The organism is Salirhabdus sp. Marseille-P4669 (assembly GCF_900240405.1).
GTDB lineage: Bacteria > Bacillota > Bacilli > Bacillales > Alkalibacillaceae > OEQK01.
Map to the genome: position 1 here is coordinate 519,043 of NZ_OEQK01000001.1, position 57,671 is coordinate 576,713.

52 protein-coding genes (2 of these 52 only partly in view) are annotated in these 57,671 nt (G+C 39.7%); 47 read left to right on the forward strand and 5 right to left on the reverse strand.

The window, feature by feature from the left end; translation table 11 throughout:
* The 4 genes from C1A05_RS02310 to C1A05_RS02325 all read left to right on the forward strand — a co-directional run.
* Nucleotides 1–1,804 carry the 3' portion of a PAS domain S-box protein gene (locus C1A05_RS02310; protein WP_102026553.1) on the forward strand. 605 nt of this gene lie to the left of the window's left edge, so the window shows 1,804 of its 2,409 coding nt (coding positions 606–2,409); its start codon lies beyond the left edge, outside the window; the stop codon is at nt 1,802–1,804.
* A gap of 210 nt (nt 1,805–2,014) precedes the next feature.
* Complete coding sequence (locus C1A05_RS02315) at nt 2,015–2,563, forward strand: DJ-1/PfpI family protein (protein ID WP_102026554.1); 549 nt, start codon at nt 2,015–2,017, stop codon at nt 2,561–2,563.
* Between the two features lie 149 nt (nt 2,564–2,712).
* Entirely contained in the window at nt 2,713–3,108 is a 396-nt protein-coding gene (locus C1A05_RS02320) for a reverse transcriptase-like protein (RefSeq protein ID WP_102026555.1), read from the forward strand.
* A 145-nt stretch (nt 3,109–3,253) separates the two neighbouring features.
* Nucleotides 3,254–3,718, forward strand: a complete 465-nt coding sequence (locus C1A05_RS02325; RefSeq protein WP_102026556.1) for a CoxG family protein — start codon at nt 3,254–3,256, stop codon at nt 3,716–3,718.
* Between the two features lie 183 nt (nt 3,719–3,901).
* Here the strand turns inward: C1A05_RS02325 and C1A05_RS02330 are convergent, their stop codons facing one another.
* Nucleotides 3,902–4,240, reverse strand: coding sequence for a DUF3889 domain-containing protein (locus C1A05_RS02330; protein WP_102026557.1), 339 nt, complete (start codon nt 4,238–4,240; stop codon nt 3,902–3,904).
* Nucleotides 4,241–4,468: 228 nt separating this feature from the next.
* Between C1A05_RS02330 and nhaC the strand changes: the two genes are divergently transcribed.
* From nhaC to C1A05_RS02425, 19 genes are all read left to right on the forward strand, one after another.
* Nucleotides 4,469–5,899, forward strand: a complete 1,431-nt coding sequence (gene nhaC, locus C1A05_RS02335) for a Na+/H+ antiporter NhaC (protein WP_234998256.1) — start codon at nt 4,469–4,471, stop codon at nt 5,897–5,899.
* A gap of 319 nt (nt 5,900–6,218) precedes the next feature.
* Nucleotides 6,219–7,601, forward strand: coding sequence for a bifunctional metallophosphatase/5'-nucleotidase (locus tag C1A05_RS02340; protein WP_102026559.1), 1,383 nt, complete (start codon nt 6,219–6,221; stop codon nt 7,599–7,601).
* 531 nt (nt 7,602–8,132) lie between these two features.
* Nucleotides 8,133–8,792, forward strand: a complete 660-nt coding sequence (locus C1A05_RS02345; RefSeq protein WP_234998261.1) for a sugar transferase — start codon at nt 8,133–8,135, stop codon at nt 8,790–8,792.
* 75 nt (nt 8,793–8,867) lie between these two features.
* A complete protein-coding gene (locus C1A05_RS02350; protein WP_102026560.1) occupies nt 8,868–10,010 on the forward strand; it encodes a glycosyltransferase family 4 protein in 1,143 nt (380 codons plus the stop codon).
* Nucleotides 10,011–10,044: 34 nt separating this feature from the next.
* A complete protein-coding gene (locus tag C1A05_RS02355; RefSeq protein ID WP_102026561.1) occupies nt 10,045–11,031 on the forward strand; it encodes a polysaccharide deacetylase family protein in 987 nt (328 codons plus the stop codon).
* An 18-nt stretch (nt 11,032–11,049) separates the two neighbouring features.
* The gene (locus C1A05_RS02360) at nt 11,050–12,336 is read left to right on the forward strand and encodes an O-antigen ligase family protein (RefSeq protein ID WP_102026562.1); all 1,287 of its coding nucleotides are present in this window, start codon (nt 11,050–11,052) and stop codon (nt 12,334–12,336) included.
* Nucleotides 12,333–13,067 carry a YveK family protein gene (locus tag C1A05_RS02365; protein ID WP_159461974.1) on the forward strand — a complete coding sequence of 245 codons (735 nt, stop codon included), beginning with the start codon at nt 12,333–12,335 and terminating at the stop codon, nt 13,065–13,067. Before C1A05_RS02360 ends, C1A05_RS02365 begins: the two co-directional genes overlap by 4 nt.
* Nucleotides 13,051–13,731 carry a CpsD/CapB family tyrosine-protein kinase gene (locus tag C1A05_RS02370; protein WP_102026564.1) on the forward strand — a complete coding sequence of 227 codons (681 nt, stop codon included), beginning with the start codon at nt 13,051–13,053 and terminating at the stop codon, nt 13,729–13,731. The genes C1A05_RS02365 and C1A05_RS02370 overlap by 17 nt, the downstream gene beginning before the upstream one ends.
* A 12-nt stretch (nt 13,732–13,743) precedes the next feature.
* Nucleotides 13,744–14,586, forward strand: a complete 843-nt coding sequence (locus C1A05_RS02375) for a peptidoglycan bridge formation glycyltransferase FemA/FemB family protein (RefSeq protein WP_102026565.1) — start codon at nt 13,744–13,746, stop codon at nt 14,584–14,586.
* Nucleotides 14,587–14,608: 22 nt separating this feature from the next.
* Nucleotides 14,609–16,681, forward strand: coding sequence for an oligosaccharide flippase family protein (locus C1A05_RS02380; RefSeq protein WP_102026566.1), 2,073 nt, complete (start codon nt 14,609–14,611; stop codon nt 16,679–16,681).
* A complete protein-coding gene (gene galE, locus C1A05_RS02385) occupies nt 16,682–17,689 on the forward strand; it encodes a UDP-glucose 4-epimerase GalE (RefSeq protein ID WP_102026567.1) in 1,008 nt (335 codons plus the stop codon). It begins immediately after the preceding gene.
* A gap of 188 nt (nt 17,690–17,877) precedes the next feature.
* Nucleotides 17,878–18,570: an SLAP domain-containing protein gene (locus C1A05_RS02390; protein WP_102026568.1), complete on the forward strand. Its 693-nt coding sequence runs from the start codon at nt 17,878–17,880 to the stop codon at nt 18,568–18,570.
* Between the two features lie 222 nt (nt 18,571–18,792).
* Nucleotides 18,793–20,442, forward strand: coding sequence for a methyl-accepting chemotaxis protein (locus tag C1A05_RS02395; RefSeq protein WP_234998310.1), 1,650 nt, complete (start codon nt 18,793–18,795; stop codon nt 20,440–20,442).
* A 293-nt stretch (nt 20,443–20,735) separates the two neighbouring features.
* The gene (locus tag C1A05_RS02400; protein WP_102026570.1) at nt 20,736–21,239 is read left to right on the forward strand and encodes an Lrp/AsnC family transcriptional regulator; all 504 of its coding nucleotides are present in this window, start codon (nt 20,736–20,738) and stop codon (nt 21,237–21,239) included.
* Complete coding sequence (locus C1A05_RS02405; protein ID WP_102026571.1) at nt 21,236–22,426, forward strand: aminotransferase; 1,191 nt, start codon at nt 21,236–21,238, stop codon at nt 22,424–22,426. Before C1A05_RS02400 ends, C1A05_RS02405 begins: the two co-directional genes overlap by 4 nt.
* A 76-nt stretch (nt 22,427–22,502) precedes the next feature.
* A complete protein-coding gene (gene nagA, locus C1A05_RS02410; protein WP_102026572.1) occupies nt 22,503–23,675 on the forward strand; it encodes an N-acetylglucosamine-6-phosphate deacetylase in 1,173 nt (390 codons plus the stop codon).
* A gap of 2 nt (nt 23,676–23,677) precedes the next feature.
* Nucleotides 23,678–24,394: a glucosamine-6-phosphate deaminase gene (gene nagB / locus C1A05_RS02415; RefSeq protein ID WP_102026573.1), complete on the forward strand. Its 717-nt coding sequence runs from the start codon at nt 23,678–23,680 to the stop codon at nt 24,392–24,394.
* Between the two features lie 230 nt (nt 24,395–24,624).
* Complete coding sequence (locus tag C1A05_RS02420) at nt 24,625–25,230, forward strand: transposase (RefSeq protein WP_102026574.1); 606 nt, start codon at nt 24,625–24,627, stop codon at nt 25,228–25,230.
* A 66-nt stretch (nt 25,231–25,296) separates the two neighbouring features.
* Nucleotides 25,297–25,479, forward strand: coding sequence for a hypothetical protein (locus C1A05_RS02425; RefSeq protein ID WP_102026575.1), 183 nt, complete (start codon nt 25,297–25,299; stop codon nt 25,477–25,479).
* A 53-nt stretch (nt 25,480–25,532) separates the two neighbouring features.
* On the opposite strand, the gene proC is transcribed toward C1A05_RS02425, so the two are convergent.
* Nucleotides 25,533–26,339, reverse strand: a complete 807-nt coding sequence (gene proC / locus C1A05_RS02430) for a pyrroline-5-carboxylate reductase (RefSeq protein WP_102026576.1) — start codon at nt 26,337–26,339, stop codon at nt 25,533–25,535.
* A gap of 219 nt (nt 26,340–26,558) precedes the next feature.
* Between proC and C1A05_RS02435 the strand changes: the two genes are divergently transcribed.
* The 13 genes from C1A05_RS02435 to C1A05_RS02495 all read left to right on the forward strand — a co-directional run bounded on the left by C1A05_RS02435 (nt 26,559) and on the right by C1A05_RS02495 (nt 40,411).
* Complete coding sequence (locus tag C1A05_RS02435) at nt 26,559–27,434, forward strand: MurR/RpiR family transcriptional regulator (protein ID WP_234998262.1); 876 nt, start codon at nt 26,559–26,561, stop codon at nt 27,432–27,434.
* A 192-nt stretch (nt 27,435–27,626) separates the two neighbouring features.
* Nucleotides 27,627–28,655, forward strand: coding sequence for a DctP family TRAP transporter solute-binding subunit (locus C1A05_RS02440; protein WP_102026577.1), 1,029 nt, complete (start codon nt 27,627–27,629; stop codon nt 28,653–28,655).
* 146 nt (nt 28,656–28,801) lie between these two features.
* Complete coding sequence (locus C1A05_RS02445; RefSeq protein WP_102026578.1) at nt 28,802–29,290, forward strand: TRAP transporter small permease; 489 nt, start codon at nt 28,802–28,804, stop codon at nt 29,288–29,290.
* 13 nt (nt 29,291–29,303) lie between these two features.
* Nucleotides 29,304–30,581 carry a TRAP transporter large permease gene (locus C1A05_RS02450; protein WP_102026579.1) on the forward strand — a complete coding sequence of 426 codons (1,278 nt, stop codon included), beginning with the start codon at nt 29,304–29,306 and terminating at the stop codon, nt 30,579–30,581.
* Nucleotides 30,582–30,751: 170 nt separating this feature from the next.
* Nucleotides 30,752–31,792, forward strand: a complete 1,041-nt coding sequence (locus tag C1A05_RS02455) for a zinc-dependent dehydrogenase (RefSeq protein WP_102026580.1) — start codon at nt 30,752–30,754, stop codon at nt 31,790–31,792.
* Between the two features lie 58 nt (nt 31,793–31,850).
* Nucleotides 31,851–32,672 carry a class I fructose-bisphosphate aldolase gene (locus C1A05_RS02460; RefSeq protein WP_102026581.1) on the forward strand — a complete coding sequence of 274 codons (822 nt, stop codon included), beginning with the start codon at nt 31,851–31,853 and terminating at the stop codon, nt 32,670–32,672.
* 21 nt (nt 32,673–32,693) lie between these two features.
* Nucleotides 32,694–34,157 carry a xylulokinase gene (locus C1A05_RS02465; protein ID WP_102026582.1) on the forward strand — a complete coding sequence of 488 codons (1,464 nt, stop codon included), beginning with the start codon at nt 32,694–32,696 and terminating at the stop codon, nt 34,155–34,157.
* A 24-nt stretch (nt 34,158–34,181) separates the two neighbouring features.
* A complete protein-coding gene (locus C1A05_RS02470; RefSeq protein WP_102026583.1) occupies nt 34,182–35,150 on the forward strand; it encodes a 2-hydroxyacid dehydrogenase in 969 nt (322 codons plus the stop codon).
* Between the two features lie 21 nt (nt 35,151–35,171).
* Entirely contained in the window at nt 35,172–36,116 is a 945-nt protein-coding gene (locus tag C1A05_RS02475) for a ribose-phosphate diphosphokinase (protein ID WP_102026584.1), read from the forward strand.
* Nucleotides 36,117–36,305: 189 nt separating this feature from the next.
* Nucleotides 36,306–37,268, forward strand: a complete 963-nt coding sequence (locus C1A05_RS02480) for a 2-hydroxyacid dehydrogenase (protein WP_102026585.1) — start codon at nt 36,306–36,308, stop codon at nt 37,266–37,268.
* A 358-nt stretch (nt 37,269–37,626) separates the two neighbouring features.
* The gene (locus C1A05_RS02485) at nt 37,627–38,532 is read left to right on the forward strand and encodes an acetamidase/formamidase family protein (RefSeq protein ID WP_102026586.1); all 906 of its coding nucleotides are present in this window, start codon (nt 37,627–37,629) and stop codon (nt 38,530–38,532) included.
* A 124-nt stretch (nt 38,533–38,656) separates the two neighbouring features.
* Complete coding sequence (locus tag C1A05_RS02490) at nt 38,657–39,256, forward strand: DUF6241 domain-containing protein (RefSeq protein WP_102026587.1); 600 nt, start codon at nt 38,657–38,659, stop codon at nt 39,254–39,256.
* A gap of 138 nt (nt 39,257–39,394) precedes the next feature.
* Entirely contained in the window at nt 39,395–40,411 is a 1,017-nt protein-coding gene (locus C1A05_RS02495) for an SGNH/GDSL hydrolase family protein (protein WP_102026588.1), read from the forward strand.
* Nucleotides 40,412–40,441: 30 nt separating this feature from the next.
* Here C1A05_RS02495 and C1A05_RS02500 read toward each other — a convergent pair whose 3' ends face one another.
* Entirely contained in the window at nt 40,442–41,794 is a 1,353-nt protein-coding gene (locus tag C1A05_RS02500) for a (Fe-S)-binding protein (protein ID WP_102026589.1), read from the reverse strand.
* Nucleotides 41,794–43,200, reverse strand: a complete 1,407-nt coding sequence (gene glcD, locus C1A05_RS02505) for a glycolate oxidase subunit GlcD (protein ID WP_102026590.1) — start codon at nt 43,198–43,200, stop codon at nt 41,794–41,796. Before glcD ends, C1A05_RS02500 begins: the two co-directional genes overlap by 1 nt.
* Nucleotides 43,201–43,365: 165 nt before the next feature.
* Between glcD and C1A05_RS02510 the strand changes: the two genes are divergently transcribed.
* From C1A05_RS02510 to C1A05_RS02540, 6 genes are all read left to right on the forward strand, one after another.
* Nucleotides 43,366–44,328 carry an N-acetylglucosamine kinase gene (locus C1A05_RS02510; protein ID WP_159461975.1) on the forward strand — a complete coding sequence of 321 codons (963 nt, stop codon included), beginning with the start codon at nt 43,366–43,368 and terminating at the stop codon, nt 44,326–44,328.
* An 8-nt stretch (nt 44,329–44,336) separates the two neighbouring features.
* A complete protein-coding gene (gene murQ / locus C1A05_RS02515; protein WP_102026592.1) occupies nt 44,337–45,251 on the forward strand; it encodes an N-acetylmuramic acid 6-phosphate etherase in 915 nt (304 codons plus the stop codon).
* A gap of 606 nt (nt 45,252–45,857) precedes the next feature.
* A complete protein-coding gene (locus C1A05_RS02525) occupies nt 45,858–47,204 on the forward strand; it encodes an ABC transporter substrate-binding protein (RefSeq protein WP_102026719.1) in 1,347 nt (448 codons plus the stop codon).
* Nucleotides 47,205–47,296: 92 nt separating this feature from the next.
* Complete coding sequence (locus C1A05_RS02530) at nt 47,297–48,190, forward strand: carbohydrate ABC transporter permease (RefSeq protein ID WP_102026594.1); 894 nt, start codon at nt 47,297–47,299, stop codon at nt 48,188–48,190.
* 23 nt (nt 48,191–48,213) lie between these two features.
* Nucleotides 48,214–49,053 carry a carbohydrate ABC transporter permease gene (locus C1A05_RS02535; RefSeq protein WP_234998265.1) on the forward strand — a complete coding sequence of 280 codons (840 nt, stop codon included), beginning with the start codon at nt 48,214–48,216 and terminating at the stop codon, nt 49,051–49,053.
* A 29-nt stretch (nt 49,054–49,082) separates the two neighbouring features.
* On the forward strand, nt 49,083–49,961 hold the full coding sequence (locus C1A05_RS02540; protein WP_102026595.1) for a MurR/RpiR family transcriptional regulator: 879 nt from the start codon (nt 49,083–49,085) through the stop codon (nt 49,959–49,961).
* Between the two features lie 19 nt (nt 49,962–49,980).
* On the opposite strand, the gene C1A05_RS02545 is transcribed toward C1A05_RS02540, so the two are convergent.
* Nucleotides 49,981–51,177, reverse strand: a complete 1,197-nt coding sequence (locus C1A05_RS02545; RefSeq protein WP_102026596.1) for an acyl-CoA dehydrogenase family protein — start codon at nt 51,175–51,177, stop codon at nt 49,981–49,983.
* 238 nt (nt 51,178–51,415) lie between these two features.
* On the opposite strand from C1A05_RS02545, the gene C1A05_RS02550 reads away from it, so the two are divergent.
* The 5 genes from C1A05_RS02550 to C1A05_RS02570 form a co-directional block, all read left to right on the forward strand.
* Complete coding sequence (locus C1A05_RS02550; RefSeq protein ID WP_102026597.1) at nt 51,416–52,129, forward strand: GntR family transcriptional regulator; 714 nt, start codon at nt 51,416–51,418, stop codon at nt 52,127–52,129.
* Nucleotides 52,130–52,309: 180 nt separating this feature from the next.
* Nucleotides 52,310–53,425, forward strand: coding sequence for a tartrate dehydrogenase (locus C1A05_RS02555; RefSeq protein ID WP_102026598.1), 1,116 nt, complete (start codon nt 52,310–52,312; stop codon nt 53,423–53,425).
* Nucleotides 53,426–53,686: 261 nt separating this feature from the next.
* Nucleotides 53,687–55,075, forward strand: a complete 1,389-nt coding sequence (fumC, locus tag C1A05_RS02560) for a class II fumarate hydratase (protein WP_102026599.1) — start codon at nt 53,687–53,689, stop codon at nt 55,073–55,075.
* Between the two features lie 176 nt (nt 55,076–55,251).
* Nucleotides 55,252–56,277 (forward strand): TAXI family TRAP transporter solute-binding subunit, encoded by a 1,026-nt coding sequence (locus C1A05_RS02565; protein WP_102026600.1) that lies wholly within the window; start codon nt 55,252–55,254, stop codon nt 56,275–56,277.
* An 85-nt stretch (nt 56,278–56,362) separates the two neighbouring features.
* On the forward strand, nt 56,363–57,671 hold the 5' portion of the coding sequence (locus tag C1A05_RS02570) for a TRAP transporter permease (RefSeq protein ID WP_102026601.1). Its footprint extends 722 nt past the window's final position; the window shows 1,309 of its 2,031 coding nt (coding positions 1–1,309); it begins with the start codon at nt 56,363–56,365; the stop codon falls past the right edge of the window.

The window sequence follows — 57,671 nt, forward strand, 5'->3', positions numbered from 1 at the left end:
CTTTAACGATGGGCTTCAAGGGGAGCAGCAAGAGTTTGAGGGATGGATTTATAATCGAAAAGGAGAAAAAATTCTCCTGGAAATCAAAAGTATACCGATCCTTATTGATGGTAAGCTTGAAGGTATATATGGCATCTCCCGTGATATTACCGAGGAAAGAAAGCTGAAAAAACTACTAGAGGAAAACAGGCAAAAATATGAATCGTTGTTTGAACATCATCCAGATGCGATTTTTACTTATGACATCGAAGGCTATTTACTAGATGGGAATAAGAGTGCTGAAAAATTCACAGGGTATTCAAGAGATGAAGGATTAGGTACAAATTTTGCGGATTATATTGTACCTGAAGATGTAGAGAAATCGATGCATCACTTTCATAAAGCGATTGAGGAAAAAAGTGCTGAATCCTGTGAAATAGCCATGCAGCGTAAAGATGGTCAGCGAGTGGACCTATTTGTGACGAATGTTCCGATTGTAGTGGATCATGAAGTAATCGGTGTTTTTGGCTTAGCAAGAGATATTACAGCGGAAAAGCATGCGCAAAAAGTAATTCGCGAAACGAAAGAAGAGCTAGAATCCTTTTGGAACTATTCGGCAGACCCTATTTTCTTTTTTGCGAACAATCAAATTGTAAAAGTAAATCCTGCTTTTGAAAAGATGTTTGGGTTTACCGAAAAGGAAATGCTTCAGGATGGCACGATTAATGTTCCTGCCCATTTGAAGTGGGACCATTTTGAAATAAACAGACGAATCCAAAAGGGTGAAGTAATCAAGCTTTATGAAACAAAACGCCTCACAAAAGCTGGTGAGCAATTAGATATTATTGCTACGTACACGCCGATTAAGAACGATAAAGGCGAAATCATAGGAGGAACGGCTTTTTATAAGGATGTTACCGAATATAAGGAATACCAACGAAAGCTCTTAAAAAGTGAGGAGAAATTCCGTCTTATTACAGAGAATGCCTTTGATGGAATCAAACTTGTCAATACATCAGGTATAGTTGAATATTTATCGCCATCCTATGAAAGGATCATTGGGTATACGGAATCGGAATATATGAACAAACCGTTTGGAAGTATCTATCAAGGAGAAGAGAGAGACAAACTGGAAAAGGAATTTCGTGATGTGCTAAGTGGGAAACGGAATTCGCTCTTAGAAGTGAAGCTACAACATAAACGTGGACACTGGATATGGCTAGAAGTAGCAATGGCTCCTATTATGGAAGATGGGAAAATGAATCAAGTAGTTTGTATTTCTCGGGATATTACAGAGCGAAGAAAGCAGAGGGATGTACTAAAGGAATTGGCTTATCATGACTATTTAACAGGACTACCGAACCGTCGAGTGTTTGATGACCGATTGGAACAGGGGATTGAAGCTGCAAAACAAAACAATAAGAAGCTCGCAGTTATGATGATAGATGGTTTGAAATTCAAAACAATTAATGACCATTATGGCCATGATGCTGGGGATGCGGTATTAAAGGAATTAGCCATTCGCATCCAGTCTTGCGTTCGAAAAACAGATATCGTTGCAAGAATAGGCGGAGATGAGATGGGGGTTATTCTAGGGGATTTGGATTCGGAGAAAGTTGCAATCGGGATTGCCGAGCGCATTGTAAAATCCTTCGAAAAGCCACTCGTTTATAATGGCCAAGACATACAGATGGGCGCTGGCGTCGGAATCTCCTTCTATCCAGACCACGCAAGCGTAAGAAAACAACTAGTGAAGCTTGCAGACTATGCCTTGTATGATGCGAAGGAATTGGAGCAGAGTGCGTATCGGATTTATTCTTGTTGAGAGCGTGCAGGGGGTTTGGGGGTGCCTGGCACGCCCCGGGATTTGCTGGAATTTGTCGAATTGGTGTCCGCTTGTTTGGTGGGGGTGCCTGTCACTCCCCGAATTTTGTCGAATGCTAGACAATCTTCAATCTTTACAATTTTTTGGGACTAATCCTCCCCTTCTAGGAATATATTTTTACCATATATTCTTTTTGGGGGAGGAATTTTGATGTCTAAGAAGGTTTTGATTCTGGCAGGGGATGCGGTGGAAGCTTTAGAAATCTATTATCCTTATTTTCGTTGTTTAGAAGAGGGGTATGATACAACGATTGCGGCAGCGGATGCCAAAAAACTACATACGGTTGTCCATGATTTTGTTGGCTGGGAAACGTATACAGAAAAGCCGGGTTATCTTATTGAGGCTACGAAAAGCTTTGCTGAGGTAAACCCAGCTGATTATGATGCATTGATCATTCCAGGTGGTCGTGCTCCGGAGCACATTCGACTAAATGAATATGTACCTGGCATCGTAAGCCATTTCTTTGTTGCTAAAAAGCCAATTGCAGCCGTATGTCATGCGGCTCAAGTGTTAACGACGGTTAAGGAGCACTTGCAAGGTAGAGAAATGACTGCTTATATTGCATGTAAACCAGAAGTGGAAGCAGCTGGCTCGACCTATATTCAGGAACCCCTTCATACCGATGGGAATCTAATCTCTGGGCATGCATGGCCTGATATGCCAGGATTGATGAAGGAGTTTGTGAGGCAGGTTGGTTGAGTGTGCCTGGCACCACCCGAAATTTGTCGAATACGAAGGAAGTGCCTCTATAGGTGCTTCCTTTTATTTTGCAAGATTTCCATCCCTCTTTTGAGAAAGGATATTATCTTGTATAATCAAGGCATCATACTTAAAGGAGCGAGCCTAGTTTGATTGAAGTTTATACAGATGGAGCGGCAAAAGGGAATCCAGGAGAAAGTGGTGCTGGAATTTATATAAAAGCGAGCGGGAAAGCATATGAATACAGCTTTCCGCTTGGTGTCTTATCCAATCATGAAGCAGAATTTATGGCAGTGATAAAGGCATTGGAAATTTGTAAGGAGTCATTTCCTAATGAAATATTATCGTTTCGCTCCGACTCTCAAGTTGTGGTACATGTAGTCGATCAAGATTACACAAAAAACAAGACATTCTTGCCTTTACTTGAAAATATTCGAGAGCTATCAAGTGCATTCCCATACTTTTTTATTAAATGGATACCTGAGAAGCAAAATAAGCATGCTGATGAATTAGCGCGAAAAGCGATTCGGATGCAGGCGCAGTAAAAAAACGCACTGGGGACAAAACGCATAAATCAGGTTTATAAAGCGGAGAGGGTACATGGGATGAAAACTAGCCCTTGAACCCTCTTTTATTAATCATAAAATTGTTCTCCCACTCATAATTATGTGTTATGAAGGAGGTAGGCCAATGCCAAGTGGAATGCATCAGATTGAGCTAGATATTCCCATTCAAAACATTTGGGATTTCGTTAAAGATATGGACAAGTGGGCACCATTGGTTCCGGGTTATATGGAGCATGAAAAACTGAACGAAAAACAGTCTACATGGAAGTTTAAAGGAGATGTTGGGGTCATTTCGAAAATGATTAGCCTTCGGGTTGACATTACAAAATGGCAGGAGCCAACAACGGTGACGTTTGATTTAAAGGGTCTTACGGAGAATGTGAAAGGTGGCGGATACTTTGAAGCCGAAGCCTTAAGTGATCGGAGAACGAAAATGACAGGATACTTGGATATTACCGCCAAGGGCATGATGGGGCCGGTAATCAATAAAGTATTAAAAACATTTGCTCCGAAAACGACAAAGGAATTATGTACTGCCATAGCAAGTAAGATTGTGGAGCGAGAAGCGTTAAAAGTGCGCGCGAGGTAGGTTGAGGGTGCCTGGCACGACCCGAATTATGTCGAATGGATTTATACATTTATATATGGAAATTAGTACAGGGGGAACGATTCGCTTTTGGATTTGTTCCTCTTTTGTTGTGCCTGGCACGCCTTGAAATTTGTCGAACGCTCCATCAAAAAGGACAGCCTATACCAGCTGTCCTTAAAACCATTAGGATCCTCTTTTCTCCTGAAACGTAATATCCTTCACTTTCTCTGTTTCGTTATGAAATGTAACGTTAACGAAAACCGCAAAATCCTTACCATCGTTATTTAATATGAATTTAAACTTCTCAACGGAATAGGTTTTGTTCTTCTCTCTGCCTAGGTGAAGATAATCAACTATATTGGATTGTGGATATTTGGTACTTGTTTCTTTTACCGCGATTTTTCCCCATTTCACATAATCAGGAGCCTTGTTTTCATAAGCTGCTACCTGTTCGGCTGAGTAGGCGTAAGGAAGTAAACCAAAGGCAAATATGCAAAATAAGAGAACAAGCTTCTTTTTCATCTGTATACCTTCCTTTTTTTCTTATTTTGCATCAAAACCAATCTGTTATACATTCGATAAAGTTCGCTATAAAATAACTTAAACAGAATATTTTGAAAATTTAATAATTTGTGGTATAATAATCTTACCCCATTTTTTTACCCGTATCCTTCACTTACGTATGCTTACAACTTTTCTAAGAACTTTCAAAAAATAATATTCAATTTTTCCTCATGATGGAAGGGTTGAATGAAAAGGAGTGTATGGATGGAAAAGATTATTAAAAAGCCAACATTCGTTTATTCGCTATCGATATTATTGATGGTTATTGCAATCATCACTGTAGGATTACTGTTCTTTGATGCCTCTGTTCAAATCATGCTGTTTATTTCCTTAATGCTTGTTATCCCATTTGTGATGCGTTTAGGTTACTCCTATCAAGATGTGGAGAAACAAATTTTCACCTCCATGCTACGAGCTTTACAACCAGCTCTCATTTTAATTGCAGTTGGTACGTTGATTGGTGCTTGGATAGCTTCCGGTACCGTCCCCGCCTTAATTTATTATGGAATCCAATCGATATCTCCTCAGTTCTTTTTAGTTACAACCTTAATTTTCTGTTCGCTTGTATCCCTTGCTACAGGTTCCTCATGGGCAACATTAGGTACCGCGGGTGTAGCGATGATGGGAGTAGGCTATAGTTTAGGTGTTCCAGTTGGGTTAACTGGAGGTGCGATCGTTAGTGGAGCGTATTTCGGTGACAAAATTTCTCCCTTATCCGATACTACCAACCTAGCTCCAGCTGTAGTTGGGACTGATATTTTTACCCACATAAAGCACATGCTCTGGACAACAGTTCCGGCCTACACAATAACCGCCATTATCTTCACTATTATTGGATTAAACAGTGGGGGTGGCAGCGTTAATTCGGCGGAAGTGAACACACTAACGAGCTACCTTACTGATACTTTTAATCTCGGTTTTGTTCCCTTTATTCCTGCCGTTGTCCTCTTTACTTTACTCATCATGAAAAAGCCTGCCATCACCTCGATTTTTGTAGGTGCCATGGTTGGTGCAGTCGTGGCGATTGTTTATCAGGGCTTTGCAATTGCGGATGTATTTGCTGTTTTGTATAGCGGCTATGCAGCGGAATCCGGGATTGCTATTGTGGACACCCTTCTCATTCGGGGCGGACTTTTAAGTATGTTGCCGATGATGCTAATTTTCTTGATCGCTTTAGGGCTTGGCGGGCTTTTGGAAAAGTCGGGAATATTGGAGACAATCATTCGTTCCTTTGCCAGTAAAATTAAAAGCACCGGGATGCTTACCTTTATCACCTCGATTTCCTCATACCTCACATTAGGCCTGGGAGGTACGTTCTCGTTCGCCGGTGTGATGACGGGTACAGTTATGAAACCGGTATATCAGAGATTTAACTTGCGACCCGAAAACCTGTCCCGGACGATGGAAGACTCTGCAACCCAAAGTGCACCGTTACTCCCATGGACAGCTAGTGGGGTATTCACTGCCACCGCACTAGGAATACCGGCGACTGCTTATATACCATTTTCCTTCTTAGCAATGTTCACTTTATTCTTCACGCTGTTGTACGGGTTCACTGGATTTACGATGAAAAAGGAGGAGCGAATAGAGGAGTCAGAAGAGGAGCTTCCCGCTTAAAGGATAGATTAAGGAATGGAAAAAGATCGGTTCATTGGAATCGGTCTTTTTTATGTTTAGGGTGTTGAAATTATAGGAAGTAATAAATGTTTAACTCGGCTTATTGGATTCTACATTATGGCCATTGCGTTTTTTTGCATGAGGTAATTAAAGCAGTTCTTCTCCGAAGGCAACCGCTCAATTTTATGTGGGAATATTCCCGAAAATAAGATAAAATATGGAATAATGTGTATCTAGGGAGATGTTTATGCGAGAGTTTTGAGTGCCTGGCACCACCCGAAATTTGTCGAATAAAAATATCTAGCATTTGGAGGAAAATATGAACCTAAAAATTATCCATACAAACGATCTACATAGTCATTTTGATAATTTTGCAAGAGTCGTAACCGTAATAAAGGAACACCAGGATGAAAACACCGTAACCTTAGATGGTGGCGATTTTGCGGATTTCAAAAGCATTGAACTACAAGGGACAAGAGGCCTTGCTGCCGTTGAGTTACTGGAATACGTAGGATATGATGCGCTCACGATTGGTAATAATGAAATGTTTAATGGGGTCGACACCCTTCAGCTAATGGCTACGGAAAGCAAGCTCCCATTCCTTAGCAACAATTTATACAAAAAGGATAGAAGTAATCTCAATGGAGTTGTTTCTAGTACCATTTTAGAGAAGAATGGTTTGCACCTATTGATTACAGGTTCTTCACCGGATTTAGATGGATTTAATGATGGTCTTGGCATCTATGTCACCTCTTTTAAAGAGGAATTACAAAATGTGTTAAAGGCAAATCAAGGAAACTATGATATTTGCATTCTACTAAGCCATATCGGAACAGAAGCAGATGCACAGCTTGCCCAAGAGGTGGAGGGCCTTGATATTATTATCTCCGCCCATGATCACCAGCTTTACACAGAGGCGAAGCTAATCAATGGAGTCATTATGAATAGTGCCGGGAATTACGGTGAACATGTTGGTATCATGGAGGTAGAAGTGACAGATAATCAAGTAACGTTAATCGATTCAAAGACCATTGCCACAAAAGACTCACCATCTGATGAGGGGATTTTATCCATTTTAAAAGTGAACAAAGCAAAAGCGGAAGAAAATTTGAGTCAGCCTTTGTATGCATTGCAGGAGAGCCTGTGGCATGATGTCATCGAAGAAAACCCAATCACCAACCTCATTGCGGATGGATTGAAGGATATGTTGGATTGCGAGCTAGGCATAATGAATAGCGGCATCGTGAATGCGGGTGCGTTTTCGTTTATTTCCAAAAAGAAATTAATCGAAATTTGTCCTTCTCCACTTAATCCGACTTCCTTTGAGATACAAGGAAAATACATTCGCCAGGCATTAGAGGCATCTTTAGACTCGCAAACATGTCTAGCAGATGGAAGAGGACCTGGCTTTAGAGGAAAATATGTAGGGAGACTGCATGTATCAGGTGCAACGATTCAACATGATGGCAAGCACATTACAGAAGTACTTGTTGGAGATGAGCCACTGGATGATGAAAAATGGTACAAGGTTGCAAGCTCGGACTACCTGCAGCGCGGGTCCGGTTATCCAACACTCGCCAATAATCGTAATGAAAAGTACTTAGCAGAAGAAATCAAAGATGTCATTCGGATCTATGGGGCCAAGGAGGAGTATGTTCAGTGCTCGTTCAAAAAGCGTTGGGTTCTTAACAGGAACGAATAAAAGAATATCTTAAAAAGGTCTATTATTTATATGTAAGTAGTTTTCGTTTTGGGGTACATAGAAACAAAATATGCATTAGTAATTGTATACCAAAATACATAGATATTACTCCTTCTAAGAACGGGGATTTTAGTTAAAGAAGAACAATACAGTATAAGAGCTTGGTAATAGCCCAAGTTCTTTTTTTATTTCCTGTAATAAATGAAAAGCATCCTCTTTTGTCACTTAATTTGCAACACTACAATCCCTATTTCACTCCTTCAAAAACACCTGTAATTTACCCTTCATTTTCAAGCGCGATTTCCTATTAACCATTGGTACAACAACAAAACGTGAGCAATAAATTATATTAAAACATCGAACAAATCGACCATACCTAATGTTTCTTTAGGCCTATCATGGCATTGACCAATCGGATTTTAGTCGTATTCACATATTTATATGTCAACTTTTCCCTTAAATTTGGAATAGGACATTATAGCCATTACATATGATTTTGTAATAATACAAGTTGGTAAAGGAGGGGAGGTAGTGCACTCCAATAATGTAAATAATTTTTTTAAAGATTACGGATTAAGCATCGTAACGTATCGGAACTTGAACAAAGCAGTAGGCTGGAATCGATTTATGAAGCGTACCTTTGATCTTTTTTTCTGTATGCTAGCTTTACCATTTGCCATAATAGTTATTATTGCTTTTTCGCTGCTTATTCGATTGGATTCTAAAGGCCCGGTATTTTATACCCAGATTCGAGTTGGACTTGATGGGAGGTATTTTCGGGTATTTAAGCTCAGATCCATGTACATAGACGCAGAAAAAGATGGAGAAAAGTTTGCGGTTAAAAATGATCCTAGAGTAACAAGAATTGGAAGGATCATGAGAAAAGCAAGAATTGATGAATTGCCACAAATTTATAATATTTTAAAAGGGGAGATGTCCTTCATTGGCCCGCGTCCAGAGCGGCCAATGTTTACGGCACAATTTGAAACCATTTGTCCTGGCTTCACAAAACGATTAATGGTGAAGCCTGGCTTAACAGGATTTGCTCAAATTAATGGTGGCTATACGAGCTCACCAAAAGAAAAATTACAATATGACCTATACTATATGGAACATCAAAGTATCTTGCTTGATTTTAAAATTTTGTTGAAAACGATAATAATACTCTTCAATGGTGATGGGGCACGTTAATTTTTTAGATAGAATTGTTCGTTATATAGAAATAAATTTCGTTACAGATAAATAAGATAAGGAAGGAGGGACAAAATGAAATGTTTAATCGTTACAACGCTGGAAATACAAGTCTCTGCATTCTTGATTCCACATATTCAATTGTTAGAAGAGATGGGGTATAACGTTACAGTTGCAACCTCCTTTACCAATCAGAAGAAGCTCCAAGACAGATTGCCAAATGTAAAACTCCATCCAGTTCCTTTTTCTAGATATATAAAAAATCCATCAAACATTCGCGCCTTCTTTGAAATGAAAAAAGTACTAACACAAGGTTTTGACCTAATTCATGTCCACTCACCTATTGCTTCCTTTGTTACTAGATTAGCGGCCAAGCGAGGTACATCCATTCTTTATACTGCACATGGCTTTCATTTTCATGAACAAGGGTCTAGCATGTCAAACAAAATCTTTTATGCTGCGGAAAAGCTAGCTGGATATAAAACGAGCAAGGTCATTGTAATGAATGAGTATGATCACAAAAAGGCGCTGTCGTTTCTACCACAGGAGAAGGTTCATTTCATAAATGGGATTGGAGTAGATGCAAATCTGTACCATATGGAGCACTACCCTTTTGCCAAACGTCAGGATATAAAAGCGAAACTAGGAATACCTCCTGATAAAAAGGTAATAACACATGTAGCGGAGTTTAACGAAAATAAACGTCAAATAGATGTCGTAAAGGCAGCGGAAAAATTGAAGCAACAAAATCAAAACTTCGTAATCTTATTCGTTGGGGAAGGGGAATTACTAGAAAGTATTAAAAAGGAGATTCATAGCTTAGGCTTAGAAAAAGAGATGACGTGTTTAGGGTTTCGAACTGATATTCCGGACATCTTAAGTATTACCGATATTGGATTACTCGTTTCCATGCGGGAAGGATTGCCAAAGTCCTTAATGGAGATGATGGCGATGGAGATTCCAATAATCGGAACCAATATACGTGGGATAAGAGACTTGATTCGACATGGGGAGCATGGATATTTAGTCTCGCCACAAAGTCCAGATGAGCTGCAAAACGTCATTCTGCATCTTTTGGAAAACGATAAAGAGCGACAACAAATGGGAGCACGAGGAAGAGTAGAAATCCAAATGAAGTATGACTTACCTATTATTCTTGCAGAGATGAAGCGAATCTACGAGGACGTCCAATATAATGCTGTTCATCCACAATTGTGATTGGAGCTATTAATGCTAATAGGTGGTGCTAGGTATGAAATCTAATGGAATATTGGTGATATCGCTAGATTTTGAATTGAATTGGGGAGTTTTTGATGTATTTCCATTAGAGGATTATGAAAAGAACATAAAAGGAGCTCGAGAAGCTATCCCTTTTATCCTAAAGGAATTTCAAAAGCATAACATCCATGCTACTTGGGGGATTGTTGGATTTTTATTTTTCTCGAATAAACAAGAACTAGTAAACGCTGTACCGGAAGTGAAGCCAACGTACATAAATAAGAGCCTATCCGCATATTCACATATAGAAAATATAGGTGATAATGAAGAGGAGGACCCCTTTCACTATGGTGCTAGCTTAATCCGAGCCCTTCGAACCTATCCCAATCAGGAAATAGCAACACATACGTTCAGCCATTATTATTGCTTAGCTGAGGGACAAAGTGAGCTACAATTTGAAGCGGATATAGCATGTGCTGTCAAGACAGCAGAAAAAAATGGCTTTGATACCAACTCGATTATTTTTCCGAGAAATCAGCAAAATCCAGCATACGCCTCCATTTGTGAAAAGTATGGAATCCATGCCTACCGAGGGAATGAGGAGCATTGGATATACAATCAAACACCAAAGCAAGGCTTAATCCAACGAGCTTTACGATTAATAGATAGTTACGTAAATCTTACGGGACGACATATATACGACATTGCTACCCTTCCACATTCTTCTAATCTCGTTACTATTCCTTCTAGTAGATTCCTCCGCCCATATACAAGGAAACTGAAATGGTTAGAGCCCTTAAAAGTAAAGCGAATCAAACAGGAGATGACCGAAGCCGCACGAGAGGGGAAAATGTACCATCTTTGGTGGCATCCACACAATTTCGGTTATCCATTAAAGGAAAATATGCACATCCTACAGCAGATTATCGCTCATTACAAAGCGTTAAAAGATCAATTTGGTATGGAGAGTTGTACGATGCATGAGGTTTATAAGAAATGGCATCAACAGACACATAAATGATAAAAATGTGGTGTTTTCATGAATCCCTTAACAAAGCAAATTAATTTCTTACTCATACGATTACTGGTCCTTTTTATTCCGTTCCTATTTCACCTAGATATGGTCGTTTATCTAAATGTCTCCCTTGCGGATATCGTTTTGGGAATCCTGTTGCTAGGACTGCTATGTGATAAAGAAAATCGAGTTTTCCTAGCAACGGTTAGTAAAAAGTACCACCTAATCCTGATCTATATGCTGCTTTTAATCTATTTTTGTTCGGTCAGTATGCTCAGCTATTTTGCACATTACGATGTCAATATCCCTTATGGTTTTTCTGCTATTTTAAAATTATCGTTTAATTTTCTCTATGTCATTACCTTTTTAGTCCTATTAGAACGGTATAAAGAGGAAATACTAACGGTCATTCTAAAGAGCTGGAAATTTGCCGCTGGAGTTATTTCGCTATTATGTATTTTAAGTGTTGTTCTTTATCGAATGGGAATAGATAATGGTCTGACATTAGGTGGGAGAGCACAAGCCACATTAAATGATCCTAACATGGCCGCTCTGTACCTAATTGTTTCCTTTTCCGTTATATCGATATTATCATTTCAGTTACAAAAAAAGGTCGTCGTGAATTTTACTCTTTTGTTGGTATTGGTTGCCCTTATTTTAACGGCCTCTCGGGGTGGGATTTTAAGTTTAGGAGTCGGCTTTTTATTTGTTTTCTGCATCAGTATATTTTCAGGTAGGATAAAGGATTTATTGGTGTTTCTCGGGATTTCCATCGTTTTTTCCTTCCTTCTTTTGTGGCTTTATCATTCTACAGATGTTTTAAACTTTGCTATGGAGCGGGTGTCTGAAATAAGTGTGGAAGAAGAAGGAACCTCTCGTCGGCTATTTTTATGGAGCACTGCGATATTGATGTGGGAACAAAGCCCACTTATTGGTGTTGGGATTGGTCAATATATCCCGTATTCCAATGAGGTCGTTGGCTACACGATATCCAATATCCCTCATAATACATATCTTACCTTTTTGGCGGAGACCGGGATATTTGGCTTTTTGGCATTCCTTTGGTTTCCAATCTATTTGTTCCTATCGCTCACGTTACGATTCATAACAAGTGGAGCACGTTTGTATTTTTACGTACTGATTGGATTTGTTGCGATCTCCATTCAAGCATTGTCCATTAATGTAGAGAATATCCGCTTTATATGGATTTTTTACACGCTCATTTATTATGTGCTAAGTCGCATTCCAAATGAAGAAATCTACCAAACTCGTAATCGTTCATGGAAAAACGAAGGAGGTGTCAGAGAATGAAGGATACGGTAACCATACAGGAGCTATTTCATGCGATAAAGAAAAGAGTTCTGTTTATTATTCTCCTTACGTTTAGTTTGGTGGGCATCGCAGCAGTGCTCAGTTATTTTGTGATCACACCGATGTATGAAGGCACATCGCAGTTCATTGTCATTCAACAGGAAAGCGAGAACATACAGCTTAGCGTTACGGAGTTCGAAACAAGTGTAGAGCTCATCGATACGTATAACGAAATTATCAAAAGTCCCTTTATTTTGGAAAAGGTGATAGATGAATTGGATTTAGCCATTCTACCGGAAGCGCTTGAAAAGAGAATTGATGTAACTAGTAATGAAAATTCCCAAGTGGTGACCATTTCTGCAATTGCGGAAAGCCCTGAAGCAGCTGCAACCTTAGCCAATACAGTGGTGGAGCAGTTTCAAAGTACCATCCCTACCATCATGCGAATCGATAATGTTCAAGTTTTGTCCAGTGCAAAACCAAGCTTAGCGCAAGACCCAATTCGTCCGAGACCGATATTGAACATGTTTATAGCTACCGTAATTGGACTAATGACAGGCGTTGGAGCGGCGCTTTTGATGGAGTTTTTCAGTACAAAAGTAAAGACGGAAAAAGATCTTGAAATGATGGAGTTCATCGTATTGGGTGTCGTTTCCGAGTATCAAAGCAAAGGAGGGAAAAATAAAGAAATGACACTTGTTCATAGGAGGAGGGGTGAAGTTGAGGAATAACAAAAAGAAGCAAGAGAGTCGATTGGTTACACTTGAGCGAGGGAACAAACAAGCAGCAGAGCAGTTTCGGACGATTCGATCCAATTTGCATTTTGCTGGGATCAAAAAATCGTATAAATCCATTGTCGTCACTTCACCTAAATCTGGTGATGGAAAAACAATGACCGCTTGCAATTTAGCGACGGTTATAGCTCAGGAGGAGAAGAAGGTTTTACTTGTAGATGTGGATTTAAGAAAGCCTAGCGTACATCATGTGTTTCAAACGCGTAATGAAGTTGGTTTAAGTCAATTTTTAATCGGAAAGGCAGCGTGGGAAGAGGTTCGATTGCATACCTATATTTCCAATTTGGATATTGTGACGAGTGGCTTAATTCCACCTAATCCATCTGAATTAGTAAGCTCTATTCAAATGAAGGATTTTTTGGAGAAAGCAAAGGAATTATATGATGTCATTATTTTGGATACCCCGCCTGTGCTTGTTGTTACAGATGCCACTTTAGTTGCGAATCAATGTGATGGTGTACTACTCGTCGTCCGTGCGAAAAAGAATGATCGGAAAGAGGTAGAGAGAGTGAAGGAGCAGCTTCAGTTTGCAGACGCTTCTCTCATTGGCACCATTTTAAATGGGGTAAAGCTGCCTAAAGATAATTACTACTATAGGTAAGGAGATAGACGTATGACCCAAATTCCATATAAGCGTGGACTTGTTAGAATGCTAGATGTTTACGGGAGTACGAATGTCGAGGATAAAATGCAAGCGGATGTTATGATTTGCTCTAACGTATTAGTGCCCTCCCATTCAGAAAGAAGAGATGTACCACGAAAAGGGTGCCTACCAAGCTTCGGGAAAACGTTAATCCTTGATCTCAAGAAAACAGAAGAGGAGCTTTTTGCTGCGATACATAAAAATGCAAGATATAAAATTAACCGTGCAATGAAACGAGATTCAATCTACCACAAGTCCTACACCAATCCTTCAGATAACCTGCTTGAACGATTTATCGCATTTTTTGACACCTTTTCGAAAAACAAAAAAATACCTAAAGCCAATATGGGAAGGCTAAAGGAGCTTCGAGCGCAAGGAGCAATTCTACTTTCCTTTGTGGAGGATGAACAAGAACAGATTCTATGCTCCCATGTACATGTCGTAAATGGCAGGTGTTGCTCCTTGTTACACTCTGCCTCTGCTCGCTTTGACAACCGGGATATTAGAAATGTGATCGGAAGGGCCAATCGCTATCTACATTGGATGGATATATGCGAGGCGAAATCCATGGGAGTGGACTGGTATGACTTCGGAGGATTATTTGTCGATTCTAAAAGTGCAGAAGAAGAGCACATTAACCGATTTAAGAAGGAATTTGGCGGTCAGGAAGTAGATGTGGACAAAAGGATTTATCCAAATTCGATCATTGGCAAAATGGTCGTCTTCCTATTCTGGGTGAAAATGCGTAAAAGACCAGAATTTTTACGGGGAAAAGCAAAATGGCAGCAGCGCTATTCCATATCCGATACGTAAGGAGTAAAAGAGGCGAGCTTCCGTGGTGAAAAAATTATCCCTTAAGAAAAATATCATTTGGACTTTTTTTGGCAGTGCAGTCTATTCCTTTACCCAATGGCTACTCCTTATTGTGATTGCGAAGCTTGGAACTGCAGAAATGGTAGGACAATATGCATTGGCTCTAGCGGTAACCGCGCCTATTGTTATGTTTTGTGATATGAAGCTGCGGCTAGCATTTGTTACGGATACGAAAGGGAATGCTAGGTTTGGTCATTACCTAGGTGCTCGACTAATAACGAGTGGCGTTTCCCTTATTCTGATTTTACTTTTACTGTTTCTCTTTAACTATGATCGTGAAATGGCCATAATTACGCTATTAGTAGGGATGGCAAAAATAATGGAATCCATTGGCGATATGTTCCACGGACAAATGCAGAAAGCGGAGCGAATGGACTACATTTCCATCTCGAATATGGTAAGGGGATTCCTAACGGTTCTTGTATTTTTCATTGTCCTTCTTCTTACGGATAGCTTGATTTATGCATTAATTAGTCAAGTGATGACATGGACAGTGATTTTATTTGGATTTGATTGCGTCATTGCCAAGCGATATGTTTCCATTAAACCAGATTTTTCAATGAAACGGATTCGATTGCTCCTTCAAGTCGCCTTGCCGCTAGGAATTATGGCCCTGCTCAATTCCTTTAATACAAATATTCCGAGTTACATGGTCGAATACTTTTTAGAAACGGAAGAGCTTGGCTATTTTGCAGCTTTGATTTATATCGTATTTGCAGGAAATCGGCTAGCCAATTCCTTAAGAGAGCCAGCTGCCCCTCGTTTAGCACAGCTTTACAATCAACAAAATTGGTTAGGGTTTCGAAGGTTCCTCGTAACCTTTTTACTCATTGGTTTTTTACTTGGGATTCTAGCTGTTGCTATAGCATTTTTCATGGGGGATTATATTTTATCCGTAATCTACAGTCCGGAATATGGGAATTATACAAGTATTTTTATTCTTCTTATGGTTTCCATGATCTTTAGTATTCCTTCTATGTTTCTAGATACTGGTTTATTGGCAATCCGTCGCTTTACCATTCAACCTTTTCTAGCATGTATTTGGGTCGTTGTGAGTTTCTTAGCTTGTATAATACTAATTCCTGCATTCGGGCTGTTGGGAGCGACTTATGCCGTAATTCTGTCTTGTGCAACAAAAGCTATAAGTCAATTTATCGTTTTAATATATAGCTTGCGAAAAATGCAGGCTGGAAATAGGAAAGGAGGGGACAACTTGACCCTACAAGAGGTTCGGCAATATGCGAAAAGGGATTACACCCATTCCTATTATTTACAAGCACAGAGGCAAGCAGGTCTTTATGTTACCTGGATGTTATTGAAATGTTTTCCGGCGATTACAGCTAATGTTGTAACCATTAGTATGCTGCCACTATCTATTTTATCAGCAGGTTTGATGTACTTTGCTGTGACGGATTCCAACCTTTCCTTTCTTTTTCTCTCATTTATTTTGTCGGTTTTCACGTTAACGCTCGACTGTGCAGATGGGAATATAGCTCGAATTAAACAAACCTCATCGATTCGTGGTGTTTATTTAGATCGATTGGTCCATAATATCGCCCATCCATTATTTTTTCTTGTAGTTGGATTTGCTTTTTATTTGAGTAGTGATCGTATTCTGTATGTAATTGTCTTTATCATAGCAGCTATTTTAAGTGAATTATCCCCACTAGATGTTTCAAGGAAGGATACAGAAGCATTATTTATTCGTCAATTATTACACCAGGAAACCTTAAACTATGATTATAAAACCCACCAAGCAGCTGTATCAAATCCAAACTCGGCGAAGACACCTACAAAGCCTTCCACTTTTAGTAAAGTGGTCAAAACGATATTAACCATAGACATGTTTTACGTAACGATATTGCTTGATTTGTTAATTTTCAAAGAGCAATATTTTCTATCTAGTAGTCTAGCAGTCTTCTTTATCGTTGGAATGATATATTCAAAATCCTCAACGCGTCAGTGGGAGGAAGCCTTAGAAGATACGTTGAAAATGCTTTCCGGTCAAAAAGATCGTTCCAAAGGAGATGATTGATTGGCTGTACTTGTTACGGGTGGTGCAGGTTATATCGGGAGCCACATTTGCTTGGAGTTAATCGAGTGTGGCTACGATATTGTGGTCGTTGATAATTTCTCCAATAGTAAATTCGAAGCTTTAAGAAGGGTTATGGAAATGGGGAATCAATCGTTCCCTGTTTACAACCTTGATTTACATAATCAAAAGGAATTAAGCACCATTTTTGACAGACACTCGATTGATGCGGTTATTCATTTAGCAGGCTATAAATCGGTTCGGGATTCAACGATCGACCCAATAAACTATTATTGGAATAACATCGTGAGTACTCTGACTCTTTTAGAAGTAATGCAAATGCAGGACGTGTATAAATTGGTGTTTAGTTCGTCGGCAACCGTATACAAAGCATCCGACAAAATGCCCATTACAGAGGATTATCCCTTAGAAGCATGTAATCCATATGGTCGGACCAAGCTAATCATTGAACAATTATTAAAGGATGTACACGATTCAGACCCAAATTGGCATATTACGATTTTGCGTTACTTCAATCCAATCGGAGCTCATAAAAGCGGACGTATTGGCGAAGATTCGAATGGAACACCAAATAACCTAGTTCCGTACCTATCCAATGTTGCAATTGGCAATTATCCGAAGCTCTATATTTTTGGGAATGATTACCCTACAAAGGACGGTACTGGTGTACGAGATTACATCCATGTTGTAGACCTAGCGAAAGGACATATTCGTGCCCTATCGCGAATGGAAGATATGAAGGGACTAGAGGTGTTTAATTTGGGAACGGGAACTGGGTATAGCGTGCTAGAATTGGTCAAAGCATTTTCCCAAGTGTCGAAAAAGGAAATAGCATACACCATTACATCCCGACGCAATGGAGATGTTGCCGAATGTTATGCCGATGTAACAAAGGCCAACAACCAACTAGGATGGCAAGCCGAAAAAGACATCCACGAAATGTGCCAAGACGCATGGAGATGGCAGCAGCAAAACCCAAATGGATATTAGGGGGGTGCCTGTTAGGGGGGTGCCTGTCACTTCCCGAAATTTGTCGAATTCCTTTTAAATTATGTTGACTTTTCTGTGAGTCGAATCTACTATAAAGAAGTAAAATATTACTAGATAAGAGGATATGATGCGACTCTATTAATAGATTTCCTCATAGCTTCCTTATCGACTTCAAAGGAGAAACGATCATGAAAAAGTCATTTGCACTCATCTTTATTATTTTTATGGTTGCTTTATTAGCTGCATGTAGCTCTGATTCGGAAAAGGAAAAGGAAGCTGCAGATAAACAAGAAGAAGCAACAGAAACGGAAGAAAAAGAAGCAACAGAGGAAACAGAAGAAGCTGAAGAAGCTGAAGAGGTGACAGAAGAACCTGCCACTGAAGCAACGGAAGCAACGGAAGAAGAAGCTCCTGCTACGGAAACAGAAGAAGCTGCGGAAGCAAATGCTGAAGGTAATGTTCCTGTATATCACGAGTTTGACCTTGGACCTGGAGTAGATATGTCTACTGTAGATCAGGAATCATTGGATCAACTACAACAGCTAGTTAACGGATTTGGAGAACCAACAGCTGGTCAAATTGATTTTAACGGTGTTTATGCTACTTACCAAGAAGATGGTACGTTATATGTAGAGGTTTTCGTACGTAATGGTACAGAACATACGATTTATAACATTGAAAGTGAATTAAAAGTGTTAGATGCAAACGGTGAAGAAATTATTGCATCTGCTTTCTTCTCCTTCCCAGAAAGCGACTTTGGAACGTTAGCCCCAGGAAAATCTCGTTTCTGGACATTAACATTCGGACCAGAGTACGTGTATAACGGAAGCTATGATTTGCAGAATTATGTGATTCAGCAGAATAGTACGTATAATTATTAGAGTGCGTGGATGGGGTTTTGGAGTGCCTGTCACTTCCCGAATTTTGTCGAATTGCACCGAAGGAAAAGCCTAACTTCTTAGTTAAAGAGGTTAGGCTTTTTTATGTGTCTGAAGCATTTTCTGATTATTTTTTCATTTTGTTATAAAACTATTAGCAAATGAAACCGATATATACAATAAAGTGTCAAAAAACGACAAAGTAGGTGCACAGATTTGAAAAAAATGCGATTCTTTCGAAAATCATTAAAGACAAAGCTCATTACATTTTCAATTTTACTGGTAACGATTCCATTACTTATACTAAGTACTTTCAGTTACTATAACAGCAAAGAAAGCTTAGATGAACTCGGTAATGCCAATTTAAAAAATGCAGTTTCCTTAACCATCGAAATGATAGATGGATTGAACATTGAAGTAAACAAAGGAAATTTATATAAAGAGGATGCGCAAGAGCGTGTGAAAAGCTCCATCATTGGTGTAAAGAATGAGGACGGCACGCGTGAAATGACCAATGCCCTTGACCTCGGTGAAAATGGGTTTATGTTTGTGTTGGACATGCACGGAAATATAGTAGCCCATCCTACATTAGAAGGGCAAAACTTAATAGATGCTAAAGACCCAAACGGCGTAAAATACATCCAAAAGCTTCTTGAAGTTGGGGATCAAGAGGAGGGAGGCACATTCTCTTATGATGCCCCACTTCCAGGTAAGGAAAACGAATTTGGAAAAATGGTTACCTATGCACAAGCAGAGCCGGACTGGGGTTGGACAGTCGTAGCGGGTACGTATGCATCAGACTTTAACCAATCTGCTAATGATATGATGATAGCGAACGCCATTGTTACTTGGTCTACGATTTTAGTGAGTATTTTTATCGTTTGGTTTATCGCAAACCGGATAGCGAAGCCAATTAAGACGGTATCAGCACGGATGAATCAACTTGCCAATGGAGATTTAGACGGAGAGGAAGTTTCCGTAAAATCGAAGGATGAAATTGGTGATCTAGCGACTTCCCTCAATAGGATGCAGCATAACTTAAAAGATATGATCCAAAATGTATCAAGTGCAAGTGAAACGATTAATAGCCAGAGTACGGAGCTTACTCGTTATGCAGAGGAAGTAGCATCCGGTAGTGAGCAAATTGCGATCACAATGGAAGAGATTTCTAAAGGATCCGAGGAGCAAGCGACTGCATCCTCTGAATTGAATGAAACCATGGGTCGCTTTGTCAATGAGATTGCTGAAGTGGCTTTTACAGGAGAAAATACGAAAAACAATGCCGAAAACATGCTTCAAATGGCGAACGATGGAAGCCGTTATATGGAGAGCTCGGTAAGCAAAATGGATGTTATCAACGACAAAATGCAACAATCTCTTGAAATGGTAAAAGGATTAGACAGTAAAACAAAAGAAATCTCTACAATTATGGCAGTCATAACCGATATTGCAGAACAGACTAATTTATTAGCGCTTAATGCGGCAATTGAAGCAGCACGAGCAGGCGAACATGGTCGAGGATTTGCCGTTGTTGCCGATGAGGTTCGTAAGTTGTCGGAGGAAGTAAGCAATTCTACTTCAGGCATTATTGAAATAGTTAATGAAATTCAAAAAGAATCGCAACAAGTTGTCCAATCATTAGATGAAGGATATCACTTAGTAGAGGATGGCTCGGAACAAATTCAAACCACAGGTCAAACGTTCCATAGCTTAAAGCAAGTGATCAATGAGGTTGGCGAGCAAGTAGAAACCATGTCCGCATCCTTGTTCAAGGTTATTGACGATTCCAAGACCATTAACCAATCTATTGAAAACATCGCATCCATATCCGAAGAAAGTGCAGCAGGAGTAGAGCAAGTTTCAGCCACCGCATAGCAATCCAACAGTGCAATGGAAAGCGTATCAAATAGCGCGAAAACACTGGAGGAAAAGGCGGAGGAATTAAGTGAGTTGATTGGGAAATTTAGGGTGTAGGGGGTTTTTGAGTGCCTGGCACCACCCGAAATTTGTCGAAATTTGAATACGTGCTACATCGAAACAAAAGCTAGAGAAGGGTAAGTCTTTCTCTAGCTTTTTATTACATTTTTGTTAAATCGATTGGAATAATACCTCGATGCGCTTTATAATTTGTATAATCACTGTATTCGTACCGAAAGGAGCACTACATTTTGAAGCTAACGAACGAAGAATTAGAAATTTTAACCATACTAGATGAACACAAGCGAATTTCTACAGAAGACATCGCGATGATGGTGCAGCTGGATCAAGAGCATGTCGAAAACATTATAAAAAAGCTAGAAGATGAGAAGGTCATCGTTAGTTACCCCGTTTTAATTGATTGGAACAAGGTCGAAAGCAAAGAGCAAATTGTGGCAATTATTGACGTGAAGGTGACACCTAAGCGTGGCGTTGGATTTGATGAAGTAGCAGAGCGCATCTATCGCTATCCGGAAGTGACATCCCTTTATTTGATGTCAGGTGCGTATGATCTTTCTATTGAAATTGTAGGGAAAACGATGACTGAGATCGCATCTTTCGTTTCGGAAAAGCTAGCTACCATCGAAAGTGTCATTTCGACGACAACACATTTCATGTTAAAGCGTTACAAGCATGATGGAATCATTATTGATGATCGAGATGATAAAGACCGAAGAATGGTGGTTTCACCATGATGGACTATGAACAATATGTATCGAAAACCGCGGTAGAACTAAAGCCATCAAGCATCCGCAAATTTTTTGACTTAGCTTCCAGCATGGAGAATGTCGTCTCGCTTGGAGTTGGTGAGCCAGACTTTATTACACCATGGAGCATTCGGGAGTCCACCATTGCTTCCCTAGAGGGTGGTTACACCTCGTATACAGCTAACCCTGGACTGCTAGAGCTGAGAGCAGAAATTTCCAATTATTTACGAACACGATATTCGTTAACGTACCAAGCGGAGGATCAACTGATTGTTACAGTTGGTGCAAGTCAAGCGTTGGATTTGGCGTTTCGTGCCCTGTTGAATCCTGGTGATGAAGTATTAATTGTAGAACCAGCCTTTGTATCCTATGCCTCCCTTGTAACATTAGCTGGTGGAAGCCCTGTTTCGATACATACATCGATTGAAAACGGGTTTAAAGTAACACCAGAGCAAATCGATGCGGCGATAACAGACCGGACTAAGGTAATTTTGCTATGCTCGCCAAATAATCCGACGGGTACGTATTTAAATGAGGACGACCTAAAAGCAATTGCAGAGGTTGTCAAAAAACACGATCTAATCGTCGTTTCGGATGAAATTTATGCAGAATTAACGTATGATGAAGAATTTACGAGTATAGCATCGATTGATGGCATGTACGAGCGGACGATTTTAGTGAATGGCTTTTCCAAGGGATTTGCCATGACCGGTTGGAGGCTAGGTTACATCGCAGCCCCAGTGGAATTGACAAAGGTAATGGTGAAAATTCTTCAATATACGATTATGTGTGCACCTCATATGCTGCAGCATGGTGCAATAGATGCGCTGCGCAATAATATGGACCAAGTGGAAAGTATGCGAAAAAGCTATTTGCGAAGAAGGAACTATTTTGTTCAAGCCTTAAATCAAATCGGATTGGAATGCCATACGCCAGGTGGTGCTTTTTATGTGTTTCCTTCAATAAAAAGTACAGGCTTAACCTCGGAACAGTTTGCAGAGGAATTGTTAGTGCAAGAGAGAGTAGCTGTTGTACCGGGTAGTGCATTTGGGGAAAGTGGAGAAGGATATGTTCGATGCTCCTATGCAACCTCCCTAGAGCAGTTGAAGGAAGCAGTAAAGCGAATCGAACGGTTTTTGGGTGCCTGGCACCGCCCGAAATTTGTCGAAAAGTAGAGGAGTGTTTTACGCACTTCTCTTTTTAATTAAGGAGCAGGTTTCTTCATATTAGTATTAAAGGGAGGTGTTTTACATGGTTCAGGTAAGTCCTATTTTAATGGAACGCATAAAAATTTATGCAGAAAACGAAACGATTGAAGAAGGCTATTTACTACTTGAAAATGGAAAGATATCGAAGCTCCTACGAGATATACCTGAGAAGCTACCTGCTGATGTTATTCGGATAAATGGTAAGCATTTAAACGCCCTCCCTGGCTTCATCGACAGTCACATTCATGGTGCAAATGGTGCAGATGTGATGGATGGGACAGAGGAAGCACTAGATGCTATCGCGAGCGCCTTACCGGCAGAGGGGACAACGAGTTTCTTAGCTACGACCATCACCCAATCCCCCGCTAATATTGAAAAAGCGTTAGAAAATGTCGCAACGTATCCAAACAAGGCAGGGCACGCGGAATTGATCGGCATTCATTTGGAGGGTCCATTTGTTGAAAAATCGAAGGCGGGAGCGCAGCCGATAGAATACATAGTCAAGCCGGATGTGGAGCAATTTGAAAAATGGCAGCGGCTTTCAGCAAACAACATTCGAACCATCACAATGGCTCCAGAGCATGATGAGGATGGTGTATTTGCTAGAACTTTACATAAATCAGGAGTAAATGTTTCCGCTGGGCACACGGGTACGAACTTTCATGGGATGAAAAAGGCTGTCGAGCATGGTGTACGACAAGTTACTCATTTATGCAACGCGATGACTGGGATTCATCACCTGGATATTGGTGTAGTTGGAGCTGCTTTTCAATTACAGCAACTTCGTGCGGAGCTCATTACAGATGGCATTCACGTTTCCGATGATATGCTTGCGCTTATTTACAAAAATATTGGCAGTGAACGGCTCATTATGATTACCGATGCCATGCGTGCCAAGGGACTAGATGCTGGTACCTATGATTTGGGTGGTCAATCGGTTCGCGTGTCTAATGGCCGTGCGGTTTTGGGAGATGGAACGCTTGCTGGCAGCGTTTTGAAAATGAACGAAGGTGCAAAACGAATGCTTGGAATAGCTGGTGTGACATTGGAAAACATAGTAGAAATGGCGTCTGTGAATCCTGCCAAACAAATTGGTTTCTTTGAACGAAAAGGAAGTATCCGCGAAGGAAAAGATGCGGATATTATTCTTGTGGATGACCAGATGAATATTCGGTACACCATTTGTGGTGGCGTTATTTCGTTTAGGGGAGGATGACTGTGGAACTCGTAAAAGTGAAGGATTACAACGAGATGAGTGCAAAAGCGTGCTCGATTATTTTAGATATGATGGAGCAGGAGAAAAATCCGGTCCTGGGACTTGCGACAGGGTCTACGCCAGAAGGGCTCTATCAGCAATTCATCCATCAATACAACATAGGGAATGTATCTTTTTCGAATGTAACGACCTTTAATTTAGATGAGTATGTTGGGCTAAGTGAACAGGACCCAAATAGTTATCATTATTATATGAAGGACAAGCTTTTTCATCATATTGATATAAACCTTGAGCAAGTGAACATTCCGAATGGACGTGCAAGAGATTTGGAGCAGGAATGCCTGGATTATGAAAGAAAAATTAAGGAGTCGGGACATATTGATATCCAAGTATTAGGTTTAGGGTTAAATGGACATATTGGCTTTAATGAACCTGGAACTGCCTTCTCTAGTAAAACGCATGTGGTGAAGCTAGCGGAGTCTACTCGAAAAGCAAATTCTCGCTTTTTCTCAAAACTGGAACAAGTGCCACGCGAAGCTATTACAATGGGAATCGAAACGATCATGCAAGCAAAAAAAATCCTATTACTAGTGTCCGGTGAGAAAAAATCCAATGCACTAACCCGTCTGATAGAAGGAGAAGTCTCCGAGGACTTTCCAGCATCCATTTTGAAGCACCATCCGAATGTAGTAGTTCTAGCAGATACAGCAGCTTGTTAGGGGGGGTGCCTGTCACTCCCCGAGTTTTATCGAATAATGTCGAAAAAAACGCCCGATTTTTATGAATCTAGTTATTTTTAAAATATACTCATTCGTCATCTTCCAATTCTACTAATCCTCCAACATAAATGAAGATTTTCTAACTGTATCACCTGCCATAAACGAAATCTCCCCAAATGACAACCAACAAAAATCCTTTTATACTTCACTTAAAAACAAGGATGAAGATCATGCCGAGAAAATTAAGAGTTTGGATTCCGCATTACTTTTACCACATTGTTTGTAGAGGCAATCGGCGAGATGATTTGTTTCGTGATGCTGGTGATTTTAAAACGTTCAAATTGATCCTTGCTCAAGTCCATCATAAGTTTCCCTTCGAAATAGCTGCATATTGCCTCATGACAAATCACTTCCACTTAATGCTCCGCTCATCGGAATACCCAATTTCAAAAGTAATGTCCTTAATTAATAAGCGTTATGCGGATTATTACAATACGAAAAATAACTTCACAGGTCACGTATTTGAAAAGCGATATTTTGCCGAAGTGCTTAATACGTACCGCAGTATGCTGGAGGTAAGCAAATATATACATTTGAACCCAGTTAAAGCGGGAATGGTTGTAAAACCGGAGGCATATAAATGGAGTAGTTATTCGTATTATGTAACCGAGAATGTGCCAAACCTATATCCATACATGAATATAACTCCTGTTTTAGACTGTTTGAACGTGCCAGAAGAGCTGAAAATGGAACAATACTATCAATATATGCTGCAAGATCCTGAATCTGAGGAGGAGAGTACAAGTTTTCGCGATTCGACAAAATTCGGGGAGTGACAGGCACCCAAACCCTAGTGTATAATAATATTTCACATTAGTGGTAAATATTAGGGGGAGAATTTCGTGAAGAAAAAAGTATTGGTTATGTTTGCTATGTTGTTGCTTGTAACTACCGTTTTATCGGCATGTGGAAAAGCTAGTAAAGAGGAATGTGAAAACTATCTAGCAGAAGGAAACATGGAGAAATTCGAAAAAGGGGAATGTTCTCAATATATTATGGAAGAGTTTGAGAATCTATTCAACTAATGAACAGAAGAAATGAAGGCACCTAGAAAAGTGCCTTCATTTTTTTACCACTGTTATTTACTTAAAGATTTCACCTTTTGTGTACATTTCTCCATAGCAGCTTGTATATTACCACGGAATCCTTGTTTTTCAAGCTCGGAAACAGCTTCGATCGTGGAGCCACCTGGTGAGCAGACTTGATCTTTTAGCACTCCAGGATGTAAACCTGTCTCCAACACCATTTTCGCTGCACCAACTAAGGCTTGTGAAGCTAATCGATAAGCTTGATCGCGTGGTAATCCTTGGGCCACTGCACCATCTGCCATGGCTTCAATCATCATATATACATAGGCAGGAGATGATCCGCTAACTGCTGGAATGGCATCCATTAGCTCTTCTGCTACGATTTCTACTTTTCCAAAGGTGTGAAACAGCAAGAGCACCGTTTGAAGCTCCTCATCTGTTACCTCGCGACTAGAACATATCGCACTCATTCCTTCTTGGATTAAAGAAGGGGTATTTGGCATCGTACGCGCGACTTTTACGTTTGTTTGAAATGCACGTTGAACGTCTTCGATGGAAATCCCTGCAGCAATTGTTACAATCACAACAGAAGGCTTCACATTTTGACGAATTTCTTCAATCACTTCCTTATAGCCATTTGGGTGAACAGCTAGAAATAAAATATCCGATACCTCTGCAACCTCTACATTATTTATAGTCGTTTGAATTGGAAACATCGCTTGAACCTTTTGTAATGTTTCTTGGGAGGTTGTACTTGCAATAATTTGCGTTGGATTGATCTCTTCGTCTTTCACCATTCCACCAATCATTGCTTGAGCCATTTTTCCGCATCCAATAAAACCAATTGTTTGATTCATATATACCGTCCTAACTTTTTTAAATCTATTAATTTATGCCCAAATTATAATAATAACAAATAATCTTCATGATATAAAATTATAGGTTATTCAGTTATTATAGGGATTAGACTTAAAAATAACATGATAATTATGTAGAGTATTAGCGAATTGAATTGAAAAAGGGTCTATTTTGAGATTATAATTTATTTAAACTTAAAATTAAAAAGGAGATTATCTATGTCTGATATGTCTGATTTAAATGTAAATAAAAATCCTGGATTTTTTGCTAGAATCGAGGCTATTTTACCTAAACTTAGAGGGGCAGAGAAAAAGGTTGTTTCTTTAATTGAAAAGAATCCAGAAGAAATTATCCATTTGTCGATTACTGAAGTGGCAGAAAGAAGTCAAACTAGCGAATCATCAGTTGTCCGTCTATGTAAAAGATTAGGCTATAAAGGATTCCAAGATCTGAAAATACATTTAGCGCGTGATGTTATTTCTCCAGAAAAGCAAATACACGAGGTTATTGAAAAGGGTGACGATGTTCTAACTATTAAGAAAAAGGTGTTTCAATCTAATATTCAAGCTTTATACGACTCTTTAGAGGTAGTTAATGATACCCAACTAATCCAAGCGGTTAACGCTATTTCAAATGCGAATCTTATTGAGTTTTATGGTACTGGTGGCTCAGGTGCTGTAGCCATGGATGCGCAGCATAAATTATTGAAAATGGGGATTAAAGCATTTGCATACAGTGATGCTGTACTTCAAGCAATGTCTTCAAGCTTATTAGGTAAAAATGATGTAGTAATTGGTATTTCACACACAGGATCGAATACGGATGTATTGCATGCAATGAAGCTTGCAAAAGAGGCTGGAGCTACAACCATATGTATCACTAATTCGAGTAAATCACCAATTACGCAAATATCCGACATTTGGTTACAAACAGCGTCTAAGGAAACATTATTTCGAACGGATGCTATCTCGTCACGAATTGCTCAGTTAACGATTATCGATATTTTAGTTGCATCCTTAACTACAAATAGCTATGAGCACTATTACGAAAACTTACAAAAGACTAGAAATTCAACGATTGAAAAGAAGATTTAACAAGATATAAAAAAAATCTTCATTTTTTTTAATTAATTATTGAAGTAAATTACCACCATGTGCTAAGATGTAATTACCGAAAGAATTTTCCGAAAATGAAAAAAACTCTACCGTACAGGCTAAGAGTTTTTAATTTCGCTAAAAAGAAAGCGTTATCATAGTCGGAGGATGAATAATCAAGGGGGATAAAAAATGAAGAAAATTTTCTTGTTGTCTGCATTAATGGCGGCGCTAGTTATTATAGGTGCTTGTAGCCAATCATCTAGTGGTGAAGGGAATGGGGATACTGTAACATTTAAACTCGCTACTCCTGATCCTGACTCTTCGCCAATAACTCAAGCAGCAAAGGAATTTGCGAAAGTGGTAGAGGAAAAAAGTGATGGTTCAATTAAAATTGATGTACATGCAAACGGAACTCTTTATGGTGGTGATGCATCAGCCGCTGTGAAGCAGTTAGGTGCTGGAAGTTTAGATATGTTAGTTCTTTCGACTTCTTTATACGCAAACTTTGAACCGAAGTTTAATGCAATAAGTGTTCCATATTTATTTGATGATGCAGATCAATTTACTTCGTATCTAAATAGTGATCTTGCTGCAGAACTCTTAACAGAAGTACAGGATGAGTTGAGTATAAAAGGTCTTGGTTATTGGACTCGAGAATTTAGACAAATTACAAACTCTGTTCGACCGATTACCCAACCTGCTGACTTAGAGGGAGTGAAACTTCGTGTTCCAAACAATCCATTATGGGTAGAATTCTTCCAAGGTGCTGGAACAGTTACATCTCCAATGGATTTCAGTGAGGTTTACAATGCTCTTCAGTTAAATACTATTGATGGTCAAGAAAATCCATTAGGTGTTATCGTATCTGCGAATATGTATGAGGTTCAAGACTATTTAACTATTTCTAACCATATGGCCGAAGGATGGCTAGTAGGTATAAATGAAAAGAAGTTTAATAGTTTAACAGAAGAACAACAAAAGATTTTAGAGGAAGCTACAAAAGAAGTTCAGGGTTGGAAAAATAAGGAGGATGCAGCGAACGCTGCAAGTATTATAGAAAATCTTGAATCAGAAGGTATGGAAGTAAATGAGTTGACTTCAGAGCAGCAACAACAATTTGTTGAAATATCTAAAAAAGCATACCCAACCTTTAAAGAGCTTGTGCAAGACGATGAGTATTTTAATAAAGTACTTGAATTTGTTGGAAAAAGTGAATAATAAGATATAGGAACAATAGTAGTCTTCGAAACAAAAATTGAAAACGCTATATTAAGAAGACTACTATTCCTTATACGTCACTCTTATCATTACATAAAGGATGGTATTTGCTTCTATGTATGCTTGTGACAGAAGGGAGTAAACAGATGATACATGATGAACAGAAAAAAAACTATGCCCCTATATTTAAATATTTAAATAAAGTAACAGACTTTTTAGCAGGAATAATAGCCCTTACTTTATTTGTTATCGTAATCATTCAGATAGTTGGAAGGTTAGTTGGACATTCTGCGCCTTGGACGGAAGAAATGACTCGATATGTATTTATTTGGATGATTTTCTTGGGGGTTGGTATAGGTTTTCGTGAAGCTGAATCTCCTAGAGTAACCATCTTAATAAATAATAAATTCTTAAAGAAAATCGGGAGATGGATTTACTCCATAGGTACTATTGCGTTTCTTGGATTTATGGTTGTTTATGGAATGGAGTTAGTAAGTCAACAGGCTAGTATGAATGAAACAAGCTCTGTATTGTTAATACCGATGTGGATTATTGGAATAAGTATACCGGTGTCTGCAGTTATTGGAATCATCAATACGATACAATCTTTACTCTATCATCGAGATCTTATATAGGGGGTGACAACAGATGTCTATTTTTCTGCTAATTCTATTTTTTGTTCTCTTATTTTTAGGAATTCCAATTGCTGCATCCTTAGGTATATCAGTTGTCCTATCTGTACTTCTTTTTACTGATGTTCCCCTTAGTATTGTCATTCAATCGATGTATAGTTCGATGAATAGTTTTATTATGGTTGCGGTTCCTCTATTCATTCTTGCTGGAATTATTATGGATGAAGGAGGAATTGCAAAACGTATTTTTGACTTTGCAAAAAGTGCTGTAGGATGGATGCGTGGAGGATTGGGTCACGTAAATGTGTTGGCGAGTTTAATTTTTGCGGGTATGGCTGGTTCCTCAATTGCAGACGTGGCTAGTACGGGTCGCATGACCATTAATGCTATGACCAAAAATGGATATCCATTAAAATATTCTACAGGTTTAACCCTTATTACATCAATGCTAGCATCTATTATTCCGCCTAGTATATTGATGGTAGTTGCAGCATCAACTGCAGGCGTTTCTGTAGGAACAGCTTTAATAGGTGGGCTTATTCCAGGGATTTTAATTGCAATAGTTTACATGATATATAACTATTTTTACTGTAAGAAACATGACATTGGTGCACCAATTAAATTTGATTTACGAGTACTTGGGAAAGAGTTTGTAAAAGCATTCCCAGCTTTACTTGCTCCTGTAATATTGCTTGGCGGTATATTATCAGGTTTCTTTACACCAACAGAGGCAGCAGCAGTAGCCGTTCTTTATACGTTACTCGTAACGCTATTTATCTATAAGGATATTAGTTTTAAACAAATACCTAATATTTTTTATCGAACAACTAAAATGACTGGTACTATCCTTTTTATTGCAGTAACAGCAAAGGCGGCAAGTTGGGCATTTGAATACGATGGTTTACCTACTCGTATTGCTACATCTATTACAAATTTTAGCGATAGTCCAATCGTTATTATGCTGGTGTTGTTTGTGTTTTTACTAGTTGTTGGTATGTTCATGGATGCAACAGCAGCAATCTTTATACTGGTTCCAATTTTAATGCCAACTGTTATGAGTGTGGGTATTGATCCAGTGTTTTTTGTAATATTCATGGTAATGCTTCTATCCTTTGGTTTGATTACTCCTCCTGTTGGAGTATGTTTATATGCAGCAAGTAATATTACAGGATTGTCTGTGGAAGAAGTATCAAAGACTACAGTCCAATGGATAATTATTACGTTCTTTATTCTTTTGGTGTTTATATTCTTCCCTGAATTAGTTACCGTACCATTAGAGTGGTTTGGTATCTAGTGGGTGCTAAAATAGGGGATTCGTTGAAAGTACATCGAAGCCCCTTAAAAATACACGATAATGAATATTTCCTTCATTTTTCTATAAATTATATTGAAGGAAATTACCACCAATAATATAATGAAGGTGGAGAATAGGTATTACATTTGACGAGACAGGAGTTGTTGGAATTGAAAGCAGCTGTATTTTATGGGCCAAACGATATGAGATTAGAGGAAGTACCAAAGCCGGAAATTACGAAAGATGAAATTTTACTAAAGGTTAATGTAAGTGCAGTTTGTGGTACGGATGTAAGAATTTATTTAGGAAAAAAGACAAAGGGAGTACGTACACCATCTACAATTGGCCACGAGCTAGTTGGAACTGTCGCAGAGGTTGGTGATAATGTACAGGAATTTGTAGTGGGAGATCGAGTAGGCGTTATGCCGGTTATCCCTTGTGGAAACTGTTACTACTGTCAAAACGGGAAAGAAAATGTGTGTGCAAATCGTACGGCAATCGGCTATGAATATGATGGTGGATTTGCGGAATATGTACGAATTCCAAAAACTGCGCTACAGGCAAAAAATATAGTAAAAATACCTGATCATATAACCTTTGAACAAGCAGTTATTGCGGAACCATTAGCTTGTTGCTTGAACGGTAACAAAAAAGCAAATGTAAAAATGAACGATACAGTTGTTGTTATTGGTGGGGGACCAATCGGACTGATGCACGTCCAGCTTGCCAAAATTGCTGGTGCAAAGCAAGTCATTTTAAGTGAATTAGTAGGTCACCGACGTGAGAAAGCAATAGAAGCTGGCGCAGACATTACTGTAAATCCAGAACAGGAATCATTGGAACAAGTAGTGATGGATGCCACGGATAAGCTAGGAGCAGATGTAGTAATTATGGCAATTGGAGTTCCACAGCTGGTTAATGGCGCAGTTTCTTTATTGAAAAAAGGCGGTACATTAAACTTATTTGCTGGTTTTACAAAAGGTGTTCTTTCTGAATTAGATCCAAATATTATTCACTATAATGAAATAAATGTTAACGGAACTTCAGCCTTAACGCGTTCCAATTATCATGAGTCACTATCTTTAATTGTTTCAGGAAAAATTAATACAGACGTGATTACAACGCAAGGGTACACATTAGATGATATACAAAAAGCAATTGAAGATGTCCGGGATGGAGTTGGCATGAAGTCTGTAATTCAAATCGGATAATTTTTTTGAGAAATGTATGAAGGAAATTTTCACCCAAAATTAAAAGGAGAGTGTAAAAATGTTATTAGGAAAAGAGATACGTTTAAAAAGATTATTACATGAAGATGGTCGTTTATTAGCGGTTGCGGTAGACCAAGCAACTGCAAGAGGTATTTTTGATGAATTAATGCCAATTGACCGTAAAATCAGCGAAATCGTAGCAGGGGAGCCTGATGCGATGACAATGCATAAAGGAATAGCTGATAACTGTTTCCATAAGCATGCGGGGAAAACTAGTTTAATTTTCAAAGCATCTACATTCTCACCTTGGCAACCAAACTCAGATGTGCAAGTTGCGACTGTTCAAGAAGCAATTCGCTATGGGGCAGATGCAGTTTCCATGGGATGTATTATTGGGGGAGAAGATCAACCTGAACAATTAAGAAATCTAGCAACTATAGCAGGAGAGGCTCATGCAGTTGGCTTACCAGTAATAGCGCATATTTACCCACGTGGAAGCTTAATACCAGAAAGCGAAAAAAGCGATTGGAGACATACTGCTTATGCAGTACGTGCTGGTGCAGAGCTAGGAGTAGACATTGTAAAGACAAAATACACAGGTGATCCAGACACGTTCCATAAAGTTGTCTCGGCAACACCTGGTCGAGTAGTTGTAGCGGGAGGAGACATCGGAAATAACGTAGAGGATTACTTCCGAATGGTGTATGATGTTATTGATGCCGGTGGTACTGGTATTACATTTGGACGTATTGTTTGGAATCGTCCAAATCCGACAGCAATTGTAAAGGCATTCAAACACATTATTCATAACAATGGTACAGTTCAAGAAGCAATTGAACTACACGAGCAGCTAGTTAATGAGCCAGTTATAGCTGAATAATAAACGAAAAGGTGATTCATCATGTCTCATATCATCGGAGTAGATATTGGAACTAGTGGTATAAAGGTAGGAGCTATCGATGAAGAATCAAACCTAGGATATATTACGAAGCAATCTTACTCACTTTTATACCCGAAAAATGGGTGGGTTGAAATTGACCTATCACAAATATGGAAACTGACCGAAAATATGATTCAGGAAACAATCCAAAAAGTGAGTAGAAATGGTGGAGAAGTGAATGCGATTTCACTCTCCACCTTTTGTAATTCATCGGTACATCTAAATGCAAGAGGGGAACCCTTATCCAATGGTATTATTTATTTGGATCGAAGGAGCAAAATACAAGCGGATCATATACGGACTCAAATTGGTAAAAATAGATTATATGAAGTAACCCGTAATCGGATAGAACCTGGTATGTATACAGTTACCTCACTCATATGGATGAGAGAGAATTATCCATATATATATGAAGAAACTTTTAAATGGGGAAACTTGTCTACATATATTTTGTTTAAATTAACTGGACAGTACGTAATGGATTGGACTCAGGCTTCCTATACAGGATTATTTGATGTAGTCCATTACGAGTGGTCAGATGCCTTTTGTAAGGAGCTCCAAATTGATTCATCCCTTCTTCCTAAAGTCGTTAGTCCTTTTGACATAGTAGGAAATTATAAGGGTATCAAAGTGATAGCTGGTGCAGCAGATACAGCTTGTTCTAGTTTAGCTTTAGGGTTAAGGCCAAATCAGATGTTTGAATCAGTAGGTACTTCTAATGTTCTCACAGTTTGTACGGATAATCCTGACTATTTAGATAATCGATTTTTAAATCGCTGCTATGTTTGGAAGAATCAATGGCTTTCTCATGGTGCTATGTCAACACCGGGAGCAGCTGTAGAATGGTTTTATAAAAATTTTTTGCATGATAAAGAAAGTAAAGCGATTCTGGAGGAATTACCAAAAGAATCGGTTATTGGTGCGAACGGTGTCTTTTTTCTACCCTATATGCTTGGTGAAAGAAGCCCGGTTTGGAACCCAAATGCCAGAGGTGTGTATGCAGGTCTTCACTTAAATACTACTAAGGCAGATATGCTAAGAGCTATGTATGAAGGGATATCTTTTGGGTTAAGGCAAATTTATGAAATAATTGAAGAAAACTATCACTTAAACTTTAATCGCTTCCGTTCTATAGGTGGCGGATCTAAAAATAGAGTTTGGGCGCAAATTAAAGCAAATGTATTGAAACAAGAAATTGAAATTCAAGAAGTCTCTGAGACGGGTGTATATGGTTCTTGCTTAATAGCTGGTAAAACAATTGGGTACTTTGATAATTTAGAGAGCCCTGAGAGCATTGTGAAAAATGAAACACTTTATCGTATACGGCCGGATGAGAGTACATATTTGAAATATGATGAACTCTATCAAAAATTTAAGTTATTATATCCATCTTTAATAGAATTTTTTGATGCTACAGCTGAATAATGCTGTTAAAAAAGAGGTGTAAAAATGAAGCCTAAGGTATATGTAACGAGAAAGCTTCCGGAATCAATCCTTCAAAAGCTAAAAAGAGTATGTGAAGTTGATATGTGGGAAAAAGAGGATGTACCGGTCGATAGAGGGATATTGTTAGATAAGGTAAAACATGTAGATGGTTTGTTCTGTATGCTTACTGACACGATAGATAAGGAAGTTTTACGCAGTGGGACACATTTAAAAGTTGTTGCGAACCTAGCAGTTGGTTATAACAACATTGATGTGGATGAGGCAACCAATAGGGGAATTGTTGTAACGAATACACCAGGTGTATTAACCGAGACTACAGCAGATTTGACCTTCGCACTATTAATGGCTACCGCAAGAAGAATTGTGGAAGCATCCGATTATTTAAAAGAGGGAAAGTGGAAAAGTTGGTCGCCTATGCAATTAACTGGTCAAGATATATATGGTGCAACAATAGGTATCATTGGAATGGGCAGAATAGCACAAGCGCTAGTGAAAAGAACTCAAGGTTTTGACATGAATGTTCTTTATTATAACCGTTCACGAAAGAAAGATTTAGAGTGTGATTTCAACATGACATATACAGACTTGGAAACACTATTAAGAGAATCAGACTATGTATGTATTTTAATTCCTTATCGTGCAGAAGTTCACCATTTAATTGGGGAAAAGGAATTAGCATTGATGAAGAAAAATGCTATACTTATAAATACAGCAAGAGGCGGTATAGTTGACGAAAATGCATTATATTCAGCTCTGAAAAATAGGCGAATTTTCGGTGCTGGATTGGATGTGTTTGAAGAGGAGCCTGTTCCACGAAACCACCCTCTATTAACTTTGTCAAATGTTGTAACACTACCACATATAGGTAGTTCGAGTGAAACTACTAGATTAAAGATGGCAGAATTAGTTGTTGAAAATATTAATCTAGTTTTAACAGGTAAAAGTCCGCTAACACCAGTGAATAATCCTTAATATATGGAGGCAAGTTAAATCATGGAATTTGATTCAAAACTTAAGATTTTTTCTTTAAATTCAAATGAACCTCTAGCTACAGAAATCGCTAATCTTCTTGACGTATCTTTAGGGAAATCATCTGTAAAAAGATTTAGTGACGGTGAAATTCAGATTAATATTGAAGAAAGTGTTAGAGGATGTGACATTTATCTTGTTCAATCAACTTCTGAGCCAGCTAACGAGCATCTTATGGAGTTACTAATTATGATTGATGCAATGAAACGTGCTTCTGCTAAAACAATTAATGTACTTATGCCATACTATGGTTATGCACGACAAGACAGAAAGGCTCGGTCACGCGAACCAATTACTGCTAAATTAATTGCCAACCTATTAGAAACAGCAGGTGCCGATCGAGTTATAAGTCTTGATTTGCATGCTCCTCAAATTCAAGGATTTTTTGATATTCCTGTTGACCAACTTTTAGGAGTTCCTATATTGGCCCAATACCTTAAAAAGAAAAATTTAGAGGATGTTGTTGTGGTTGCACCAGATAACGGTGGAGTGGTCCGTGCTCGAAAATTGGCGAGTATTTTAGATGTTCCAATTGCGTTCATTGATAAGCGTCGTCCGGAACCTAATGTTGCAGAAGTGATGAATATAATAGGGAATATCGATGGCAAACGAGCTATTATTATTGATGATTTAATTGACACAGCTGGAACAATAACATTAGCTGCGAATGACTTAATTGAAAAAGGATGTAAAGAGGTATATGCCTGTTGTACACATCCAGTACTTTCTGGACCAGCAATTAGCCGAATTGAAGGATCTATGATAAAAGAATTGGTTGTTACCAACTCCATATATTTACCTGAAGAAAAAAGAATTGATAAAATAACAATATTATCAATTGCTCCTTTATTAAAAGATGCATTGTTACGCATACACAATAATGCATCTGTAAGTGAGTTGTTTAATTAGCAATAGTAGCCCTTTATTTTTATTAATGAAGGGCTTTTTAATATTTTCTAGAAAGTATTAAATAAGATGAAAGTACAATATAATACCAATTTTCTAACTTGAATTTAATAATTCATACACATTTTGTCTTACCAAATCGAATAATCTAATATAAATGGTAAAAACTGTTTAACGGAAGGTGGGGGCTCTTTGAAACCAAAAGTGTATATTACGAGAAAGCTTCCTTCTAAGATTGTGCAACGATTAGAAAACGTTTGTGAAGTGAAAATGTGGGCTGAGGAAGATGTTCCTGTTCCGAGAGAAGTCCTACTGCGTGAAATTCGCGATGTCGATGGCTTACTTTGCATGCTGACGGAAACCATTGATGAAGAGATGATTCGCTATGGTCAAAATCTACATATCATTGCAAACATGGCTGTTGGGTATAACAACATTGATGTTATAGCCGCCACGAAACGAGGTGTTATCGTTACCAATACACCAGGCGTCCTTACTGAAACAACTGCAGATTTAACATTTGCATTGCTAATGGCTACTGCACGTAGAATCGTGGAAGCATCTGAGTACATTCAAAATGGTCAGTGGAAAAGTTGGTCTCCTATGCAGTTGGTTGGGCAAGATGTGTACGGGGCGACAATTGGATTTATTGGGATGGGGAGAATAGCCGAAGCAGTCGTCAAGCGAGCAAAAGGTTTTGATATGAATGTTTTATACTATAATCGGTCCCAGAAGCCAGATCTCGAGCAAAAATATAATATGCAATTTGTTGAACTGAAAACCCTTTTGAAAGAGCCGGATTTTGTATGTATCCTCATTCCGTACAGTCCAGATGTGCATCATTTAATTGGGGAAAGAGAACTTGCTTTAATGAAGGAATCTGCTATTTTAATTAATACTGCTCGTGGTGGAATTGTGGATGAAAAGGCGCTTTTTGAGGCTTTACAAAGGAAAACGATTTTGGCGGCTGGTCTTGATGTGTTTGAAGAAGAACCGGTGTCATTAGAAAATCCTTTGTTAACCTTGCCAAATGTTGTCGCCTTGCCCCATATCGGTAGTTCCAGTGAAAAAACACGGCTACGCATGGCGGAGTTAGCAGCGGACAACATTAAAGGTGTACTGTACGGGAATGGTCCATTAACCTCGGTTAATTAAACAACTCAAATGGTTTTTATTTAGGAAAAGCAGACGATTTAGCGTCTGCTTTAACTTTTATCCTGTATCCGACAATCGCCATATTTGGCATTTTTATTGTCGCTTCGAGCATTCCATTTTTCTTATCATCAACGAATTTCAACATATTTTACTATTCTATAAAATGCATTTCATTTCCTGGGGAATTATTACGATTTACCATGTTATATGTCGATAATAGATTGGATGTGCGCATTTAGACAAACCTAGACATTCTAATTTATTGAAAAATTTAACTATTAATACTATACTGACATAAAATGAAACGAGTGGTTTATAGTAGTTTGCTAACCAAATAAAAAAGAGGAGTTGTTGATATATGCATACATTTTTATCAACAGATCGTTACATATATGCTATGGATAAAAACAATGAGCCGGCTCTAATGGTTAAGGCTGGTACACAAGTGGTGATTGATACATTTGATTGTTTTCAAAATCAAATTCAAACAGAAGATACGACATTTCAAACGGTAGATTGGAATCAAATTAATCCTGCAACTGGCCCCATTTATATTGAGGAGGCCATGCCTGGAGATATTTTAAAGGTTCATATTGATTCGATTGAGCTTGGGGATAAAGGTGTTATGACGGTTGGACCAGACCTTGGAGTAATGGGCCACAGAATGAACCAGTTTACGGCGAAAATTATTCCAATTCTAGATGGAAAAGCAATTTTTAATGAGAAGCTTTCTTTACCGTTGAATCCTATGATTGGCGTCATTGGTGTAGCCCCAGCTGGAGAAGGAGTCAATAATGGTACACCTGGTGCGCATGGTGGAAATATGGATACAACACTTATTACTACAGGTGCTACGTTATATTTTCCTGTATTCCATGAGGGAGCTCTATTTGCGTTAGGGGATTGCCATGCCGCTATGGGGGATGGCGAAATTGGCGTTTCTGGTATTGAAATTCCGGCTAAGGTGTCTGTGACATTGGATGTTGTAAAAGGGCACTCGTTGCGATATCCGTTGTTGGAAAATGAAGATGGAGTGGCGTCATTAGTATCGAAGGAGTCATTAGATGATGCGGCAAACCAAGCGGTAGAAGAGATGATTGATTTACTGCAGCCGGAAACCGATTTATCTTTAGAGGAGTTTACGATGTTGATGAGTGCAGTCGGTCAATCACAAATTAGTCAAATTGTAGATCCACTAAAGACAGCTCGGTTCTTTGTGCCAAAGTATGTGTTGGAAGCCTATCATATAGACTTGTTTAAATAAACCTGATGACCCTGAGAGAAGACATTCTTAGGGTCATTTTGCGCGAGAAATGATTCGACAAAATTCGACCAAACTCGGGTGGTGCCAGGCACTCAAAAAATCCAAAACGAAAGGAGACAAAACATTGAAAAAAACACTCCTATACATCGGAATTGTCATCATAAGTTCTGCAGTCCTTACTTTTGGAACGATAAAATGGTTTGAATCTCTATCAAATGATTCTGCTGAAGAGGAAGCTACGAATGAAGAAAAGGAAAAAACAGAGAAGAAGGGTGTTACGGAAGTAGAGTCGGTAGCAGCAACAGAACAGCTGGAATCAGAACGAGAGCAGATTAAAGGGACCATTTCTGATGCGGATATTGATCACTTTTTGGAGCAAGGGTTAAACCCATTTGGGACGAAGGTGGCGATGGAGCAGCTAGATGATGCTCATTATCAAGAGTATATTCATGGAATGTCCCATCAGAAGGTTCGTGCTGAGAAAAAATGGGGCTTTTATGAGCTACATCCTAGAAGAGTAGAATGGCTTTTAGAAGGCTTAGAAAAAGTAGATTTACAACATGAACAGGTTTATCGAAATATCCTAGAAAAATGGGCACAAGGTGATTTCTCCGAAGTAGATCGAGATCATAATGCAATCTGGAGTATACAAGGTGGTACAGTTGGAAGAGCGACTGGTATATTGAGTACAGCTGAGGAGCAGGAGTATATTGAAAGTCAATGATGTTGTGGAAGTATTCTTCGCTGTAGGGGAATGCTTCTTTTTGTGGCCAAAATGCACCTCTAGTCGATTGGGATAGGAAATATTGATGACAAAATACCCATAAACTAGTAAAATAAACATGGCTAGGGGGGAAGCGCTTTGAAGGGGAAACTCAGTATTATTGCGATTTCTTTATGTGTGGTAGGTCTTGTTGTTGTATTGTATGTAGGACCAAAACATCAGGAAGAAAAGCTTACGAAAATTTTGGCAAGTAGTGATCGAGAAAAAGTAGATTTCGTAATAGATGAAGTTGATAATCCTGATTTTTACGGAAAATTAGTACATAATGAGCCTATTGATATGCTGGTTGTTGGTGATTCTTTATCTACTAGTGATGAAGACAATGCATGGTATACCTTATTATCCAATTCGCTTTCAGATGAGTACGAAACTGAAGTGAATATAAATGTTCAAACGACAGACGCAGGTTTATACAACAATTGGATGGATTATCTTTCGGAAAAGCAGCAAGCATACGATCTTATTTTTTTCCTGCAGGGAGATAACGATAATCGAACCGAGAAAGAGTACAAACATTTATATGAAGCCTTCTTATCGGAATTAACTTCCCAGCATCCTAAGGCAGAGATTATAACTGTTACAGAAAGTGGTATGGATGAACAACAAAGCAGTGTCATTCAGGAACTAGCAGCCTATTATCATGTTGTCTTAATCGATAATGTGGAGGTTGCTGGTGATGAGGGTGATGCAGGGTTAAGGGATAACGTGTTTAATTATATTCGTACTTATGTATACGGCAATAAAAAGGTCAGCTATCCAGAGAAGGAATTTTTATATGGAGGTACAGAAACCTATAAAAATATGAATGTCTTATCTTTGGTTGATTTAGAAGATCCTATTTCCTTAAGCTTTTCTGGAAGTCTTGTAGGGATTTCTTATAAGACCGGTCCAGATCATGGTTTCTTTGATGTTTATGTCGATGGTGCGTATGTGGATAGTTATGACACCTATGGAGAAGAGGAAATGGTTCAACATATTATCGTTTCCGACACGCTTGATAGTGGTGAGCATGCGATTACCATTCAGCCTTCTATTTTGACAAACGAGGATTCAAGTGGAGATGAGCTTGAATTTATAGGATTGATTACGAATTAATAGAAAAACTAGCGATTTTAAATGAAATCGCTAGTTTTTTTTCGACATATTTCGGGGAGTGCCAGGCACCCCTACTGCCTCCACCAACAAATCCACTATATGCACAGCTCGCATTCTTTCAGACAGTCCTTCTCGTTCTATTCCGAGCTTCATTTGCAATAGACAGCCGGGGTTTGTGGTTACGATGGTGGTGGCTTGTGTTTCTTGTACTCGTTCCATTTTATAATCTAAATGTTTCATAGAGAGCTCGGAATGCACGAGGTTATAGATTCCAGCAGATCCACAGCACCGCTCGGCATCAGGCATTTCCTCATAGGTGACACCCTTGATTGCTTTCAGCAGCTTACGTGGTTCTTCAAAGGTTCGTTGGACATTTCGTAAGTGACAGGAATCCTGATAGGTGACAACCTGTTGTGGCAATTGTAAATCCAATTTATGAAAATCTAACTCTACCAAAACGGCGGTAATATCTTTGATTTTACGAGCGAACTCCTCGGCGCGCTCTGCCCAAAATGGCTCCTTCTTTAATAAATGGCCATAATCATGTAAAAAAGCCCCACAGCCACCAGCATTCGTAATAATATAATCGACTTCCTCATTTTCAAACGCCATAATATTTTTCTTTGCTAATTGAATGGCGAGTTCTTTTTCCCCGGCATGCCCATGCAAAGCCCCGCAACAGTTTTGGACCTCTGGTATAACGACATGGCACCCAGCCTTTTGTAACAAGTGTATCGTAGCTTGATTCGTTTCGTTGAACATCGTATCCATCAAACAGCCGGTAAAAAAGCCAACAACTTTCTTTCGCTCGCTTAAAGTTGAGTAAAAGGGGCTTTTGTTTTGCATTGTTTTCAGGGTTGGTGTTTTCGGAAGAATCCGCTCCATTGTTCGTAGCGACTCTGGGAATAGCTTCATCACCCCAGTTTTTCGTGCAACGGTTTGCAGTCCGCTTTTTTGATACACTCCAAGTAATGCGGTCATTTTCTGCATCCGCTTTTGGTTCGGAAAGAGGTGCTTGAAAAAGGAGCTTCGCAATACTTTCACTGGAAGAGAGTGCTTTTTATGTTGATTGAGAATATCCCGTGCCTCTTCTAATAAATGGCCATAATTGACACCTGCTGGACACACTGGCTCACATGCTCGACAGCCTAGGCACTCATTCAAGGTTTGCTCAAAATCCGCATCTGGCTCCATAACCCCATCCACGACGGCCTTCATTAGGGCAATGCGTCCCCGAGGTGATTGGGATTCCTTATAGCCAGATTGAATATAAGTAGGACAGGAAGGAAGGCAAAATCCGCAGCGCATACAATTTAACAGCTCATCATAATCTATCCGCTCTTGAAATGCTGCTTGTATTTTCTCTTTCTGTAAGGAAGACATTACAAGACCACCCGCTTTCTCGTGTCCTTCGCAAACATTTTCAAAGGATTCATGATGTTATTTGGGTCCAAGCTTTGCTTAATGGCCCGCATCGCTTCAATCCCTTCCTTACCCAACTTCATTTCTAGATAGGGTGCTTTCATTGCGCCAACACCATGTTCTCCTGTAATGGTCCCACCAAGTTCAACGGCTTTTTGAAAAATCTCTTCAAATGCCTTCTCCACCCGGTCCATCTCTTCTCTATCCCGAGCATCTGTTGGCACGGTTGGATGAAGATTTCCGTCGCCAGCGTGACCGAATGTACAAATCTTTAAGCTGTATTTTTCTGCAATTTCATTGATTGCCTTTACCATTGGGGCGATTTGGGAGCGTGGGACAGTAGCATCTTCTAGAATCGTTGTTGGCTTTAGGCGAGCGATGGTCGATAAAGCAGCTCTTCTTGCGCTACGCAGCTGCTCCGCTTCCATCTCATCCTTAGCCACTTCGACTGTGACGGCGTGGTGTGCTTTACAAATTTCCGTAATTCTTTTAATATCCCTATCCACCACTTCTACCATCCCATCTTGTTCAATCAGTAAAACTGCTTTCGCATCGGTAGGCAGACCAATTTTGGCATATGCTTCAATGACTTCAATTGTCGGTTGATCCATAAATTCCAATGTAGTTGGTGTCATTTTCTGGGAAATAATTGCAGATACTGTCATAGCGGCATCATCCATTGATTGATAGGTCGCAAGCATGGTTTTCTTCGTTTCTGGGAGTGGGACGAGCTTCAAAATGGCTTCCGTAATGATTCCAAGGGTTCCTTCAGATCCAACCAACAGTCTCGTTAAATCATATCCTGCCACGTCCTTTGCCAGTTTTCCGCCAGTTCGAATAATATCTCCATTTGGAAGCACGACCTCAAGCCCAAGCACATAATCTCGGGTTACACCATATTTCAAACCTCGAAGACCTCCAGAATTTTCATTGATATTACCGCCAATCGTGGATATTTTCATAGAGCTTGGATCAGGAGGATAAAGTAAACCCTTTTCCTCCACGGCGTTACATAAATCGAGCGTAATGACACCAGGTTGAACCGTTGCTGTTAAATTTTCCTCGTCAATCTCTAAAATTCGGTTCATATGTTTAAAAAGAATAACGATGCCACCTGCAAGTGGCGTCGTCCCAGCACTAAGATTCGTACCTGACCCCCGAGGGACAATGGGAATCTTTTCTTCATTGCACAGCTTGATTATGTTCGCTATTTCTTCTGTGCTTTGTGGAGCGAGGATTGCATCGGGGAGTGCTTGGAAATTGGGAGTGGCGTCGTAGCTGTAAGAGACTCGCTCTGTAGTGGAGGTCTCCACATTGGACTCTCCGACAATTTCAATTAATTTATTAATCACGCTTTGCTCAAGCATAGAAACAAACTCCTTTCTCCTTATTAAATTATAGAAAAAGGAACGGATTCCTATGTCCATTTTTAAAACTTTTGTATGAATAGAAAATCTCTTTGAAATAAAATTACGCATTTTTTTGAAATGGCTAACATAAAATTTCAACATCAAGGAAGATGGAGGAGTTTTATGGGATATGTAATTGGAATGGATGGTGGGGGGACGAAAACGACTGGTTTATTTGTAAAATTGGATGCAGCAGCTTCTCAAGAAATGATGATCAAAGGTGAGGGAACAAATCCTCACGTCATTGGCTTTCCGAATATGGCAGCTCGATTACATAAAATTCTTTCCATCGGGATGAGAACCTATCGCGTACAACCAACGGAAGTAAAGGCAATCTGTTTCGGGTTGGCTGGTGTTGGTAGGCAGGATGATGTAGAGCAAGCGCGTAAAGAAATTGAAAAGGTATGTGTGTCGCTAGGCTTAGTAAATACGATGGTTTCGATTCATTCCGATGTCTACATCGCCTTACGCGGAGCGATGCAGCCGAATGACAGCGAAGGAATAATGGTTATTTCCGGTACCGGATCAAATGCTTTTGCTAAAAGTAAAGATGGAAACGTTTACAAAAGTGGTGGCTGGGGACATCTTTTAGGTGATGAAGGTAGTGGTTATGATATTGGCAGGAAAGCTTTAAATAAAGTGACGCGCTCTCAAGATAAGCGTGAAAAGCCGACTGCGCTCACGAAGCTAATCTTAAAGGAGTTAGATCTGGAAAAGACCGAGCAATTGATCCCCTATATTTATGATGTTGTGAGGGAAAAGCATGAGATTGCTAGGATCGCATCAATCGTAAATGAAGCGGCAAGCAATGGGGATAAAGTTGCGATTCAAATTTTACAGGATGCAGCTTATGAATTAGCGATGCTAGTGGAAGGGCTGCATCAGCAATGTGAGGCTTTTTCGGATAAAACGCCCGTTATGACGGCGGGTTCAGTTTTTGAGCATTCTGAAATAGTGAAGCGACATTTTATGGATCTCCTAAGTCGAAGAAAATTAGGAACGTATCAAGAAATCTATACAACGCCTGTTTACGGGGCGATTGAAATTGCAAAGGAACACCTTTTAACTTCCAAGAAAGCTAGGTGATAAACAATATGACAGACTTGTCGAGGTTAACAACGGAAGCACGAAATCCGAATACCATGAAGCTGGATCAAATGAAGACGAGAGACATAATCAAAACCATCAATCACGAAGACCAACAGGTTGCCCTTGCTGTGGAACAGGTGCTGCCACAAGTGGAAAGGGCAATTGAGAATATATATCAATCTTTGAAAAATGGTGGAAGACTGTTTTATGTTGGAGCAGGGACGAGTGGAAGACTTGGAGTAATCGATGCTGCCGAGTGTCCACCAACCTTTTTGACATCCAAAGACCTAGTTCAAACCGTTATGGCTGGAGGGAGAGAAGCTTTTCTCCAAGCAGCAGAAAGCAACGAGGATGATGAAGGGCAAGGGAAGGTCGATCTCCAAGCTAAACAAGTGACCGATAAGGATGTCATTATTGGGATTACGGCAAGTGGACGAACGCCATATCCGATTGGCGCCTTAAAATATGCGAACGAAGTAGGAGCTTATACAATTGCGCTCACTTGTAATGAAAAAGCAGAAATTAGCGCTCAGGCACGGTTGGCGATCGAGGTTGTGGTTGGTCCTGAAGTGTTAACTGGCTCCACGCGCATGAAAGCCGCAACTGCTCATAAAATGATTTTAAATATGATCAGTACAACCGTGATGGTGAAGCTGGGTAAGGTTTATGAAAACTTAATGGTCGATGTTCATGCAAGTAATTATAAATTGGTTGAGCGAGCAAGACGCATCATTATGGAGATTACAGGAGTTTCCTATGAACAGGCAACCACCACGCTAGAGGAGTCGCAAAATGAAGTGAAGCCAGCAATTGTCATGATTGAAGCGAATGTACCATTACATATGGCAAAGCAGGCGATTAGGGAGTGTGGTGGGTATGTGAGGAAGGCTATTGAGGTTGCTAGGGGGATGAGTGGGTAGGTTGGGTGAATTATTCGAGTTGAGCGGGGGAGTTTGGGATAGGTTGGAGTGAATTATTCGAGTTGGATGAGGGATTTGGGGATAGGTTAGGTGGATCATTCGAGTTGAGTGGGGGATTCGGGGTTAGGTTGGAGTGAATTATTCGAGTTGGGTGAGGGATTCGAGGATGAGTTGGGTGAATCATTCAAGTTGGGTGAGGAATTCGAGGATGAGTTGGGTGAATCATTCAAGTTGGGTGAGGAATTCAACAATATGTTCGGGGAATCCTTCAAAATCAGTAAATTATTCAACAAGATAGAGCAGTAATTATTCAAGTCGGATGAATTATTCAACAAAGAGCAGATATATCACCAATCAAATGAGTAATTCAACAGCTGCGCAACCCAATCATCCAACAAAACGTGCAAATTCAACAACATAACGAATTAATCATCCAATAAAACGTAATAATTCAACAAATAAAGCGATTAATCAATCAACTCATTAAAAAGTTTCAATAATCATAAATAGCCTATCAAGCTGTTTATGGATTATCATATTAAATTCATTTAAGGGGGAGAGGTATTGAAAAGGTTATTTAAAGGTCCTGCGTTGTTGTTGTGGGCAATGATATTGGTGCTTGTCTTTGCGGCGGGCTGTTCTGATGATGATGAAGAAACAACAGACGAACCAGAACAGGAAGAAGCCACTCCAGAAGAAAATACAGAAGAGCCTGCAGAGGAGCCATCGGGAGATAGTAGTATTTCTGGTCAATTGGAAATACAGTATTTTGTCGGTGGTTATGGTGATTCATGGTGGAAGGAAGTCATTGGTGATTTCCAAGCGGCGTATCCGGATGTGGAAATTGTGGAGCATGCCGGACCGAACATTAACGAAGAAATGCGATCTCGTTGGGTTTCCGACGATCCACCTGATGTCGTGTACATTGATGGGGCTGGCTCCAGTGAAACGCAAATGGTGGAAGACGGGCAGCTTATGGATTTAACCGATTGGTTGGGGACGATTGAATTGGATGATGGTTCGCTGTTAAAGGATAGCTTCATTGTGGATCCAGCGAACTATGATGGAAAAATTTATAGCTTACCACTTGTTTTCGATACATGGGGAACTTGGTATGACAAAGCATTGTTTGAAGAGAAGGGCTATGAGGTTCCGACTGATTTTGAGAGCTTTATGAGTTCGATGGAGGAAATCGAAGGAAATGAAGATATTGCGCCGTTTGTTACAACAGGACAATATCCATATTACTTCTTGCGTGGGGTATTATATCCTGCCTTTGGGGCTGCTGGTGGAGATCAGCTGTTAACAGATGTGATCCAAGGAAAAGAAGGGGCATGGTCAAGTCCAGAGGTGCTGGAGGTAATGAAAAAGGTAGAGGAAATGCAGAAGGCTGGCTTTATTGATGAAGGCTTTGCCGCATTAAACCATACCCAATCGCAAATGAATTTCTTATTGCATCAAAATGCATATATTCCAGTTGGATTCTGGCTACCGAATGAAATGGCAAACGATGTACCAGATGGCTTTGACTTCGGATTCATCCCATCGCCAATGAATGATGCTGGGGAGCCGTATGCAATTGTTCCAGATTTACGTCCTTTAGCAATTGCGGAAAAGGCGGAAAATCCAGAAGCGGCAAAGGCATTTGTAGAATTTGTGTTCACGCGTGAGTATGCGAAGCTATTTTCAGAGCATACAGGTGCGATTATGAACGTGAGTGGAGTGGACTTATCCTCCAATCCAAACGTTCCTGGCTATTTAATTGATGCCAACGCATTGATTAACGATCCAGAGCAAGTACAAATTTATCAAAAGCCGCACCCAATGAGTGCTGATTTGGAAACACCAATTAGTAATGCACTTGTTTCCTTAATGCTAGGCAATATGTCGGCAGAGGAATTTGTGGAAGAAGCGGAAAAAGCTTCAGCGGAGTATCGAGCAGGATTAGAATAAAGTAATTTTCGGGGCCCTAAGATGTCTCTAATCTTAGGGTCTCCTCTATAAAAACTCATATGCTTTCCATTACAAAAAAGGGAGGTGACCACATGGTACAAACGAAAAAGCAGAAGTATTTGTTTTTAGCCTTTTGTTTAGTTCCGACGTTTATTTTGTTTGCTATTTTTACGTTATATCCGTTATTAAGTGGATTATATTATTCCTTCTTTGAATGGTCTGGTTCTTCAGCAAATAAATCCTTTGTAGGTGTGGACAACTATGTAAAGCTTTTTAATGATTCAATATTCCCAAGCACGATTCTGCATGACTATTTTCTTGTTGTAACGAAAGTGATCGGCATCATGATCTTGGCGATTTTCTTTGCGGTTGCTTTAACACAATTACGAATTAAGGAGGCGCCCTTTTACCGGATTATTTTCTTCTTTCCGAATATCATGTCTGTTGTTGTCATCGGTATTTTATGGGCGTTTATTTACAATCCTGGTCTTGGCATTATCAATTCAGGGCTTGAGTTAATTGGGTTAGAGGAATGGGCAAAGCCGTGGCTTGGAGATGAGGATTGGGCATTGCCAAGCTTAGTGCTACCGTCTGTATGGGCAGGGATAGGACTGTTCATGCTCCTGCTTATCGGTGGGATTTCCAACGTGCCAAAAAGCTATTATGATGCTGCCGAAATAGATGGTGCGAGCGAATGGCAGCAGTTTTGGAAAATAACGATGCCACTCGTTTGGCCGCAAATTAAGGTTTCGATTTTATATATTGTTATAACAACATTGAATGGCTCCTTTATTATCGTTCAAATTATGACACAAGGTGGACCGAACAATGCAACTCATGTAATGGGCTCATATCTTTATCAGCAAGCCTTTGTACAGTTCAACTTTGGTTATGGGGCAACGATCGGGGTTGTAATTTTAATTATCTCGCTGATTACGGTACTCCTATTACAGTTCTTCTTGAGAAGAGAGAAGGTAGAGTACTAGTTCACTAGAAAGGAGGAGACGGCGTGAAGTTTATCGGAAAGTTATTTCTTCGTACAAGTATACGAATACCGTTACTTATTTGGTCGGTTGTTGTTATTTATCCGATTCTTTGGATGATTCTAGGCTCCTTCAAAAACAACGCTGAAATTTATGCCGATCCGTGGGGAATCCCAGAAACATTCAGCTTCGAAAATTTTACGAGAGCATGGTCGGAATTCAATATTGATTTAAGTGTATTTAATAGTTTATTTGTTACGGTCTTAGGGATATTCCTTACCTTATTGTTAGCAATACCAACAGCATACGCCCTGGAGCGCCTTCGTTTCCGTGGTCGAACGGTACTATTTAATGTGTATATATCAGCGATGATGATTCCGATGGTACTGGGCTGGATTCCATTATTCTTTTTACTAGATGATTTGCACTTGCTTGATAGTTTAATTGGTTTATCGATTGTTTATGCAGTTTCTCAGCTTCCGTTTAGTATTTTTATTTTGACTAGCTTTATGAGTACGATCCCAAGAGAGCTTGAGGAAGCGGCCGCCATTGATGGCATGAGTCCGTATGGTGTTTTGCTTAAAATTGTAACACCGCTCTCCACAACGGCCATCATAACCGTTTCAATCATGAATGCGATACAGTTTTGGAATGAATATTTCATGGCGCTCATTTTCTTAGAAAGTGAATCGAAATATACGTTAGGGTTGGCAATTGATTTTATTAGTAATGAAACACAGTACACGAATGCATGGGGCGTATTGTTTGCTAGCTTAACGATCGCTATTGTGCCAGTTCTTATTCTGTATGCAGTTTTCCAAAGACGAATAACAAAAGGGATGACAGAAGGTGCCATTAAAGGCTAATAAGACATTACCATAAGGGATGAGGAAAGATGGAAAACGAGAATCAGAATACCTCCTTAATTGGTGGACTTGTGCGAATTGATGAAGTGTTTGACAGACTCCCCCCATCGGAAAAGAAGGTCGCCTTGTATATTTTAAAGCATCCTCATGAAGCCATCTACAGTACGGCGAGTGAGCTGGGTCGGTTGAGTGGAACGAGTAGCGCTGCGGTGATTCGATTGTGTAAGTCTTTAGGGCTAAAAGGTTTTCCTGAATTGAAGTTTCGAATCTCTGGCGATTTACAGAAGCCAGCGGATCTGCCATATCGGGATATTCAGCCGGGGGAGACACAATATTCAATCGTGGATAAATTGACATCGAATAGCATTACAGCGATTCGAGAAACGGTCAAGCTCGTCAATTATACGACCTTAAATAAAGCAGTGGATGCGCTCATACATGCTCCTAAAATTCACTTTTTTGGGGTCGGAGCTTCTGGGATTATTGCTCAAGATGCCCAGCAAAAATTTTTGCGTATGAATAAGGCAACGTCTGCGTTTACAGATGTTCATAATGCGGCAATGTATATTGCGAACGGGGAAAAAGAGGATGTGGTGTTTGGTATTTCCTTTTCTGGAGAGACAAAGGAAACAGTGAAAATGCTGGAGCTTGCAAGAAAAAAAGGGGTAAAAACCATTAGTTTAACCCGGTACGGAACATCGTCTGTTACCGAGCAGGCCGACATTAATCTATTTACATCCGCCTCCAGGGAGATTCCTGCGCCATTTCGAAATGGGGCAACATCCTCAAGGCTTGCTCAATTGCATATGATTGATATTTTGTTTGTGAGCGTGGTGACGGCGAGGTATGAGGAGGCGGTTGGGTATCAGGAGGAGATTCGGAGGGCGGTGGAGTTTATGAAGGGCTAAGAACTTCTAAAATCGGTTCTTAGCCTTTATCCTGCTTCCACCCTGGCAACATCCTCGCCAACACCTTATCCTTCCGATACCCCAACACATACTCCGCCTGCATGACCGTATGAATTTCCCTCGTCCCTTCATAAATTACTGGAGCCTTCGAATTCCTCAAATACCTTTCTACTGGATATTCATTGGAATACCCATATGCTCCATGTATTTGCACTGCATCATCAGCGGCTTGGTTCGCAAAATCGCATGCTTGCCATTTCGCGAGGGAGGTTTCTCTCGTATTCCGTTTGCCTTGATTTTTCAATTCTCCAGCCCGATAAACAAGAAGTCGGCTCATTTGTAGTCCGGCTTCCATGTTCGCGATCATTTGCTGGACGAGCTGATGCTTGCCGATTTCTTTCCCGAAAGTTTTTCGCTCCTGACAGTACTTTACACTTGCTTCCAAACAGCCCATGATCAACCCACAAGCACCAGCAGCAACAGTAAAACGCCCATTGTCTAACGCGGACATGGCAATCTTGAATCCTTCTCCTTCGTTCCCTAACACGTTTTCTTTTGGAACCTGAACATGATCAAAAAAGAGCTCCCCAGTGTTTCCTGCTCGAATGCCGTGTTTTCCTTTAATGGCTTTCGATGAAAATCCAGGCATCGTCCGTTCCACGATAAAAGCGGATATGCCGTGATGCTTTTTCGACTTATCGGTATAGGCAAACACAATGAAATGATCGGCAATGTCACTCAAGGAAATCCATGTTTTCGAGCCATTTAGAACATAATAGTCTCCGTTTTTAACCGCAGTTGTTTGGAGTGCCGCAACGTCTGATCCTGCATTTGGTTCGGTTAAGCCAAACGCACCTATTTTCTCTCCCTTAGCCTGTGGTGTGAGATACTTCTTCTTTTGCTCTTTATTTCCCCATTGAAGAAGTGTCATACAGTTTAGCCCGGTATGAACGGATACAGCGGTGCGGAAGGCAGTGTCGCCCCGCTCAAGCTCCTCACAAACAATAGCCAACGCATTATAGTCCATCCCACTTCCACCATAGGCTGTTGGAATGCACACGCCCATTAGTCCAAGCTCTGCAAGCTTATGAATGATACTTACTTCAAAATGGCCACGTTCATCCCAATCCTTTATATGTGGAATGATCTCTCTATCTACAAAATGTCGAACCGTTTTTCTTAGTAAAAGCTGCTCTTCACTAAATTCAAAGTTCACACTCTTTCCCCCTCCATCTTATTCCTTCTCTTACTGTTTTATTTTGGAAGACGTTGGTTCATGCCTATTATCTTTTACACCTAGCACGATTATTTGGAGAATCCTTAAGTGAAGGGAAGCGCAATTTTGAGGAAGGATAAGCATTGATTTTTTGTCTGAATTCCTATAAGTTTGATTTAATTAGAGGATTCGCTTTTTACAGAATAATAGATTCTATTCTATTAGAACGGGTGGTTCGATGAATACGATTAAAGAAGCATTTCAGGATTATTTACATGGACTAGAGGGTCTTGATCAATACCGACTTCCCCAGCGTGCCTATCATATTTTAAGATTAGCAATTCGAGATTTGATCCTTCCACCGGGTAGTGCCCTGTTGGAGCGTGAAATAAGTGAGGCGTTCGATATGAGTCGGACTCCTGTACGGGAGGCTCTCGTTCGGTTAGAGACGGAAGGATTACTTGAATTGGTTCCAAGAAGGGGTTTTATCGTGGAACCAATTGAAAAAGAGGACCTTAAAGAAATATATGAAATAGCAGAGTCCTTAGAGGGTCTAGCAGTAGAAATGGCAACAAAAAAAGTTGGTCAAGCGGAACTGCATGAATTGGAAACGATTGTTGTGAAGCAAGAAGAAGCGTTAAGTAAACATGACCTTTATCGATGGGCAGTTTTAGATGACCAGTTTCATTCGTTGCTTATTGACTTTTCAAAGAGCAACCGACTTCGGACCGTTATCGATATTCATTCGGATCAATTATATCGGGCGAGGCTATATACCATCAATCATCGCCCTATCTTGTATCGATCAATAGATGAACATAAGGCCATTATCGCCTGTATGAAAGCAAAGGATTCTAAGGCGGCGCGTGTCGTAATGGAATCTCATCGTAGGCGAGCCCAGCAAGAAATTATAAGAGCATTAGAAGAAATACAGGAAAAAGAGAATGCTTAAAAAGGTGGAAAACAGCTATTTTACGAGGAATAGCTGTTTTTTTATTTCAATGTATACATTATTTTAAGGTAATTCCTATATTTAACGTTAATTTCAGAAAATTTCATAATTTTATTGACAATAACGTATACATTATTTACGATAAGATAAAAGATTAGTAGACAGGAAGGTGAGGATAGGGTGAATGAAACAAATACGTTTAAAATAGCGGTTATTCCTGGAGATGGTATTGGGAAGGAAGTTATTCATGAAGGATTACGCATTCTAGAATTTTTTGAGAAAACCTCAAATGGTACGTTTTCGTTTGATACGACCTTTTTTCCTTGGGGATGCGAGTATTATTTGGAAACAGGTAAAATGATGGATGAAGATGGCGTGGAAAAACTTAAAGACTTTGATGCAATCTACTTTGGTGCGGTTGGTTTTCCAGGTGTTCCAGACCATATAAGTCTGTGGGGATTGCGGATTGCCATATGTCAAGGATTGGACCAATGGGCAAATGTTCGTCCGGTTGAGTTCCTTCCAGGTGTTCCAAGAAGATTAAATCATCCGGATGTGGATTCTTTAAATTGGGTTCTTATACGTGAAAATTCAGAAGGGGAGTATTCCGGTATAGGAGGGCGTAACTTCTCTGGTCGAGGTGGCGGAAAGGAAGTTGCAGTTCAATCGTCGCTCTTTACGGAATTAGGATGTGAGAGAATTATTCGCTATGCCTTTGATTTGGCTCGTACTCGAAAACGAAAACGAGTGACAAGTGTAACAAAGAGCAATGCTCAAGCCTATGGTATGGTTTTATGGGATGAAGTCTTTAAACGAGTAAGCCAGGAATATCCCGATGTCGAGGCCAACCAATATCTTGTTGATGCAATGGCTGCGCGATTTGTTATGCATCCAGAAGAATTAGAAGTTGTTGTAGCATCCAACTTATTTGCAGATATTTTATCCGATTTAGGAAGTGCACTCTCTGGAAGCCTAGGAATTGCTGCAAGCGCCAATCTAAATCCAGAACGGCGAACGCCAAGCATGTTTGAATCGGTACATGGTTCTGCTCCAGATATTGCTGGTAAAGGAATAGCAAATCCGATTGGTACCATTGGCAGTGCAGCACTTATGCTAGAGCACTTTGGGTTAAAGGAAGAAGCAAAACAACTGAACCAAGCTATTCGTGAGACAACTAATCAAGGCTATCTCACTCGGGATTTAGGTGGTACTCATAATACGGTGGAGATTACAGATGCAATCCTTTCCAACCTAGCTAAAGCAAGAGATCGTGCTGTCGACCTTAGTCGAAAATAAGTATTTATCGTAATATTTTGAATAAAATTAATAATTAAAATATATTGACTTTTCCGACAACGGTAAATATAATTAAGGAGAATTTTGGATACAGTATTCAATGTCGTCATACCTCAGCCATTTACCTCAATTAACATTTTTATAAAGATAAAAATGATAACGCTTTCATCATTGATTTTGACATTATCCCAATACGGAATACTTTTAACATAAAAAATAGGAAGGCAATGCATTTTCTCAGATTAAATTGGAGGTGTAACAATGGAATATCGAGTAGAACACGATACACTTGGTGAAATGAAGGTGCCAGCTGACAAACTATGGGGTGCCCAAACCCAACGAAGTAGTCAAAACTTTAAAATCGGTACAGAAAAGATGCCAAAGGAAGTTATACAAGGGTTTGCCATTTTAAAAAAGGCTGCTGCACTTGCGAACCATGAAAATGGACATTTAAGCGCTGAAAAAGCTTTAGCGATTGCGGATGCAGCAGATGAAATTTTAGACGGTAAGCTAGACGATCATTTCCCGTTAGTCGTTTGGCAAACCGGTAGCGGAACCCAATCACATATGAATATGAACGAGGTGCTTGCTAATAGGGCGAATCAGATTTTGGATGCTCAAGGAAGTACGACCCGAATTCATCCGAATGATGATGTGAACTTGTCCCAAAGCTCCAATTGTAATTATCCAACTGCCATGTATATCGCAGCTGTTACAGCGATTGAGGAACAAGTCCTGCCAGCGTTACGCGAGTTGAAGGAAACATTTTATCGAAAATCGGAGGACTTCCATGACATCATTAAAGTAGGACGAACGCACCTACAGGATGCAGTACCGTTAACGCTAGGACAGGAAATTAGTGGCTGGCATCGAATGCTGGAAAAATCGGAAGAAATGATTGAAGAAAGCTATCAAAAGATGCTGGAATTAGCCTTCGCTGGAACTGCAGTTGGAACAGGATTAAATACATATGCTAATTTCGCACCTCTAGCTGTTGAGAAAATACGTACTTTTACCGGTAAAGCCTTTGTCCCTGCTAAAAATAAATTTCATGCTTTAACGAGTTATGATGAAGTGGTTTATACACATGGAGCATTAAAGGCACTTGCTGCCGATCTCATGAAAATCGCCAATGATATTCGGTGGTTAGCAAGTGGGCCGAGAAGTGGGATTGGAGAAATTACCATACCAACGAATGAACCAGGTAGCTCGATGATGCCAGGTAAGGTAAACCCAACACAATGTGAGGCATTAACGATGGTATCTGCGCAAGTAATGGGGAATGACACAACAATTGGAATTGCTGCTAGTCAAGGGAATTTTCAAGTAAATGTATATAAACCAGTTATCGCCTATAATTTTTTACAATCGGCAAGACTGTTGGCTGATGGAATGAGGTCATTTCATGATAATTGTGCACGAGGTATTGAACCAAACGTTGATGTAATTGAGAAAAATTTAAAAAACTCACTAATGCTTGTAACCGTACTTAACCCTCATATCGGATATGAAAAGGCTGCAAAAATTGCCAAACATGCTCATGAACAAGGTATTACCTTGAGAGAATCAGCTATACATCTCGGCATTTTATCAGAAGAGGAATTTGATACGATTGTCGATCCATCGAAAATGATACATCCGATTCCATAAACAATCCATTCAACCACAATACGACCATTCAACATATCCTACTCACAATTCACACATAAAACAAACAACACACAATAGCCTGAAACCGTTAGGATGAGCTCTGTCCATTTTTACTTAACTTGGTAAAAAGAATAGGGCAAAAAATAAATACTTCCAAATAAAAAGGAGGAAATGGGATGAAAAAGTCAAAAACGCTTATGGGCATACTTATGTCAATCCTACTCATAGCATTGCTTGCTGCTTGTAGTGATGATGCTAGTAATAGTGATGGGGGAGATGGTGGAGAGCAGGAGTATCCGAGCACTGTAACAATCGGAACGGGCTCTCAAGGGGGAACTTACTACATTTGGGGTGGCGGATTAGCTACTTTATTAGAGGATTTGGATGTCACTGCTAACGTAGAGGTTACAGGTGGTCCTGTACATAACATCCAGCTTCTAGACAGTGGCGACATTCAACTAGGGATGGCTACGGTTGGTCCACTATATGAAGGATATCAAGGAGAAGTAGACTGGACAGGTGGAAAAAAGTATGAAGATATTCGGGTCATTTTCCCAATGTATGTAACGCCGTTCCACTGGTATTCGAATGCGGATACGGGCGTAACAAATATTAGAGACCATGCTGGAGAACGGGTTGGTGTTGGTCCGGCTGGAGGTACACCTGGTACTTATAATCCACAAATTTATGAAGTGTTGGGCATTGAAACAGATGAGCAGGTTCAGGCAGGTGCAAGTGATATGACTACGCAAATGTTAGATGGACAGTTAGATCATATTGGTTTTGCTGCTGGTATTCCAATTGCAGCTGTAACAGAAGCAGAGACACAAATGGAGATCAATATTTATGGTATTGATGGAGAAGACCGAGCTAAGGTTATTGAGGAGCTGCCATTCTTCCAGGAGTTTACGGTTCCAGAGGGTACGTATGAACAACAAGATGGACCAATTGAAACAGTTGGACAATTCAACTTTGGTGTTATTAGTAAAAATGCGAATGAAGACTTTGTTTATGACTTAGTGAAAGCATTCCATGAAAACAACGATCACATGGTATCTACTCACTCTTCTGCCAAGGACGCAACTACGGAAGCGATTTTAAATAATAAGACCTTCCCGATGCATCCAGGGGCAATCAAGTACTATGAAGAGATTGGAATTGATTTACCAGATGAGGTCTACCCACCTGAAATGGAAAAATAATCTTCGGAATAGATGAAGCGGATAGATTCCTTAGTACTTCTAGGGAATCTATCATACCCTTTAAATCGTACCGGGAGGAGAGATTATGTCAGAAAAAGAACAAAAAGAACTGGAAGCTGTTGAGCGTAAGAAGAAACAGGACTCCACATCTTCATCCCCAGATGATAAAAATACGGAAAAAATTGATACAACGATTGATGAAGAAGAACTAGAGTCATATTCCAATACAAGAAAATTAACAGGTTGGGTAAAGTATGTTTTCACGGTTATTGCCGTTATTGGCGCGATTTTCCACTTGTATATTTTAAACCTCAATCCTATTGATCCTTGGGTATTCCGTAGTACTCACCTTGTTTTTGGTACAGTGCTTACGCTTATGCTATATCCCGGATGGAGGTCAAAATCAAACAAGGTACCAATCATTGACTGGGTGCTAATAGCGCTCTCTATTTATATTGGTTACTACATTTTTGCGAATTTAAATCAACTTATCTTCCGAGTTGGAGTTGCTCCAACGGATATGGATGTCCTAATTGCTCTAGCTGGCCTATTGCTAGTTTTTGAAATTACACGACGAACAAGTGGCTGGGTATTGCCAATCATCGCAATGATTTTTGTTGCTTATGTTTTTGCTGGACCTTATTTGCCAGGTATTTTAGAACACAGTGGCTACTCCGTTGAGCGTTTCGTTACGTATATTTATAGCTTAAATGGTGTATTCGGTGTGACCTTAGATGTATCTTCTAAATATATCATCCTATTTATTATATTTGGTGCATTTTTGCAGAAGTCTGGGGTTGGACAATACTTTATTAATGTGGCATTTGCAATTGCTGGTAGATTAAGAGGTGGACCTGCGAAGGTTGCCATTATTTCCTCCGGTTTAATGGGGATGATTAATGGAACATCTGCTGGAAACGTTGTAGCAACGGGTTCCCTTACGATCCCATTAATGAAAAAAACAGGGTATCAACCAAAATTTGCAGCAGCAACAGAGGCAACGGCTTCTGCTGGTGGACAGATTCTACCTCCAATTATGGGAGCTGGAGCATTTTTAATGGCTGAAATAACGGGAATCAAGTATTCGGAAATTATTATAGCTGCAACAATACCGGCTATTTTATACTTTGTTTCTGTGTATTTTATGGTTGACTTTGAAGCTATTAAAAGAGGTATGAAAGGGTTATCAAGAGCACAGCTGCCGAGGTTTAAATATATCATTCAGAAAATCTATTTGTTCTTCCCAGTATTTCTACTTATCTTTTTACTCGTTAGTGGCAAGTCGGTTATTTTAGCCGGTACGATGGGGATTATTTCTTGTTTCGTACTGAGCTTATTTAGTAAAGAAACACGAATGGGATTAAAGAGTGTTCTGGAGGCATTTGAATTAGGGA

Bases quoted from the DNA above. Each gene is read 5' to 3' on its own strand.
- C1A05_RS02465 (WP_102026582.1), top strand. From the start codon at position 32,694: ATGTCTCATATCATCGGAGTAGATATTGGAACTAGTGGTATAAAGGTA.
- C1A05_RS02390 (WP_102026568.1), top strand. From the start codon at position 17,878: ATGAAAAAGTCATTTGCACTCATCTTTATTATTTTTATGGTTGCTTTA.
- nagA (WP_102026572.1), top strand. From the start codon at position 22,503: ATGGTTCAGGTAAGTCCTATTTTAATGGAACGCATAAAAATTTATGCA.
- glcD (WP_102026590.1), bottom strand. From the start codon at position 43,200: ATGCTTGAGCAAAGCGTGATTAATAAATTAATTGAAATTGTCGGAGAG.
- C1A05_RS02485 (WP_102026586.1), top strand. From the start codon at position 37,627: ATGCATACATTTTTATCAACAGATCGTTACATATATGCTATGGATAAA.
- C1A05_RS02500 (WP_102026589.1), bottom strand. From the start codon at position 41,794: ATGTCTTCCTTACAGAAAGAGAAAATACAAGCAGCATTTCAAGAGCGG.
- C1A05_RS02550 (WP_102026597.1), top strand. From the start codon at position 51,416: ATGAATACGATTAAAGAAGCATTTCAGGATTATTTACATGGACTAGAG.
- C1A05_RS02350 (WP_102026560.1), top strand. From the start codon at position 8,868: ATGAAATGTTTAATCGTTACAACGCTGGAAATACAAGTCTCTGCATTC.
- C1A05_RS02530 (WP_102026594.1), top strand. From the start codon at position 47,297: ATGGTACAAACGAAAAAGCAGAAGTATTTGTTTTTAGCCTTTTGTTTA.
- C1A05_RS02315 (WP_102026554.1), top strand. From the start codon at position 2,015: ATGTCTAAGAAGGTTTTGATTCTGGCAGGGGATGCGGTGGAAGCTTTA.
- C1A05_RS02435 (WP_234998262.1), top strand. From the start codon at position 26,559: ATGTCTGATATGTCTGATTTAAATGTAAATAAAAATCCTGGATTTTTT.
- C1A05_RS02405 (WP_102026571.1), top strand. From the start codon at position 21,236: ATGATGGACTATGAACAATATGTATCGAAAACCGCGGTAGAACTAAAG.
- C1A05_RS02355 (WP_102026561.1), top strand. From the start codon at position 10,045: ATGAAATCTAATGGAATATTGGTGATATCGCTAGATTTTGAATTGAAT.
- C1A05_RS02340 (WP_102026559.1), top strand. From the start codon at position 6,219: ATGAACCTAAAAATTATCCATACAAACGATCTACATAGTCATTTTGAT.
- nhaC (WP_234998256.1), top strand. From the start codon at position 4,469: ATGAAAAGGAGTGTATGGATGGAAAAGATTATTAAAAAGCCAACATTC.
- murQ (WP_102026592.1), top strand. From the start codon at position 44,337: ATGACAGACTTGTCGAGGTTAACAACGGAAGCACGAAATCCGAATACC.
- fumC (WP_102026599.1), top strand. From the start codon at position 53,687: ATGGAATATCGAGTAGAACACGATACACTTGGTGAAATGAAGGTGCCA.
- C1A05_RS02375 (WP_102026565.1), top strand. From the start codon at position 13,744: ATGACCCAAATTCCATATAAGCGTGGACTTGTTAGAATGCTAGATGTT.
- C1A05_RS02445 (WP_102026578.1), top strand. From the start codon at position 28,802: ATGATACATGATGAACAGAAAAAAAACTATGCCCCTATATTTAAATAT.
- C1A05_RS02365 (WP_159461974.1), top strand. From the start codon at position 12,333: ATGAAGGATACGGTAACCATACAGGAGCTATTTCATGCGATAAAGAAA.
- C1A05_RS02395 (WP_234998310.1), top strand. From the start codon at position 18,793: ATGCGATTCTTTCGAAAATCATTAAAGACAAAGCTCATTACATTTTCA.
- C1A05_RS02440 (WP_102026577.1), top strand. From the start codon at position 27,627: ATGAAGAAAATTTTCTTGTTGTCTGCATTAATGGCGGCGCTAGTTATT.
- C1A05_RS02460 (WP_102026581.1), top strand. From the start codon at position 31,851: ATGTTATTAGGAAAAGAGATACGTTTAAAAAGATTATTACATGAAGAT.
- C1A05_RS02510 (WP_159461975.1), top strand. From the start codon at position 43,366: ATGGGATATGTAATTGGAATGGATGGTGGGGGGACGAAAACGACTGGT.
- C1A05_RS02420 (WP_102026574.1), top strand. From the start codon at position 24,625: ATGCCGAGAAAATTAAGAGTTTGGATTCCGCATTACTTTTACCACATT.
- C1A05_RS02540 (WP_102026595.1), top strand. From the start codon at position 49,083: ATGGAAAACGAGAATCAGAATACCTCCTTAATTGGTGGACTTGTGCGA.
- C1A05_RS02330 (WP_102026557.1), bottom strand. From the start codon at position 4,240: ATGAAAAAGAAGCTTGTTCTCTTATTTTGCATATTTGCCTTTGGTTTA.
- C1A05_RS02470 (WP_102026583.1), top strand. From the start codon at position 34,182: ATGAAGCCTAAGGTATATGTAACGAGAAAGCTTCCGGAATCAATCCTT.
- C1A05_RS02565 (WP_102026600.1), top strand. From the start codon at position 55,252: ATGAAAAAGTCAAAAACGCTTATGGGCATACTTATGTCAATCCTACTC.
- C1A05_RS02475 (WP_102026584.1), top strand. From the start codon at position 35,172: ATGGAATTTGATTCAAAACTTAAGATTTTTTCTTTAAATTCAAATGAA.
- C1A05_RS02325 (WP_102026556.1), top strand. From the start codon at position 3,254: ATGCCAAGTGGAATGCATCAGATTGAGCTAGATATTCCCATTCAAAAC.
- proC (WP_102026576.1), bottom strand. From the start codon at position 26,339: ATGAATCAAACAATTGGTTTTATTGGATGCGGAAAAATGGCTCAAGCA.
- C1A05_RS02450 (WP_102026579.1), top strand. From the start codon at position 29,304: ATGTCTATTTTTCTGCTAATTCTATTTTTTGTTCTCTTATTTTTAGGA.
- C1A05_RS02525 (WP_102026719.1), top strand. From the start codon at position 45,858: ATGATATTGGTGCTTGTCTTTGCGGCGGGCTGTTCTGATGATGATGAA.
- C1A05_RS02360 (WP_102026562.1), top strand. From the start codon at position 11,050: ATGAATCCCTTAACAAAGCAAATTAATTTCTTACTCATACGATTACTG.